Consider the following 52886-nt stretch of genomic DNA (forward strand, 5'->3'; position numbering starts at 1 on the left):
CGGGCGACGAAATCCGCGACCTGCTGGAGAAGGACCAGGCTCCGAACCGCGACGAGGCCAACGACACGGTCGCCGGGCCGTCGGTCTCGGTGCCGGTGACGCCGGCGTCGGACGGCGTGGAGGTCGAGGCTCCGGCGGCGACGCCCGCCCCGGCCGGAACCAGCGTCCCGACCGTCTGATCGGCGGATCAAGGCGACACAGAAAAGGGCGCTCCGATCGGAGCGCCCTTTTTTCATGGGCGTTTCATCGCCGAGACAGACAGGGGCGGCGACCCGCCGCCCCTTCATGCAGGGAAGGCGTCAGAGATCCTGCATCTGCTTCTGGGCGGCTCGGAAATACTGCCAGCCGGTCCACAGGGTGACGATGGCGGCCAGCCAGATCAGGGCGTCCGAGAAGAGCTGGAAGGCGGGCAGATAGTCGAAGGGCAGGCCCCAACCGTCCCAGTTGCGGGCGAAGAGCTGGCAGCCCAGGGCCACCATCTGCAGGGTCGTCTTCCACTTGGCGGCCAGGGTGACGGGCAGGTTGATGCGCCCGGCCATGGTTTCGCGCAGGGCCGAGACAGCGAATTCACGGAACAGGATCAGGCCGCAGGGGATGATGATCTGCTGCACCGAGCCGGAGGTCAGCACGCCCAGGACGGCTCCCGTGACCAGGATCTTGTCGGCGATCGGGTCCAGGATGGCGCCCCAGCGGGTCTCGGCGTGCCAGCGTCGGGCCAGCCAGCCGTCGATCCAGTCGGTCGAGGCGGCGATGACGAAGATCCAGAAGCCCGCGCGATACATGGCGAACTGGTCGTCGGGGCTCAGCCAGGCCGAGATGAAGGGAAAGCCGCTGGTCGCTCCCGCCAGCAGCAGGAACATGACCACCCCGGCCGCCAGGCGGATGCTGGTCAGGATGTTGGGGATGGGGTTCGGCTTGTGGGCAGGGGTCATCATCACGTCCATTGCAACGCCCGTCGGTGTGGCATGGTTCGCCGCCTGAGGCGAGAGCAAGGCGGGGCGACGACCTGTCGCCCTACCGCGGCCTAGTCCAGCCGTTCGAACCGCCGGGCGCCGGTCAGCTTGGTCAGGATGCCGTCGGCTATGCCGAAGTGCAGGCCGCTGAGGACCAGATCGCCCGCCGCCTCGCGTTCGGCGATCCAGGGGAAGGTGCGTAGGTTGTCGATGGACAGCCGCACCACGGTTTCCTCGGCCACGCGCTCGACCTGATCGGCGGGGAATTCCTCGACCACGCGGCGCACCGTCGGGGCGGCCTGCTCGACCCAGGGGGCGACGAAGTCCTGGCAGTTGGCGGGCGAGCCGTTCAGCATGGCGTTCACGCCGCCGCAATAGGCGTGGCCCATGACCACGATGCGTTTGACCTGCAGGACGTTGACGCCGAACTCCAGCGCCGCCGAGACGCCGTGCAGCTTGCCGTCAGGTTCGTAGGGCGGGACCAGATTGGCCACGTTGCGGACCACGAACAGTTCGCCCGGCGCCGTATCGAAGATCAGGGCCGGATCGGCGCGGCTGTCGGAACAGGCGACGACCAAGGTGTGCGGCTTCTGGCCATGGGCCAGGGCTTCATACTCGGCCCGCTCGGACGGCCAGCGATTCTGGCGGAAGCGGTGATAGCCGTCGGCGAGTTCATCGGTCATGAGCGCCTTCCTAGACCCGCAGCGGTTCGTGGCTCAAGTCTTCAGTTCTTGCGGAAGAAGCCGTGGATGCGTTCGGCCAGGGACTGGTTGATCCCGTCGACCTTGAGCAGGTCGGCGACGGAGGCGCGGCCGACGCCCTTGGCCGAGCCGAAGGCGTGCAGCAGGGCCTTCTTGCGTCCCGGCCCGACGCCTTCGATCTCGTCCAGCGGGTTTTTCTTGATGTCCATGGAGCGGCGCTTGGCGTGGGCGCCGTTGGCGAAGCGGTGCGCCTCGTCCCGCAGTCGCTGGATGTAGTAGAGGGCCGGGCTCTTCAGCGGCAGCATGAAGGGCGGCTTGCCGGGCATGAAGAAATGCTCTTTGCCCGCGTCGCGATCCGGCCCCTTGGCCACCCCGACCACGGCGATGTCGTCCACCCCCAGATCGGCCATGACGGCCAGGACCTCGGCCAGCTGACCCGCGCCGCCGTCGATCAGCAGAAGGTCGGGGCGCTCGACCGCCTCGCCGGCCTCCTCGTCCTTGACCAGCTTGCCGAAGCGCCGCTGCATGACCTCGCGCATCATGCCGTAGTCGTCGCCGGGGGTCAGGTCCTCGCCCCGGATGTTGAACTTGCGGTACTGGTTCTTGCGGAAACCCTCGGGCCCCGCGACGATCATGCCGCCCACCGCATTGGTCCCCTGGATATGGGCGTTGTCGTAGACCTCGATCCGCTCGGGCCGGGCGTCCAGGCCGAAGGCCTCGCAGACCTCGTCCAGGATCTTCGACTGGGCCGAGTTCTCGGCCAGCTTGCGGCCCAGGGCCTCGCGGGCGTTGGTCAGGGCGTGATCGACCAGGCCCGCCTTGCCGCCGCGCAGGGGCTTGGCGATCTCGACCCTGTGCTCGGCCTTCATGCTGAAGGCTTCCTCCAGCAGCTCCAGTTCATGCGGACGGACATTGGACAGGATCAGGCGCGGGACCGGCTTGTCCTCGTAGAACTGGCCCAGGAAGGCGGCCAGGATTTCCGGGTCGGTGTCCGACTTGTCGATGCGCGGGAAATAGGCGCGCCCGCCCCAGTTCTGGCCCGCGCGATAGAAGAAGACCTGGACGCAGGCTTGGCCCCCCTCGGCGTGCAGGGCGAAGACGTCGGCCTCGGCCACTCCGTCGGCGTTGACGCTGTTCTCCATGGCGATGGCCGACAGGGCGCGGATACGGTCGCGCACCCGGGCGGCGGTCTCGAAGTCCAGGTCGTCGGAGGCGGCCTGCATCTCCTGCGACAGGCGGCCGATGACGGCGCGCGACTTGCCGCGCAGGAACTGTTCCGCCTCGCTGACCAGATCGCCGTAGTCCTCCAGGCTGATCAGGCCGGTGCAGGGGGCGGAGCAGCGCTTGATCTGGTGCAGCATGCAGGGCCGCGTCCGGGTCTCGTAGACGCTGTCGGAGCAGGACCGCAGCAGAAAGGCCTTCTGCAGGGTGTTCAGGGTGTTGTTCACCGCCCAGGTCGAAGCGAAGGGGCCGAAATAGTCGCCGGGAATGGTGTGGGCGCCGCGATGCTTGCGGACCTGGGGCGCGCGGTGGTCGCGGCGGATCATCAGTTCGGCGAAGGACTTGTCGTCGCGCAGCAGGACGTTGAAGCGGGGCTTCAGCTTCTTGATGAAGTTGGACTCGAGCAGCAGGGCCTCGGTTTCGGACGCCGTGACCACCAGCTCCATCGCACGGGTCAGGCTGACCATCAGGCCGATGCGCTGGGTGTGGAAACGCCCTTGCGCGTACTGGACCACCCGCTTCTTCAGCGACTTGGCCTTGCCGACATAGAGGCAGGCGCCGTCCTCGCCGTACATGCGATAGACGCCGGGCTTGTCGGGCGCGCGCCGCGCCTCGTCCGCGATCAGCTCCGCGGCCTGGAGCGGCAGGGCGGTCGTTTCCGGAATGTCGGGCGTCGGGTCGGTCATCGGGCGGGATATAGGCTCAGCCGCGCCGGACCAGAAGGACGCCGCCCACCACCAGCAGGACGCCGGCGACGCGGGTCAGGCTGACCGGCTGCTGCGGCACGCCCATGACGCCGAAATGATCCAGGATCAGGCTTAGCGCCAACTGGCCCGCCACCATCAGGGTGATGGTCAGGGCCACTCCGAACCGGGGCACGCCCCAGGCCGCCGCGACCACGAAGACGCAGCCGTAGAGGCCGCCCATCCAGGCCCACCAGGGCAGGGCCTTCACCGCCTGGGCGTCGGGCCGGACATGCAGGGAGGCGGCCAGGACGCCCAGGGCCACGGTTCCGACGAAGAAGGAGACGAAGGCGGCGTTGACCGGCGAGCCGAGGGCCCCGGCCAGGCGCGCATTGGTCGGTCCCTGCAGCGCCGTCGCGGCGCCGCCCAGGATCATGGCGAAAAGGGCGAGAAGGGGAAGCTGCATCGTCTTCAGAACCTCACCAGTTCGGGTCGGCGGGGGCGCCGTCGAAGACTTCGGCCAATCGGGCGCGGGTGGCGCGGGTCGTGTCCTCAGGCAAGGCGTCGGGGGCGAACCAGCCGATCTCGGCGATCTCACCATGGCTGGTCCGGTCGGTCAGGTCGAAGGCGTCCACGGCGAAGACCAGGACATGGTCGCCGCGAAAGAAGCGCTCGTTGGAATGGACCGACAGCAGGCGCGGCTCGGACCGGGCGATCAGCCCCGCTTCCTCGCGCAGTTCACGGACCACGGCCGCCTGTGTCGTCTCGCCGCGATCCACCCCGCCGCCGGGCAGCCACCAGCCGTGCAGATAGGTGTGCTTGACCAGCAGCACCCGGCCCTGCGTATCCGTCGCCACGCCGCGCACGCCCAGGGTCATGCCCCGGCTGAGCCGCGACGCCGTGAAGAAGAGCGGACGGGTGAAGGGCTCGATTCGCGTACGCCAGGTGGTCATGGATCGACCATAGGCCGCACGGCGACGGCTTGAACAGCGCCCTTGATCCGGACTGGGCCGCGCTCTATTCGAGCGGTTGCACAGGAGCTTCGCCATGCTGGCCATCGCCATCATCTTCGCCTTCATCGCCGTCATCGCCGCCGTGAACTTCTACGAGTTCGGCCGGATTGACTGAATCGGCCGCCGGCGCGGGCGGGTTCGACTGGCGCACCGCCGGGGATCATGTCCGCGTCCTTCTGTCCGACGTCGCGGTCGATGTGCGCATCGGCCTGCACCCGTGGGAGCGGCACCCCGAGCGCCCCACGCGACTGATCGTCAATGTCGAGATGTTCGCCGCCTGGCCTCTCTCTGACGGCGGCTTCATCGACTACGACCGGGTGCGCGCCCATATCGCGGGCTGGCGCGGGCGCGACCACGTCGACCTGCTGGAGACCCTGGTTGAGGAGCTGATCCGGGTCTGCTTTGACCTGCCGGCGGTCGAGGCCTGTCGCGTGCGGATCGTCAAGCCCCACATCTTCCCCGAGGCCGCCGGAGCGGGCGTCGAAATCTTCCGTCGCAGGCCGACCTGAATGAGCGGCTCGGCGCGCAAGGTCGTCCTGATCACCGGCGCGGCGCGGCGCGTGGGCGCGGGGATCGCCCGCGTCCTGGCGGCGGCGGGTTGGGACGTGGCCGTCCATCATCGCGGCGGGGCCGACGAGGCCGCCGCCCTGGCGCAGGCGTTGAACGCGACCGGCGCACGGGCCGAGACCTTCCAAGCCGACCTAGGCGCAGCGAGCGAGCGCGACGCCCTGATCCCGGCCGTGGTCGAGCGTTTCGGCTGGATCGACGCCCTGGTGAACAACGCCTCCCTGTTTCGCTACGACACCCTGCAGACCCTGACGCCGGGATCGTGGGACGCCCACCTGGCGGCCAACCTGACCGCGCCCGTCTTCCTGATCCGCGACTTCGCGGCGGCCGTGGCGGCGCGGGACGGGCAGGGGGTCGTGGTCAACATCCTGGACCACAAGGTCGACAGTCCGAACCCGGACTTCTTCGCCTATACGGCGGGCAAGCTGGGGCTGGCGGGGCTGACGCGGACCCTGGCCATGGGGCTGGCGCCGCGCGTGCGGCTGTGCGGGATCTCGCCCGGCCTGATCCTGCGCAGCGGCGACCAGACCGAGGCCGAGTACCAGGCCGCCTGGCGCGACACCCCCCTGGGGCGCGGCGCGACGATCGATGACGTGGCCGGCGCCGTCCGCTTCGTGCTGGAGACGCCCAGCCTGACGGGGCAGAATCTGACCCTCGACGGGGGCGAAAGCCTGGTCGGTCGGGCGCGCGACGTGGCCTTCGACGAAGGCCTGCTGTCCTGAGACCGCCTTTACTTCGCCGCCGTCAGGGTGTTGATGCGCGAGCCCTCGCGGCCCCCTATATGGGACGGCCGACGTCCCTGACCTTCTAGAGCCCGACTTTTCCGCCCATGCCCGCCGTCCAGTTCACCCGCCGCTTCTCGATGGCGCACCGGCTGATCGCCGATGCGGCCTCGAAGTGCGCCGTGCCGCACGGGCATAACGAGTTCGTCCGCGTCACGCTGGAGCCGACGGCCGAGATCGCCTTCGGCGGGTCGAACCATGCGGCCTCCTTCGACCAGTTGAAGCGGCGCTGGCACGGCTTCGTCGACCGAGGCCTGGATCACGCCTTCCAGTTGAACGGCGCCGACCCCCTGCTGACCTGGTTCCGGACGCACGAGCCGGAACGCCTGAAGCAGGTGCTGGTGATCGACGGGGACCCGACCACCGAGGCCCTGGTCATCGCCCTGTGGCGCAAGCTGGAGGCCATACTGGCGGCCGAGGGCCTGCCCTTCCGCCTGGCCGAGCTGTCGATCGAGGAGACGCCGACCAATACGGTGACCGCGCGCGGCCTGACCGAGGCGGAGCGGGCCTGGAAGCTGGGCGGCTGGTGCGACCGGCCCGATTTCAGCATCAACGACATCCTGCCGCCGGAGACCTGGTCGTGAGCGCCGTCGTCACCCCTCTGCCCCTGATCGAACCGCGCCGCCTCGGCCTGACGGTCCGGGTGCGCGAACTGCGCGTCGAGGCCTCCATCGGGGTCTATGATCACGAGCACGGCCGCCTTCAGCCCCTGGTGGTGGACGTGGAGCTGGACCTGGGCGCGGCGCCCATCGACCGTCTGTCGGACACCCTGGACTACGACGGCGTGGCCCGAATCGTGCGCGACTTGGCGGCCGGTCCGCACATCGCCCTGATCGAGACCTTCGCCGAGCGGGCGGCCCTGGCCTGCCTGGAGGACCACCGCGTCCTGGCGGTCAAGGTCCGGGTGGACAAGCCCGGCGCCATTCCCGGGGCGGCGGCGGCCGGCTGTGAAGTCGCCTATTCGCGCTGACGGTTGCGCGGGACCGTCGGTCCCGCCATCATCGCGCTCTTGCGAGGTTTCGATGGTCCAATACGGCGATTACGACAGGCATGACGCGGAGGCGTCGCCCGATCTGTCCAGCCTCTATGTCGGTTACGCCCTGATCCTGTTCGCCGTGCCGACCTTCGGCGCGGCGGCGGCGATCGGCCTGCTGCGCATGTGGCGCAAGACGCCGCCCGCCGATCCCGTGGCGCGCAGCCACTTCATCTTCCAGCAGCGCACCCTGACGGCGGCCGTCGCGGCCATCCTGGCCGGGGTCCTGTTGATCGTCATCAACGTCGGGGTCTTCGTCCTGTTCTTCATGGCGATCTGGACCATCGTCCGCGGCGCCCTGGGTCTGAAGGACCTGCTGCAGGGTCGCGCCGTCCGCCATCCCCACCGCCTGTTCTACTGAGAGGGCCGCCCGTGACCGACCAGCCGCAAGCCGCGCTTGAGCGCGGAAACGGACGCGACGGCGCCATCCTGGCCTGGATTCTCTACATCCTGTCGATCCCCAGCGCGAACCTGCTGGTCCTGGTCGGCCTGGTCGTGGCCTATGCCTGCCGGGGTTCGGCGACGGGGCTGGCGGCCCAGCACATAGAGGCGCAGATCAGGCTGTTCTGGTCGGTCTTTTGGATCAGCGTGATCCTGTGGGCCTTGGTCGCGGTCAGCATCGTGGCCTCCATCATGCTGATCGGCGTGCCCTTCCTGATTCTTTTCGGCCTGCTTCTGCTGCTGGTGTCGATCTGGTTCACGGTGAAAAGCGTTCTGGGTCTGCTGGCCCTGCTCAACGACAGGCCGGCCTGATCACAGGAGTCGCCGATGAGCGCCTTTAGAGACCTGCCCGCCGACCGCCGCTACCAGCAGGAGTTCGCCGACGAAACGGGCGTGGAGCGCCCCGTCTGGGCCGACTACGCCGTGCGCGGAGAGGCCCGCGTCATCCTTCACGTCGAGGCCCATCCCGCCCTGCGCGGCAGCGGCGCGGCCAGCCGCTTCATGCAGGCCCTGGCCGATCACGCTCGAGCTGAAAAGCTGACCTTGATCCCCCATTGCAGCTACGCCGTCGCCTGGCTGAAGCGTCATCCGGAATATGCGGACGTGACCGCCTGAACTGCTTCTCCTCCCCTGCGCAGCGGGGGAGGGGGACCATGCGCAGCATGGTGGAGGGGGCGAAAGTTCGGGCTATGGTTTCGGGGACAGGCGGGGCCACGATGGAAACTGGCTGGCCGGTTCGCCATATTCGCCCCCACCACCGCTCCGCGGTCCCCCTCCCCCGTAAACGGGGGAGGATAACGAAGGCGAACCTAGACGTGGCTCTTGGCGACGATGGCCTTCATGGTCTCGGCCTTGGCGGGCAGGTCCTGGACCAGACGGGCGGCCAGTTCGCGGGCGCCGACCGGATAGGCGTCGCCGCCCTCGGCGATCTCCTTGGCCATGTCCGAGGCCTTCAGCAGAACCTCCTCCAGGGCCTCGACCTGCTCCAGGGCCAGGGCGCGGGCCTCGGCCTGCAGGCGCTTCACGCGCTCGGCCGTGGTTTCGGGGGCGCGCATCAGGTCATAGACCTCCGCCTCGGGGGAGGAGACGACCCGCAGGTTGGCGCGGGCGTCGCTGTCGGAGTTGCTGGACTTGGTCATGAAAGGTCTCTCCACGCGCACCATGCCGTAATTTCGCCTCAAGGTCGCAAGGGAAATGCGGCCAAGCTTGATCCGTCGCGCGCATGTTGCACCCGCGCATCATGAACCGGGCGTGAAGAGTCGGTCCGCGTGTCGTCGCCGCTCTCGCGGGCGGCGGCGGGGCATCAGTCTCAGGCAGAAACCGCGAGCGCCGAGGCTTCATCACACGTAGGTCGATAAACAGGTTTGTAATTCAGACTAGTCTGTGCAAATTGACGCCATCCACAACGGGAGGGCGCCATGACGGCATCCCACATCAAAGATTCCGAACGCCTGCACGGCCTCGACGGGCTGCGCGCCGCCGCCCTGCTGCTGGGGGTGGTGCTGCACGCCAGCCTGTCCTTCTTCCCCAGCCAGATCTGGATCGTGGCCGACGACAGCCGCTCCATCGGGGCGGCCTGGCTGTTCTTCGCCATCCACCTGTTCCGCATGGCGGCCTTCTTCATGATCGCCGGCCTGTTCGCCCACATGATGCTGGCGCGCAAAGGCTGGGCCGCCTTCGCGCGGGACCGGCTGATCCGCATCACCGGGGTTCTGGGCGCCTTCTGGCTTCCGGTCATGGTCGGCATCGTCACGGCCCTGGTCTGGAACGCCCACGCCAACGGCCTGGTCACGCCCGGCGCCCCGCCTCCGCCCCCGCCGACCTATGATTGGACGAACGTGCCGTTGACCCACCTGTGGTTCCTGTGGGTCCTGACCCTCTTCTATGCGGCGACCCTTCTGCTGCGGGCGCCCTTCGCAAGGCTGGACCGGACGGGCGGCTGGGGCCGGATGGTCGATCGGGCCACCGGCGCCCTGGTCGGGCCCTGGACGCCGGCCGTGCTGGCCGCGCCCCTGGCCCTGGCCCTGTGGCTGGACCCGAAGTGGATCGCCTTCTTCGCCGTGCCGACGCCGGACGCGGGCCTGATTCCCCATCCCTCCGCCCTGGTCGGCTTCGGCCTGGCCTTCGGTTTCGGCTTCCTGCTGGACCGGCGGCGCGACCTGCTGGGCCGGATCGCCGCCTGGTCGCCCCTGTTCCTGATCGTCGCCGTGGTCGCAGGTTTCGCCGCCTATCGACTGGCGGGAGGGCCGGTCGTCACGCCCATGGTCGAGCCGACGTCGCAAAAGGCGATTGCGGCGGCGGTCATGGCCCTGGCGGTCTACGCCTCCGCCCTGGCGGCCATGGGGCTGTGCCTGAGGTTCCTCTCGACCCGCAATCCGGTGCAGCGCTACCTGTCGGACGCCTCCTACTGGGTCTACATCCTGCATCTGCCGCTGGTCATGCTGGCCCAGGTCTGGGTGCAGGACTGGCCCGCGCCGTGGCCGATCAAGCTGGTCGGCGTGTCGGCGGGCGTGCTGGGCCTCTGCCTGGTCAGCTATGAGCTGACGGTGCGTCACGGCTTCATGGGCCGGTGGCTGAACGGACGGCGCATTCCCTGGCGTCGCGCGCCCCAGGTCGCGCCGGCGGCGGCCGAATAGCTTGCCAACCTCGGCCGGCGCGTTCATCCCGAAGGCGTCGGCCGTCCCAAGGATTCGTTCCATGCCCGAAAAGCCCCGCACGCCCGAAGCCGATCTGGCCTTCCTGCGCTCCATCGTGGAGGGGGGCGGGCCGAAGGGGCACCTGACGCTGGGCGTCGCCTATCTGGCCGGGGGCCTGCTGTACGGCGGACAGTGCCTGTTCCACATCGGACAGTTCATGGGCTGGATCCGTTGGCCGGACCTGGCCAATCTGGCGGTGGTGGTCGGCGTCCTGCTGGCCTTCACGGCGGTCATGGTCTGGTCCGTGCGCGAGGACCGCAAGGCGCCCCAGCCCGGCCCCATGGCCACGCGGACGATGAACGCCGCCTTCAGCGCCACCGGCATGGCCAACCTGGCCATCGTCGCCATCTTCGGCGCGGGCGCGGTGCGGGAGCAGGACTTCTCGATCTGGCTCTACTACCCAGCCGTGGTCTTCGCCTTCCAGGCGGCGGCCTGGTACGTGGCCTGGGAGCTGAAGAAGAGAGTCTGGATGCTGGCCGTGGCCATCGGCGGCTGGCTGACGGCGGCGGCCCTGGGTCTTCTGGTGCGCGATCCGGGCCCCTACCTGGTGGTCTGCACCGCGGCCCTCTTCCTGCTGTTCGCGGCGCCCGGCTGGGTCATGACACGCGACGCCCTGAAGGCGCGGGCGGCGCGCTGATCCCATGGCGCTGGGCGATCTCGGCAAGATCGACGAGGTGATCCACGGCCGCCTGCGGCTGGGGATCATGGTCTATCTGGCCGACGCCGAGGCGGCCGACTTCACCGAGCTGAAGACGGTGCTGGAGGCGACCCAGGGCAACCTGTCCGTCCACCTGAAGAAGCTGGAGGAGGCGGGCTATGTCGCCATCAGCAAGAGCTTCGTGAACAACAAGCCCCTGACCCGGGTCGCCATCACGCCCGAGGGGCGGACGGCCTTCGCGATCTATCTGGAAGCCCTGGGCGGGCTGATCGGACGGAAGGGCTAGGCGACGCCCCAGAAACTCCTCCCCCGTTTACGGGGGAGGGGGACCGCGGAGAGGTGGAGGGGGCGACTACAGCCGCTGCGTTCAACCGGCTCTCACCATCGCCTGCCCAAGCCCGGAAGCCGCAGCCCGAACCTTCGCCCCCTCCACCACGCTGCGCGCGGTCCCCCTCCCCCGCTTCGCAGGGGAGGAGCAGGCTTTCAGCGAGCGGCGGCCTCGATGGGGTCTTCGTCCTCGATGAGGACGGCGGTCAGCTTGCGGGTTTCGCCGGACGGGTCGGGCCACTGGATGGACTGGCCCTCCTTCAGGCCGATCAGGCCCGCGCCGACGTGGGACAGGATGGAGACGCGACCCGCGTCGATGTCGGCCTCGCGCGGCAGGACCAGCTGGACGCGGCGCACCTCGGGATGGCGGTCGTCGGCGTAGTGAAGCCAGCGGTTCAGGCCGACCACGTCCCGGGGCATGTCGGCCTCGTCGTAGACCTGGGCGCGGTCCAGTTCCTGCTGCAGCAGACCGGCGGGGCCCGTTCCGGGCAGGTCGCCGACCAGGCGGTCGAGGGCGTCGAAGTCCTCGCGGCTGAGGATGATGGCGGGCAGGGCCGGAGGGCGGCCGCGGGGCTTGGCGACAGGCATGGTTTTCTCTTTTGAACTTTTGACGTGAAAGGGGATCAGGCGGCCGAGGGGCCGTCGTCGTCGCCGTCGTCTTCGGAAACGGCGGCGGGGTCAGGTCCCGACGCAGGCCCGGACAGGGGCGGCCGGGCCGGACGCCGAAAGGGCAGGATGTCGGCGCCGCGCGGGGGCGACGCAGGGGAATCGTCTTGACGATCGGTCATGACAGACGTGCTCGCGGGCGGCCGTTTCGGCCTGCGCACGCGGTCCTGGTTCAGTGGAAGGAAATGGAAAGGTTGCGAAACGACGCGCCCCGTAGCGGGCGACGACGCACGGCCGGCCGCTACGGGTTAGAAGCCTTCGACGCGGCGACCCGCGTGGGTGAGGCGTCGAGCCTGGCTGACGAAATGTTCCATAACGACTAGAGGCTGGGCCTCGGCGCGCCGAAAGTCAAACCGCCGTCATGGGAGTTCTTGTCGCATGAGCGTGCACGTTTTGGTGAGGCTTGGCTTTCGTCGCTAACCTTCGTCGGTGTCGTATGAGCCCGCATCATAGAGATAGAGCGTGATTTCATCTGCAAATGCGTGCGCCCACGTCACCGCATCAGCGACGGAAATAGCCGTGCGGACAGCATAGATGTCGCCTGAGGCGATGGATGCGCTCGGATCAGCGTTGTCATGCGACCCATCGACGTCGGGATTATGATTATCGTGCCAGGTGGCTTCTGCTACGGCGTCAATTGTCCGCCATAGGTGCAGATTGGTGCGGCGGTCGTGAATATTCGTGATCATGGAGCGACGATGGCGCATCAACGGACCCGTGTCATGGGCATCGTCAACGTCACGCCCGATAGCTTTTCCGACGGCGGCCTGCATGCGACGCAGGAGGCGGCCCTGGCCCACGCCCTGCGCCTGATCGCCGAGGGCGCCGACGTGCTGGACATCGGCGGCGAAAGCACCCGCCCGGGCGCCGAGCCGGTGGGAGAGGACGAGGAGATCGCCCGCACCCTGCCCTTGATCGCGGCCATAGGGGCGCGGTGGGACGGAATGATCAGCATCGACACCATGAAGCCGGGCGTGGCGCGCGCCGCCGTCCGGGCCGGGGCGGGCATGTGGAACGACGTGACGGCCCTGACCCATGCGCCGGACAGCCTGGCGACCGCCGCCGAACTGGGCTGCGAGGTGGTGCTGATGCACATGAAGGGCGATCCCCGGACCATGCAGGACGACCCCCGCTATGACGACGTGGTCGCGGAGGTCGCGGCCCATCTGGCCGCGCGGGCCGAGGCGGCCGAGGCGGCGGGCGTGGCGCGCGACAGGATCTGGCTGGACCCCGGCATAGGCTTCGCCAAGACCACGGCGCACAACCTGGCCCTGACCGCGCGGCTGGAGACCCTGGTCGCGCTGGGCCGGCCGGTGCTCTACGCCGCCAGCCGCAAGCGGTCGATCCGCGAGATCGACTCCACGGCCGCGGCGCCGACCGACCGCCTGGGCGGCTCGCTGGCCCTGGCCCTGGAGGGGGCGCGGCGCGGCGCGGCCATGGTGCGCGTCCACGACGTGCGCGAGACGGTCCAGGCGCTGAAGCTGCAGGCGGCCGTGAGAGCCGTCGCCGTCTGACCTATTCGAAATTCAGCTGCCAGGAGACGCCGAAGCGGTCGTTCACCCAGGCGAACCGGCGGCTGAAACCATAGTCGCCGGGCGGCATCAGGACGGCCCCTTCGTCCGACAGGGCGTCGGCCAGGCGGTCCACCTCGGCCGCGTCCCGGCACAGGTGGAAGAAGGAGGTCGAGGGGGTGAAGTCGAAGGCGTGGCGGATGGTGCTGTCGTTGGCGATCACCTCCAGCCCGTCGATGGAGACGCGGGCCAGCATGATCAGGCCGTCTCCGCCCGGCGTCCCTTCCGGATAGGGCTGGACCGACAGGGTGCGCGTGTCCGGCAGGGTCGCGGCATAGAAGTCGAGCGCGGCGCGGCAACGGCCGTTCTGGAACATCAGGAAGGGTGCGGTCGTCACGGCGCGGCCTCCGTCATGCGGTGCAGGTTGTCGAGGATCATGGTCCAGCCCGCCGTGGTGCGCTCGGCCCAGGCGGCCCAGGCGGGCGCGAGGTCATGGGTCAGGACGACCTCGCATCCCCCGTCGCGGGGAAGGAAGTCTACGGTGACGCGGGTCTTCTCGGTCGGCGCCTCTTCGACCCAGAAGTCGAAGACGACGCGGCGCGGCCGGTCGACCGCGATGAAGCGGCCCCAGTGATGGGCCGGCGTCCCGTCACGCCGCTCGACGATATGGAAGCCGCCGCCGGGCACGGGGTCGTAGTCGGTCCTTTCCATCACCCCCTCGGGCGTATGGAACAGCCACTGGCCGACGCGGGCCGGATCGACGAAGGCGTCGAAGACCCGTTCGGGCGGGTGGCGGAAGGTCTTTTCGACGCGGATTTCGACAGGGGCGGTCATCGATCCTTCCAGTCCGGCGCGCGGCTGTCGGGAAAGCGATCCAGGACGAAGCCGGGTTCCACGCCGTGCTCCAGCCAGATCTTGGCTCCGGCCATGACCAGGGCGAAACCGCCGGTGGAGTCCAGGGCGGCCGCGACGCCTTCCCCGGTCGCGGGAAAGCCCCGGTTCTCGACCGTGACCCAGGTCGCGTCGCCGCGGGGCTCGAACCGCCATTCGATCTCGGTCGGCCGCGTGGCCGTGTCCCAGTCGATCAGGATGCGACGCTCGGGCTCGATCGCCTTGACCTTCACGTCCGTGCTCACGCCGTACATGGCCCAGTCCCAGCGGACCTCCGCCCCGGGCGTCAGGGGGGCGGAGCCGCCGGTGAACCAGAAGCGGGCGGTGATCGCGGGATCGACGAAGGCGGCGAAGACCTCCGCCACGGGGCGGCGGATCAGCATGCCGGCGGAGGCGATGGGGGCAGAGGCGGCGGGGGCGGTCATGAGGCGGCTCCTTCTTCTTCCAGTCGCGCGGCGTAGGCGTCGCGCAGGGCCGTCCAGCGCGGCCAGCTCCAGGCGTGGGGCGTCTGCGTCGCCGCGTCGTCCAGGCCTTCCATGTGATGATGCCAGCCGGACAGGGTGTCGCTGACCCCGCCGCGCGCCCAGCGGCTCGGCACGCGATGGACCAGGGTCAGATGAACCCCGTCGCCGTCCGGCTCCAGCCGCCAACTGACGACGGAGTCGGGGTCGCCGAAGGTGTGCTCGAACCGGGTGAAGGGGGCGTAGACCAGGACCTGGTTGTGCTGTTCGCGGCGGTCGGGCGTGTCCGGGAAGCCCTCGGTGGCGGGCTGGCGGAAGTTCAGGTCCATGCGGCCGCCGGGGCGCGGCTCGATCACGGCCTCGGCCAGCCAGCATTTCAGGCCCTCGGGCGTGGTCAGGGCCTTCCACACCCGTTCCGGCGAATGCCGCAGGCGACGCTCGAACCGCAGTTCCCAGCCGTCTTCGGTCTCTCGCCAGGCGCCTTGGTCGGCGCGGTCCAGAACAGTCGTCGAACTCATTGGGGAAACTCCTTGTCCAGATGCGCCTCCAGGGCGTCCAGCCGGTTCGACCAGAAGCGGCGGTACTGCGAGAGCCAGGCGTCCAGCTCGGCCAGGGGGGCGGGGTTCAGGCGATAGAGGCGGCGGTTGGCGTCCTTGCGCACCGCGACCAGCCCCGCCTCGCGCAGGACCGACAGGTGCCGCGACACGGTCGGCTGGCTGATCGGCAGGGCGTCGACGAAGTCCCCGGCGGGACGTTCGCCGTCCGCCAGCATGGAGACGATGGCCATGCGGTGGGGATCGGACAGGGCTTGCAGGGCGGCGTGCATGTAAATCGTCTATCGGCTATATAGCTGAATGGCAATGTATTGGTTTCGGCGTCGCCCGGACCGACCGCCCGCTTGCCCTGGCCCTCGCCTTGGCCCATGCAGCGGCCATGTCCTGGCTGATGTCGATCAATCCGTGGGCCACGCTGGTCGTGGCCGGCCTGCTGGAGGTCCTGTGGGCCTCGGGCCTCAAGACCGTGAGCCTGCAAAGGCCGCTCGCGTCCCTGGGCGTCCTGCTCGCCCTGACCGGCAGCATGGTCCTGTTGTGGATCGCGACGCAGCGGCTGCCGATCGGCACGGCCTACGCCGTCTGGACCGGCATAGGCGCGGTCGGCGCGGCCCTGGTCGGCATGGCCGTCTATCAGGAGCCGGCCACGGCGGTGCGGATGGTCTGCATCCTGCTGATCGTCGCCGGCATCGTCGGCCTGAAGCTGTTCTCGGGAGCCCCGGCATGAGCGAAGATGAACGCATGCAAGTTCGCGCCGAAAACGCCCTCAAACAGTCTCCGGCCGCGCCGGAGACGTTAGGGAAAGCAACAAGGTCCCGCGTTCTGATCCTGGCGGGCTCCGATTCCGGCGGCGGGGCGGGCATCCAGGCCGATATCAAGGCCGTGACCATGTTGGGCGGCTTCGCGGCGACGGCGATCACCGCGATCACGGTGCAGAACACCCTGGGCGTCCACGGCGTCCACCCCCTGCCGCTGGAGGTGATCGAGGCCCAGGCCCGGGCCGTGCTGGACGACATCGGCGCCGACGCGCTGAAGACCGGCATGCTGGGCTCGGTCGAGGTGGTCGAGACGGTCGCGGGCCTGATCGACTATGCGGGCGGGGTTCCGGCCGTGGTCGACCCGGTGATGATCGCCAAGGGGGGCTCGCCCCTGCTGGAGGATCGCGCGGTCGAGGCGGTGCGGCGGCTGATGGTTCCGCGCGCGGCCCTGCTGACCCCCAATGCGCCGGAAGCCGAGGCCCTGACCGGGATCGCCGTCGCCGACCTGGACGGACAGCGCCGGGCGGGCGAGGCCCTGTTGGAGATGGGCGCGCGGGCCGTGCTGATGAAGGGCGGCCACGTGCCGGGCGCGACGGTGATCGACCTGCTGCTGACCCGAGACGGCGAGACGGTGCTGGAGAGCGAGCGCATCGACACCCGCCACACCCACGGCACCGGCTGCACCCTGGCCAGCGCCTGCGCGGCGGGAATCGCCAAGGGCCTGCCGCTCCAGACGGCGGTAGCCGAGGCCTGGGCCTATGTCGCCGAAGCCATCCGCCGCGCGCCCGGCCTGGGGCAGGGGCATGGGCCGCTGGATCATGGCTGGCCGATCCGCTGAGGCCCTTCTCCTTCAAGGAGAGAAGGACTTGGCCTCGGGTCGGAATCGCCGTCTCTGCCGCCCATGACCCTGGAAACCCGACTGATCGAGATCGTCCGCGCCGACCCGGCGCTGATGCACGTCCTGACCATGATGCGGGACCTGGACCTGCCCGACTGGCGGCTGTTCTCGGGCGCCGTCTATCAGGGGGTGTGGAACGACCGGACCGGACGACCGACCGGCTACGGCGTCAAGGACTACGACATCGGCTATTTCGATCCCGACACCTCATGGGACGCCGAGGACGTGATCATCAAGCGGGTCGCCGCCGCCTTCGAGCCGCCGTTCCGCGACCTGGTCGAGGTGCGCAACCAGGCCCGGGTGCACCTCTGGTTCGAGCAGAAGTTCGGCGAAGCCTACGAGGCCCTGACCTGCACCGACGACGCCCCGGCCCGGTTCGTGGCCCCGGCCTTCGCCCTGGCGGTGCGGCTGGAGAAGGACGACGCGATCAGCGTCGCCGCCCCCTATGGTCTGGAAGACGTGTTCGACATGGTGATCCGCCCCAATCCGACCCGCGGCCTGGCCAAGGGCTGGGACAAGGTGATCGCCAGCGCGCGCGGGCGCTGGCCCGAGATTCAGGTGATCGATCCGGCATAGGAAGAAGGGCGCGAGCCTTGCGGTTCGCGCCCTTCCGACGGAGCCCCTGACAGGGGAGGGGAAGAGGCCCCGGTTCAGTCGGCCGTCACCAGCGGCGGCCGTCGTTGTCGCGGCGCTCGTAGCGGACCTTGGCGGACAGGCTGTCGTAGCGACGATTCAGGTCCTGGCGCTCCCATCGGGTCAGGCCGCCGCGCATGTAGTTGCGCTCCAGGCGGACCAGGCCGTTCAGCTCGTCCTTCAGACGCGAGGCTTCGCGATAGCTGAGCTGGCGGGTGTGGACGCCCCGGTCGATGCGGCGCTCCAGGTTGTGCTTGCGTTGGGAGATGGGGTTCCAGCCGCGGTAGTCCTGTTCGTAGCCGTGGCCGCGCGAAGGGCCGTGGCGGTCGTAGGATTGCGCCGCGGCGGGCAGGGCGGTCGAGGCGACGGCGGTGACGGCCAGGATGGAGGCCAGGACGGGGATAAACTGCTTCTTCATGGTCTTTTCTCCTTCGCTCGGTCGCAACCGATCGGCTGCGTCGAGGCCCTAAAGACCACGCGGCGACTGAGCCCCGCCTGACGTCCCGGGTCAGAAAGCATTCATCTGCATGAGGATTTCGTCATGAAGCCCGAAGCTCTCCATCCGCCGAGCGCCTGCGTCCTGAAGGCGACAGCGACGGAGAATCCGGCGGCGGACGTTTCTCATCCTGGGGAACGGCGATAGACTGTCCGTTCAGCCCCTGTTCAGAGGCCCCTGTCTAGAAGACAAATCATGATGCCTATTCGAGCCCTCCTGCTGGCCGGCCTGATCGCCCTCGTCCCCCTGGCGGACGCGGCGGCTCAGTCGCGCGGCCGCGACCGGGACCGCGACGAGGTCAGCGCCCAGGACCGTCGCGAACCGTCCCGGTCCTATCCGGGCATGGGGCTGCGCGATGCGCCCCGCGCCGGTCCGCGCGTCGATCCCGGCGACATCGCCCGTCGCGTCCAGTCGGGCCGCCCCGGCCGCATGCTGGGCGTTCAGGAGCGCGGCGGCGACTATGTGGTGCGCTGGGAATACCCGGGCGGCCGCGTATCGGACATCCAGGTCGACGGCCAGTCTGGCCGGGTTCGCGGAGACGACTGAATGCGGGTGCTGCTCGTCGAGGACGACGTCGATCTGTCGCGCCAGTTGAAGACCGCCCTGGCCGACGCCGGATACGCCGTCGACCACGCCCCGGACGGGGAGGAGGCCTGGTTCCTGGGCGACACCGAACCCTATGACGTGGTGGTGCTGGACCTGGGTCTGCCCAAGATCGACGGCGTCTCCGTGCTGGAGCGCTGGCGCCGCGAGGGCAAGACGACGCCGGTCCTGATCCTGACGGCGCGCGGCGCCTGGTCGGACAAGGTGGCGGGCTTCGACGCCGGGGCCGACGACTATCTGACCAAGCCCTTCCACACCGAGGAGCTGCTGGCCCGCCTGCGCGCCCTGTTGCGCCGCTCGGCCGGCCATGCGGCGGCGACCCTGACCTGCGGCGGCCTGCGCCTGGATCCGCGCGCGGCGCGGGCGACGGTGAACGGCGAGCCGCTGCGCCTGACGTCGCTGGAATACCGCCTGCTGCATTACATGATGATGCACCAGGGCCGGGTCATCAGCCGGACGGAACTGGTCGAGCACCTGTACGATCAGGACTTCGACCGCGACTCCAACACCATCGAGGTCTTCGTCGGCCGTCTGCGCAAGAAGATCGGCTCCGACCGGATCGAGACCGTGCGCGGCCTGGGCTATCGCCTGTCGCCGCTGGCGGGCGAGAGCGACGCGGCCTGAGCCGGCGCCTTAACCTTGGCGCCTGAAAACCGCAGCATGATCGAGGCCGGGGCGGACGAGACGCCGTCGCGGCCGAAGGGCGGATGGGGCCGCTGGCTGGGTCGCCCGGGCCGCTCCCTGACCCGGCGTCTGATCTGGCTGGCCGCGGCCTGGATCCTGGCGGCCCTGATCGTGGCGGGCCTGCTGCTGACCTCCCTGTTTCAGGAATCGGCCCTGCGCCGCCTGGGCAACACCCTGGGCGATACGATTGACGAGGCCGTGGTCGCCTCCGTCATCCGGCCAGACGGCTCGCTGGAGGTGGGCGAGATTCAGGACGCCCGGACCCAGCGCCTTCTGTCGGGCAAGTACTGGATGGTGGCCGAGCCGACCACTGCGGGGCGACTGAGAGTCGTGGCGCGTTCCGCCTCCCTGGGCGAGGCCGAGCTGGATTACGGCGCCGACCTGGCGACCCGGCTGCAGTCCGCCTTCGGCCAGACCATCAGCTACAACGGCGAGGACGGGCCCAAGGGCGAGCCCCTGCGCATCGCGGCCAGCATGAAGCAGCTTCCCGACCGGGCCGAGCCGGTGGTCTTCTTCGCCGGCGTCGACCGGTCGGACGTGGACGCGGACACGCGCCAGTTCGCCACCGTGACCTGGGTCGCCCTGCTGCTGCTGGGCGCGGGCCTGGTCGCGGCCGTCTTCATCCAGGTGCGGGTCGGTCTGCGGCCCCTGTTCGACCTGCGCGATGAAATCTCGGACGTGCGCAAGGGGCGGTCGCACCGGGTCGAAGGCGTCTATCCGCTGGAGATCCAGCCCCTGGCGGAACAGGTGAACCGCCTGCTGGCCCATAATCAGGAGACGGTGGAGCGCCAGCGCACCCACGTCGGCAACCTGGCCCACGCCCTGAAGACGCCCCTGGCCGTCATGCTGGCCGAGGCCGGTAGTCGCGAGGGGGCCCTGAACGACATGGTGCGCCGTCAGACGCGGGTCATGCAGGACCAGGTGGATCACCATCTGCGCCGCGCCCGCGCCGCCGCCCGCGCTGCCCACGGCCTGGGCGAGCGGACCGAGGTTGGAGAGGTGCTGGACGAACTGGCCGTCATGCTGGAGCGGGTGTTCGAGGAAAAGGGCGTGGAGATCGACTGGCGCGCGCCGGACGACCTGGCCTTCCTGGGCGAACGCCAGGACCTGCAGGAGATCTTCGGCAACCTGATGGAGAACGCCGCCAAGTGGTGCCGTCGCCGGGTCCGCATCTCGGCCGGCCCGTCCCTGCCGGGCCAGATGACGGCGGTGGTCGAGGACGACGGCCCCGGCCTGCCCGCCGACCAGAGGGACACGGCCCTGAAGCGCGGCACGCGGATGGACGAGGACACGCCGGGCACCGGTCTGGGCCTGTCGATCGTCGACGAACTGACCCGCGGCTACGGCGGCCGCGTCACCCTGGCCGACAGCGACATGGGCGGCCTGAAGGTGGTGCTGGAACTGCCGGCGGCGGAGAGTTAATCCACATCGCACGTCAAGGCTGGGATCGGTTTTACGAAGAGCATTCGATTGACTTCGTATTCGGATTTCCAAAGACCCATGTGGCCGCCTCCCCACGGCGTGAGGCGCTTGCGTCCTTCGAAACGCACTTCAAAGGCGTCCAGCGGCCACACGCCGTGTTTGCTGCGATAGGTTCCAGTGCTTGGGAGCGGGTGCTCACGCCCATATCTGGGGTCGACCGCTGCGAGGCTGTAGTCGAGCCAGCCTGCGCGCTCGCTGTCGCGGTAAAGCTCGCATTCACGTCCAGGCGAGCGCCGCTCAAAAAAATCCGACCCCTCGAACATATGCAGCCAGACGCCTTCAATCACCCGGGGGCGCTCCACATACCGCCAAGCGCCGACGGCGATGGCCGCCGCCAAGCTCAATGCCAATCCGGTGATTTTCAGCCACATGGTTTCATCTATGCAGGGGCGCTTCGTGTTCGCAACAGTTCATGAACCGACGTTCGTTCGAAATTGATCGGCGGGGCGTTGGTCGGTATCATCCCTGGATGCTGAGGGTGTACTGCGATTTCAACGAATTGTCGGAAGACGGCCGCTATTGGCTGCTCTTCTATAATCAGAGGGCTTTGGCGGACGTGGTCGCGGAACTCGGATTGCGCGAAGGCGACCGCGTGTTGCTGTATCAGGACGTCGATGATTTTGAAGTCGAGACCTCGCTTCATCTCAACCGAAGCAGTCTGTTCTTTCCCAGCATGAGATTGGGCGCTTCGCCTGACTGGACGACGCGTCGTGAAATCCAAGGTTCGCAAGGCGGGGCGATCGGGCCTTGCCGAGAGAAGCTGGACTAGGCGGTCGGATTTCTGGAGGCTTCGGCCATGGCCGTGCAGGACGGTTTGATCAAGGTGCGGGCCTCCGTTCGGCTACTGTCGACGGAGGAGGGCGGACGGACAGATCCAATCAAGGGCGGCTACCGTCCCAATCACAACTTCTTCGGTCCCGACAGTCGGGAAATGACCATCGGGCTCATCGACCTGCCCGACGGGGTTGAACTGCGGCCCGGCGAAACGATGGACCTGACGATTGCGTTCTGGGCGTGGCCCGGTTTGGTCGGACAGATACATCCGGGGCGGCGATGGTCGATTCAGGAGGGCGCGCGGCTCGTCGGCGTCGGGACGGTCAAGGACGTTCTGGAATAGAGCCGCAGTTGGCTTGCGCGATCCGACCGCTCGTGTCGGGCGCGGGCTTCAACAACGCATGGATGCGCTCTGGTTCAGTCCGGACATGAAAAAAGGCCCGCCGAAGCGGGCCTTGAAGTTTGCTCTATCGAAGCGGATCAGGGGATCGGAGCGACCCAGGCGTCCGTCATTTCGTACTCGGTGTTTTCAGCACCCACGTAGATCTCGAAGCGGAAGCGCACGGCGGCGGGGTTCCTGACGAAATCGCCCTTGAAGATGCGATAGCGTTTCTGCGCGCCGGCGTTGACCGAATGGGTCGACAGGACGGTTCCGGAGGCGTCGATCTGGTGAATCGCGACCGTAGCCGGATGGGTTCCGCCCGTGCTGAGCGGCGCGCGCAGCGCCACGCCGTAGGAGAAGTCGGTTCCCGCGGGCAGGGCGCCTTGGGTGTCCTGATAGACGGACTGTCCGGCCGGCGGCGTCGGGATGGAGAACAGCAGCGAGCAGTTGGAGCTCTGTCTCGGCGCCTGCGGGTTCTGGTTGAAGGTCCAGTTCAGGTCCCCGAGACGATTCCACGGCGGCATCACGCGGCAGGTATTGCCTGTGGTCCCGCAGGATCGCGCCCTGCCGTTCCCATCCGTGCATTGCATGTGCGTGTTCTTGAGCAGATTCACACTGTTGTAGAGCGGGTCGATGTGAAACTGCGCCGGATCCCAGCCGCCGTTGTCGGCGGGGAAGATGAACGACCAGTCGTGACAGGCGACGAGATAATAGGTCGTGTTCCCGTAGTGGGCCACGCCGTCATTCGTGCCGACGCCGCACATCTGGACGGCCACGGGGTCCGGCCCGGAGACGACGCTGGAAGCCTGCCAGGCCTCCCACTTCGTCTTGCCGTATTCCTTCGTGAACATGAACACCTCGATGGCGTCCGAATTGGTGCTGTTCTGGCTGAAGTGCCACGACTTGATCGTGTCGAGGCGCTTGCCGCTCTGGTACAGATAGTCTGGATAATTGTTCCATCGCGTCAGAGACGTGCTGAACCGGTCCACGGTGGGACATTGCGGGAAGGAGGCGGTGAGATTGCTCGACGCCTGACCCTGGCCGAAGGGCGTGGTCTGGTTCTTGGGCGCGAATATCCAGGAGTCCGACAGGTCGCACTGGGCGTTTCTCCAGAACGGCTGCCAGCCGGCCCCCTGGTCATAGGTGCCCAGGGCGGAGGCGTAGTTTCCGTCGGTTCCTATGATGTCATAGGCGGAATCCCCCTCCTGGGGTCCGGAGGGCGCGCCGGGCGCGAAATAGGGAACCGTTCCCGCCCTGGTGAAGAAGAAGTTCGAAACCACTCGCGTCCGGCCGTAGAGATCGGCGATCGGATAGGAGTCGCTGATCTGAGCCAGGGGCGACTGGGTCGGCATGTCCCACTTGTGGTAGGGCAGATGCTCGCCGATGCGGAGCTTTCGCGCCGTCCCGGGGCAGGTGATCGGGTCGGCGGCGGTCGGGACGTCGTTGGCGTCGACGCAGACCTGCTGGACGAGATAGTCCTGTATCGTATCCGCCGAAGCAGGCTTCGCCTGCAGGCTCGCGGCCATGAGCACGGACAGCCAGGCCGTTCCTATGGCCAAGGATAATGATCTCATTCTTGGAATCCCCAGTTCAATTGATCGCTGTTTGATAGGGTCGCGCCGCCCGTCCTGAGCCCTGCTCAGCGGAAGGGTGGGCAGGAATATATTCTCACTTCTTTGCGTCAAAATCGGACGTAGAGATTACGGGGAGGCGGTCGTCGATCCGGTAAAAGACCCTGTTAACCCGATCAGGTCACCCTGAGGTCCGAGGCCGGAACAGGTTCGGCTCGAGGGAGCGCGCATGGCGGACCTGTCGGCCGCACGCAGAGCCGCCCTGGCTCGACTGTTCGCCGGTTGCCCGGATCGTCTGCTGGTTCAGTTGGAAACCCTGGCCGAGACGATGACGGGGGATCGCGCCTGGATTCTGCGTGAAATGGTCGAGCGCGAGGTGCTGGACCGCCGCCGTCGCGCGGTCGCCTTCGGTCCTTTGCTGCCTCTGTTCCAGCCGCGCGCCGACGGACTGGAGGGGCTGAGCTTTCCATCGTCTCTTCCCGCTCGCCTGTGGCGTCTGGCCACCCAGAAGGAGCCGGAACTGCTGTCGCAGCTGGATCGCGACGACGAGCTGTCGCGGATGGTGGCCGACCGCATCTGCCTGAGCGCCGCCGCCGTCCTGCGCGACCGTCCGGAAGCGGTCTGGCCCGACGGGCCGGCGCCGGCGCCCGAGGCGGGGCCGGAGGCCCTGGCGGACTGTTTCGACCTGGCCGCCCTGGCGCGACGGGCCGTGGACCACCTGGAGGCCTGGTTGGGACGGCCGGGACCGGAGGAGACGGCGGAGCTGAAGCTGCTGCTTCGTCAGGCGGCGGGCATGTCGCCGGACGGGGCGACGCGGCTGCTGGAGATCCTGTTCGCCTGGCTGCCGGACGCGCGGCTGATCCTGCGGGTCGTGGCCCATGCGGCGCCGGCGGCGGGCCGCGAGACGGTGATCAGCGAGAGCGAGCTGTCCGTCTTCGTCGACCGGGTGGTGACGGCGCTGACACGGCGCGCGGGCGAGGCGGCGGCCTTCGATCCGGCGGCGCCGGACGCCGATCCTGCGCGCTGGAAGGCGGACCTTGACTGGTGCGCCGAGACCCTGGCCGAGATCGACGTCAGCCTGCCGGTCAAGGCGGAGGGCGCCTGGGCACGGGCGGTGCGACAGGCGCGGGTGAAGATCGCCCTGCGCCTGTCGGAGCTGTTCAGCGCGGCGGAGCGGGCGACGGACGCGGTCCTGCCGGTCGAGCGCACGGCTCTGAGCGGACGGATGACGCGGCCGACGCCCCGGCTGGATCAGGCGATCGAGCCCGAAGCGTCGCGTCGCGCTCGGGCCTTGGCCGCCGTCCTGGGCCAGGTGCGCGGTCCGGCCGTGGTGTTCGGCTGTGAGGCCGAGCGGCGGCACGCGGCCGAGGGTCTGACCGGGCGACTGGCCGTCTGGGCCGACGAGGCGATCGAGCGGCTGAACGACGGCCTGGCGCCGGACGAGACGACGGCCCGGGCGCGCATCGCCCTGACCGGCGAACTGCTGGGGCTGATCGGCGCGCGGGAGGCGCAGAGGACGGTGCGCCGCCGCCTGGCCTCGTCCGACGCGTTTTCAGGCTCCGGTGCGACCTCTGGAGCCTCGCGTCGCACGGCCTGATAAGTTAGAGCGGCGGCATGACGATCTTCTGGATCATGACGGGACTGGCCACGGCCCTGGCGGGGCTGCTGGTGCTGGCCGGGGCGCGACGCGGCGTGGAGGCCGAGGCGGGCGTGGATCGCGACGCCGCCGGGCGCGAACTGGCCGAGCTGGACCGATTGAAGGCGCGCGGCCTGCTGGACGAGGCGGGCTGGACCGCCGCACGGGCCGAGGCGGGGCGGCGGCTGCTGGCCGCGCGGCGCGACGCGCGGGCGCCGCTCGCGGGGCCGAAGGACCGGGTCTGGGTCCTGGCCGGGATCGGGGCGACAGCGGTCGTTTCCCTGGGCCTCTACTGGTTCGCGGGCGCGCCGGGCATGGCGGATCAGGCCTATGAGACGCGGGTCCGCGACTGGGCGTCTTCGCCCGACACCCTGGAGCCGGCCCAGGCGGCGGCGGTCATCGGCCGCATCGTCAAGGACCGGCCCGACGATCATCGCGCCCTGACCCTGTTGGGCGCCGCCCGGTTCGAGGCGGGCGATCCGCTCGGCGCGGCCTCGGCCTTCCGCCGGGCGCTGGCGATCCGGCCGGACGACGCCCAGAGCTGGGCGCGGCTGGGCGAAAGCCTGGTGCGGGCCGCCGACGGCCAGGTGAACGGCGACGCCGAGGCCGCCTTCCGTCAGGCGCTGAAGATCGATCCGGGCCAACTCGGCGCCCGCTACTTCCTGGGCGAGGCGGCGCTGAAGCGTGGCGACCGGGCGGGCGCGGCCGAGGCCTGGGAGCCGCTGATCGCCGCCCTGGACCCGACCGACCCGCGCCGGGCCGACCTGCGGCAGAGACTTCAAGCGCCTTCGGGCGGGGCCGGATGAGCCCGCCGTGCAACCCTATCGTGATGTCTTGAGATGAGCTGGCTTCCCAAATCGCCCAAGGCGCGGCGTCGCCTGTGGATCGTGGCCGCGGCCGCGCCCGTGCTGGCCCTGGCGGTCGGCCTGTCGCTGTGGGCCATGAAGGACAACGTCACCTATTTCTTCTCGCCGTCCGAGGCGACCGAGGCGGCGGCGCCGGCGGGCCGGGTCATCCGCCTGGGCGGCCTGGTCGAGGCCGGAAGCGTGCACAAGGGCGCGGACGGGACGGTGGTCTTCGTCGTCACGGACAATGCGGGGCGCAGCACGGTCAGCTATCACGGCGACCTGCCCGACCTGTTCCGCGAGGGGCAGGGGATCGTGGCCCAGGGCGCCTTCCGCCCCGACCGCACCTTCGAGGCCAGCCAGGTCCTGGCCAAGCATGACGAGACCTATATGCCGCGCGAAGTCGCCGACCGGCTGAAGGAAAAGGGCGAGTGGCGGCCCGAGACGGGCGAGGCCCCGCCGACCAATGCGAGCCGCAGCCTGTGATCGTCGAACTGGGCGCCTATGCGCTGATCCTGGCCCTGGTGCTGGCGGTCCTGACCACGGCCCTGGCGACGCTCGGCCGCCTGAGGCTGAGCCCGGTCTTCGCGGGGGCGGGCGGCGGCGCCCTGATCGCCTCGGCGGCGGCGACGGGCCTGGCCTTCGCCGCCCTGATCTACGCCTTCGCCGTGTCGGACTTCTCGGTCTCGAACGTGGCCATGAACAGCCATACCGACAAGCCGATGCTGTACAAGGTCGCCGCCGCCTGGGGCAGCCATGAAGGCTCCCTGGTGCTGTGGTGCCTGGTCATGACCGGCTTCGGCGGGGCTCTGGCCCTGGCGCGCGGCCTGCCGTTCGGGCTGAAGACCTCGGCCGTGGCGACGCAGGGGGCGCTGTCGACCCTCTTCCTGGCCTTCGCCGTCTTCACCTCCAACCCCTTCGCGCGATTGGACCCGGCCCCGGTCCAGGGGGCGTCGCTGAACCCCCTGCTGCAGGACCCGGCGCTCGCCTTCCATCCGCCGCTGCTCTACGCGGGCTATGTCGGGTTTTCGGTCTGTTTCTCCCTGGCGGTCGCCGCCCTGATCGAGAAGCGGGTCGATCCGGCCTGGGGGCGCTGGGTGCGGCCGTGGGCCCTGGCGTCCTGGGCCTTCCTGACCGTCGGCATCCTGTTGGGCTCCTTCTGGGCCTATTACGAGCTGGGCTGGGGCGGCTGGTGGTTCTGGGATCCGGTCGAGAACGCCTCCTTCATGCCATGGCTGGCGGGCGCGGCCCTGCTGCACTCGGCCATCGTCACCGAACGGCGCGGGGCGCTGGCCGGATGGACCGTCTTCCTGGCCATCCTGGCCTTCACCTTCTCCATGCTGGGGGCCTTCCTGGTGCGCTCGGGCGTGCTGACCAGCGTCCACGCCTTCGCGGTCGATCCGCAGCGGGGCATGATGCTGCTGGCCATCCTCGGGGTCGCGGCGGGCGCGGCCTTCATCCTGTTCGCCTTCCGGGCGCCGGCGATCCGGTCGGGCGCGGCCTTCGCCCCGATCAGCCGCGAAGGCGCCCTGGTGCTGAACAACCTTTTCCTGACGGCGGCGTCGGCGACGGTCCTGCTGGGCACCCTCTATCCGCTGATCCTCGAGGGGATCTCGGGGGCGACCATTTCGGTGGGCCCGCCCTATTTCAACGCCACCTTCGTCCCCCTGCTGGTGGTCGCCTGCCTGATCCTGCCCGCCGGACCCCTGCTGGCGTGGAAGCGCGGTGATCTGAAGGGGGCCTTGCAGCGGCTGTGGCTGGCGGCGGGCCTGGCCCTGGTCGCGGCCCTCGCCGCCTTCCTGCTGTTCGAACCGAAGAAGGCGCTGACGGCGGCGGGCCTGGGCGTCGGGGCCTGGCTGATCTTCGGCGCCCTGGCCGAACTGGCGACGCGGACCAAGGCCTTCCGCGCGCCGCTGGCCGAGACCCTCCGTCGGGCCAAGGGCCTGCCGCTGGGCGCCTGGGGCATGACCCTGGCCCATGCGGGGCTGGGCGTCTTCATCCTGGGGGCTGTGGTCGAGACCGGCTTCAAGACCGAGGCGGCGGCGGCCCTTCCCCTGGGCGGCGAGATTTCGTCGGGGCCGTGGAAAGTCACGTTGGACGCCGTCGAGGTGATCGAGGGGCCGAACTATCTGGCCGAGCAGGGACGGCTGACGGTCGCTCCGGCGACCGGAAACGCGGTCGAGCGCGCCGTCACCGCCGAGCGCCGTTTCTTCCCGGCGGGCGGACAGACCACGACCGAGGTGGGCCTCGACTTCCGCGGCCTGGACGACGTCTATGTGGTCATGGGCGAGCGGGCCGCGACCGAGGCCGGCGAGCCGGCCTGGACCGTGCGGGTCTATTACAATCCCTGGGCGCGACTGATCTTCCTCGGTCCGCTGATCATGGCCCTGGGCGGGGTGCTGTCCCTGCTGGACCGGCGGCTGCGAGTCGGGGCCGGATCGCGCCGCAAGACGGAGGACAGGGCATGAGGCGCCTGCTTCCCCTGGCGGCGGCCCTGGCTCTGACGGCGGGCGCGGCCCTGGCGGAACCGCCCCCTGCGCCGGACCGCCCCCTGCCCGACGCCGCGCAGGAGGCGAGGGCCCGCGCCCTGTTCTCCGACATCCGCTGCGTCGTCTGCCAGCACGAATCCATCGCCGACAGTCCGGCCGGCATCGCCGCCGACATGCGCCGCCTGGTCCGCGAGGAGATCGCGGCCGGCAAGAGCGACCGCGCCGTGCGCGACGACCTGGTGCGCCGCTACGGCGACTATATCCTGTTCCAGCCGCCGGTGCGGGCCGGAACCTGGCTGCTGTGGTTCGGGCCCTTCGCCCTGGTCGCGGCGGCGATCGCCCTGTTCGTCGTCCGCGCGCGTCGCCGCCGGGTCGAGGTCGAGCCCCTGACGGCGGAGGAGGAGGCGGCCCTGGCGGCCCTGACCGCCGCGTCGTCTAACGAAACGGAAAGCCTTCCGCCGCGATCCTGACGCAGTCGCGCCACACGGCGAACGATGATCGGGATCAACCATCTGTACAGGCGCGGCATTGGCTTAAGCCCAAACGCCCTATATCCATGGTCAACGGGGCTTTTAGAGTCCCGGCTTTCAGGACTGCAAGGACGACGATGCTGAAGCGCAAGGAGTTCATTCTGGGGGCCGCTGTCGGCCTGACCTTCGCCGCCGCCGCGACGGCGGGCGGGGTCATCAACTGGCCGGGCGCCCAGGCCGCCCCCGCCGCCCAGGCGGCCGGACAACTGGTCCCCTCGGCCGGGGCCGCAGGGCTCGCCTTCGCCCCGCCCCAGGGCGCGCCGCTCAGTTTCGCCGACATCTTCCAGCAGGTCGCGCCCGCCGTGGTGCAGATCGACGTGACGACGCGGGTCAAGCGTCCGCGCGGCGTGATTCAGATCCCCGGCTTCGGCGCCGTGCCGGTTCCCGGCGCGCCGGGCGGTTCGGGCGAGGGCGAGGACGATTCCACCACGGCCCAGGGCGCCGGCTCGGGCTTCTTCATCTCCGCCGACGGCTACATCGTCACCAACAACCACGTGGTCGAGAACGCGGAGGAGATCACCGTCCGCCTGAACGACGAGCGTGAGCTGAAGGCCCGCCTGATCGGGCGCGATCCCCTGACCGACCTGGCGGTGATCAAGGTCGAGGGCTCGGCCTTCCCCTTCGTCTCCTTCGAGGACAAGGCGGAGCCGCGCGTCGGCGACTGGGTCATTGCGGTCGGCAACCCCTTCGGCCTGGGCGGCACGGCGACGGCGGGCATCGTCTCGGCCAAGTCGCGCGCCATCGGCGGCAACGAGAACCCCTATACCGACTTCATCCAGATCGACGCTGCCATCAACCGGGGCAACTCGGGCGGACCGACCTTCGACATCTACGGCCGGGTCATCGGCGTGAACACGGCGATCTTCTCGCCGACCGGCGGCTCGGTCGGCATCGGCTTCGCCATTCCCGCGGGGATCGCCAAGGAGACGACGGATCGCCTGATGCGCGGCGAGAAGATCGAGCGCGGCTACCTGGGCGTGACCATCGGCAATCTCACCAACGAATACCGCGAAAGCCTGGGCCTGCCGGCAGGCACCAAGGGCGCCTACATCACCGACGTGACGGCGGGCGCGCCGGGCGAGCAGGGCGGCCTGCAGGCGGGCGACGTGGTCGTCAGCCTGAACGGGCGTCCGATCGTGGGCAGCAACGAACTGACCCGCGCCGTGGGCGCCGCCAAGCCCGGCGACACCCTGCGGCTGGAACTGCTGCGCGAAGGCCGTCGCCAGACGATCAACGTGCGTGCGGGCACCCGTCCGGCCAACCTGGGCGCGGCCGAGGCTCAGACTGAGGAGGGCGCCGAGACCCCGGCTCCCGGCGCCGCCGTCGGCGAGACGGTCGAGGGCCTGACCCTCGCCCCGATCAGCCCGGCCCTGCGCACCCGCTACGACCTGCCCGCCGAGGCGCGCGGCGTGGTGGTGACGGCGGTGGAGGCCCGCTCCGAGGCCGGACGCCTGCGCTTCCAGCCCGGCATGGTGATCGTCCAGGCCAACGGCCGGAACGTCACGACCGTTCGCGAACTGCGCGACGCCGTGGCGGCCGCGCGCACGGCGGGACGTCCCGGCGTCCTGCTGCTGGTGCGGACCAGCAGCGGCAATGCGCCGATCGTCCTGCCCTTCGCCAAGTCTGAATAAGGCGTAACTCACGGGATCGGCGGCGATGCGCTAACATCGCCGCCGAATCTGTTTTTGGAGGGGCCCATGCGTATTCTGGTGGTCGAGGACGACGCCGAGGCGGCGACCGCGATGGTGCGGGGACTGACCGAGGCGGGGCATGACGTCACCCATGCGGTGGACGGCGCCTTCGGCCTGCTGGAGTCGCAGAAGGGCGGCTACGACGTCTATGTCGTGGACCGTATGATGCCGCGCCTGGACGGCGTCGGCATGGTCGAGACCGTCCGCAAGGGCGGGGACCAGACCCCCGTTCTCTTCCTGTCCGCTCTGGGCGAGGTCGAGGATCGCGTGACGGGCCTCAAGGCCGGCGCCGACGACTATCTGGTCAAGCCCTACGCCTTCGCCGAACTGATCGCCCGCGTCGAGGCACTGGCCCGCCGCCGCGAGACCGGCGGCGTCCAGACCGTGCTCAAGGTCGGCGAGCTGGAGATGAACCTGATCGGCCGCACCGTGCATCGCGAGGGCAGGGAGATCGACCTCCAGCCCCGCGAGTTCCAACTGCTGGAATTCCTGATGCGCCACGCCGGCCAGTCGGTGACGCGCACCATGCTGCTGGAGAAGGTCTGGGAATACCACTTCGACCCCCAGACCAACGTCATCGACGTCCACATCAGCCGCCTGCGCTCCAAGATCGACAAGGGCTTCGACAAGGCCATGCTGCAGACCGTGCGCGGCGCCGGGTATCGGCTGGAGGCGTAAGGCTTGCGGCGGCCTTCTCCCTCCCCGTTCGGGGAGGGGGGGCGCTGACGCCCTGCTTGGGATTTGACGTATGGACGGCGCAAGGATGGAAAAGGACGCGGTTGAGGCCGCCCCCTCCACCGCTTCGCGGTCCCCCTCCCCCGTAAACGGGGGAGGAGACGGCGTTGCGCCTCATATCCTCCCCTGCGTAGCGGGGGAGGGGGACCGCCGCAGGCGGTGGAGGGGGCGAGCGCTTGGCGCGCCGTTCCCCAATCTTCGATCTGCTTTTGAAGGCGGCTTCGCCGCATGAAGCTCCCCTCCCTCTTTCGGCGCACGCCCTTCCGGCTGACCCTGCTCTTCCTGGCGCTTTTCGTGACCACGGCCAGCGCGGTCCTGGCCTATGTCTATCTGGCCTCGGCGTCCGAGGCGCGGGCGCGGGCCGAGGCGGGGGTCAAGAGCGAGGTCGAGGCCCTGACCGCCGTCTATCGGACGCGGGGCCTGGACGCCCTGAATCAGGCCCTGGTGGACCGCACGCTGCGGGGCGGCTCCTACCTCTATCTGTTGATGGACAAGGACCGGAAGACCATCACCGGCAACATCTCGACCTCGCCCCTGGACCCGGGCGAGGTCGTGCAGGGCGGCCGGTGGGAGAGCTTCCGCCTGACGGACACGGACGACGAGGGACGGGTGCGCCGGCGCCAGGCCATCGGTGTGGAAATGCCCCTGTCGGGCGGCGAGCAGCTGTTCGTGGGCGAGGACATCGGCGACATCGAGGCCTATCTGGCCCGCCTGACCCAGGCCCTGTGGGGCGCTATGATCATGGTTCTGGTGCTGGGCGTCGGCGGCGGCCTGTGGGTCAGTCGGGGCGTGGAGCGGGCTATGGGCGGCCTGAACCGCGTGGTCGGTGCGGTCCAGGAAGGCGACCTCAAGGCGCGCGTGCCCGACCGCCATTCGGGCGACGAACTGGACGAACTGGGCCAGGGGCTGAACGGCATGCTGGATCGGCTGGAGGCCTCCATGGCGTCGATCCGGCACGCGGGCGACGCCATCGCCCACGACCTGCGCTCGCCCCTGACGCGGATGCGGGCCAAGATGGAGGCGGCCCTGATCGACGCCGAGGCGGGACGGACCTCGGGCGTGGACGCCTTGGGCGTGGCCCTGGACGAGACCGACGCCCTGCTGAAGACCTTCAACACCGTCCTGGCCATCGCCCGGCTTCAGGCCGGCGGCGCGCCCGACCCCCGGCTGTTCGACGCCGCCGATCTGGCCGTCGACATGGCCGAACTCTACGAGCCTGCGGGCGAGGACAAGGGCCTGGAGTTCAGCGCCGAGATCGAGAAGGGCCTGATGATCGAGGGCAACCAGCCCTTCCTGGCCCAGGCCCTGGCCAACGTCATCGACAATGCGATCAAGTACACGCCCGAGGGCGGGGCCGTGATGTTCCGGGCGCGTCGACGCTCGTCCGGCGAGATCGAATTCTCCGTCACCGACAACGGGCCGGGCGTGCCGGACGAGGATCGGGATCGGGTGTTGCAACGCTTCGTCCGGCTGGACAACAGCCGGACCGAGCCGGGCTCCGGCCTGGGCCTGTCCCTGGTGACGGCGGTGGCCGAGGCCCACGGCGGCCGGGTGCAACTGGACGAAGGGCCGGGAGTCTATGACGGGCGCGGTCCGGGACTGCGCGTCGCCCTCGTCCTGCCGCCCGCGAACGCCGCCATGGACAACTCGGCGGGCGGGAGCGCGGACGCATGAATCTGGGAGACGCCCTGCGCCCCTGCGGGCCCGTGCGCGACCGCGAGGCGGCGGACCGCATCCGCGAACGCCTGATCGAGGCGGCGGACCAGGACGGCTGGCGCGACAGCCTGGACCGGGCCTGGGCGGCGCTGGAGCCGGTCTTCGCGGCTTCGCCCTATCTGGGCGGGCTGGTCCGACGGCGGCCGGACAGCCTGCGGCTGATCCTGGAGACGGAGCCCGAGGCGCGCCTGGAGGCTGTCCTGGCCGCGACCGACGCCGTCGACGGCCCGCCGGACGAGGCCCGGACGCCCTTGCGGCGCCTGAAGGCCGACCTGCACCTGCTGACGGCCCTGTCGGATCTGGGCGGGGTCTGGGACCTGAATCAGGTGACGGGCGCCCTGTCCCGGTTCGCCGATGCGGCGGCGCGCGCGGCCCTGCGCTGCACCGCCCACGACTGGCGGCGGCGCGGCAAGCTGATCTCGGCGCCGGACGATCCGCGCGGTCCCGTTCCCGGCCTCTTCGTCCTGGCCATGGGCAAGGGCGGGGCGTTCGAGCTCAACTATTCCTCGGACATCGACCTGTCGCTCTTCTTCGAGCCCGAGGCTCTCGAAAGCGCCCTGGCCGAGGGGACGGAGATCCAGGGCTTCGTCAACCGCCTGGCCCAGGGTCTGGCGACCCTGCTGACCGAGCGGACGGCGGACGGCTACGTCTTCCGCGTCGATCTGCGGCTGCGGCCCGACCCGTCCTCGACCCCGCCGGTGGTGGCCGCGCCCATGGCCCTGGCCTACTACGAATCCGTCGGCCAGAACTGGGAAAGGGCGGCCTTCATCAAGGCCCGGGTCTGCGCCGGGGACATTGCGGCGGGCGCCGATTTCCTGAAGGCCCTGACGCCCTTCGTCTGGCGCCGCAGCCTGGACTATCAGGCCGTGCTCGACATCCAGTCGATCAAGAAACAGATCCACGTCCACAAGACGGGCGAGGGGCTGGAGGCCGCCGGCGCCAATCTGAAGCTGGGCCGGGGCGGCATCCGCGAGATCGAATTCTACGTCCAGACCCAGCAGCTGATCCTGGGCGGCCGGGACGCGGGCCTGCGGTCGCCGCGCACGCTGGAGGCCCTGGACGCCCTGACCGAGCGCGGCCACGTGCCGACGGCGGCGCGCGACGAACTGGCCGCCGCCTATGTCGAGCTGCGCGACCTGGAGCATCGGGTCCAGATGCTGGCCGACGAACAGAGCCATGTCCTACCGGTCGAGCCGGACCGGCGCGCCGACGTGGCCGCCCTGGCGGGCGAGGACGACCTGGCCCTGTTCGACGCCGGGGTCGAAGGCCTGCTGATGGGGGTCAACCAGCGCTACGGCGAGCTGTTCGAGGGCGGCGAGGAACTGTCCTCGCCCTACGGCAGCCTGGTCTTCACCGGGGTGGAGAACGACCCCGGCACCCTGGAGACCCTGCGCCGCATGGGCTTTTCCGAGCCGGCGACGGTGTCGGACACGATCCGCAGCTGGCACCACGGGCGCATTCCCGCGACGCGGACGGCCCGGGGACGCGAGCTCTTCACCCGCCTGGCGCCGCAGCTTCTGACCGCCGTGGCCGGGACGGGGGCGCCGGACGACGCCTTCCGCCGCTTCGCCGTCTTCTTCTCGGGCCTGAGCGCGGGAGTCCAGGTCCAGGCCCTGTTCCTGAACCAGCCCAAGCTGTTCGAACTGGTGGTCGGGGTCATGGCCTTCGCCCCGCGCCTGGCCCGCGCCCTGGGCCGCCAGCCCCAGGCCCTGGACGGGGTGCTGGACGCCCGCTTCCTGACGGCCCTGGGCACCGACACCGGCCTGGCCGACCAGGTGGTGCGCGAGGGGCGCGAGGCGGACGATTTCGAAAGCGCCATGAACGCCGTGCGCCGCCTGCATCGCGAACAGGTCTTCCGCATCGGCATGCATGTCGTGACCGGCCGGACCACGGCCGAGCAGGCGGGCCTGACCAACACCTCCCTGGCCGACGCCTGCATGCGCGCCCTCGCGCCGGCCGCCCTGGCCGAGGCCGAGCGCATGGGCGGCGCCTTCCCCGGCGCGGTCGCCGTGGTCGCCCTGGGCAAGGCCGGATCGCGCGAGATGACGGCCGGCTCCGACCTGGACCTGATGACCGTCTACGCCGCCCCGCCCGAGGCCCTGTCGGCGGCCAGGGGCTGGAGCGCCGACCTCTTCTACGGCCGTTTCACTCAGCGCCTCATCGCCGCCCTGTCCGCCCATACGGCCGAGGGCGGCCTCTACGAGGTGGACATGCGGCTGCGCCCCACGGGCTCCAAGGGACCGGTGTCCGTGCGGCTGGAGGCGCTGGAGGACTATTACGCGACCGAGGCCGACACCTGGGAGTTCATGGCCCTGACGCGCGGCCGCCTGGTCTGGGCCAGCGACCCGGCCTTCGGCGCCCGGGTCGAGGCGGCGCTGGAGGCGGCCCTGCGACGGCCGCGCCCGGGCGTGGACGTGGCCCGAGACGTGCGGGCCATGCGCGACCTGATGGACCGCGAGCGCCGGCCCAAGGGCTTCTGGGACCTGAAGCTGTCGGCCGGGGGCCAGGTGGACGCCGAATTCGTGGCCCAGTACCGCCAGCTGTGCGCCGCGACGGCGGGCGCGCCCCTGACGGTCTCCACCCTGGAGGCGCTGCGCGACGATCCCGTCCTGGCCGAGAGCTGGCGCACGCATCAGCAACTGGCCCAGCTGACGGCCTGCGCCTTCGACGGCCGGGGCGACCCTGAGGCCGAACCCGCCGGCTTCCAGCAACGCCTGGCCGCCGCCGTCGGCGCCGAAAACTTCGAGGATCTGAAGGCTCGCCTGACCGACCTTCGCCGCCGCGCCCGCGCCGCCTTCGACGCCGCCCTGCCGGGCTAAGCAAACTCCTCCCCTGCGAAGCGGGGGAGGGGGACCGCGCGTAAGCGTGGTGGAGGGGGCGAAGGGTCGGGCGTCGGTTTCCAGGTCAGGACGGGACGGCGGTTGGAAATCGGTCGGCCCTCGTGCGTGTGGTCGCCCCCTCCACCGCTCTGCGGTCCCCCTCCCCCGTAAATGGGGGAGGAGTCTTGAAGACGGGCCTCGCGACGGAAACCCGTCCGACCCGCGTTCAACCTCTCGACAGGGTGTTTTCGGGCCTTCGCCCGTGGAGAACCATCGAGATGAAAAAGACCATCGGCGGCGTGGCCGCCATAGCCCTTCTGACCGCCTTCGGCGGCGTCGCCGTCGCCCAGACGGCCGCGCCCGCCCAGCCGCAACGTCCGGCTCGTGCGACCATGGCCCAGCCTGTGACCCAGGCTGAGTTCGTCCAGCGCCGGGTGGAGCGCCTGCGCGCCGCCGACGCGAACGGCGACGGCTCGGTCACGGCCGAGGAAATGCGCGCCGCCGGCCAGGCCAAGCGCGCCGAGCGTCGCGCGGCCCGGTTCGACCGCCTGGACGCGAACAAGGACGGCGCGATCAGCCGCGCCGAGTTCGACGCCCCGCGCGCGGCCGCGAACGGCGAGCGCGCCGGACGCGAGCAGGGCCGCCGCATGGCGCACGGGCCAAGACACGGCGAGGGACGCGGCGCCCGCCATATGGCGCGCGGACCGCAGGGCGGCGGGGCCCGCTTCCCCATCGTCATCGCCGAGACCGAGCGCAAGGCCAATGAGGCCTTCGTCCGCATGGACGCGAACCGCGACGGAACCCTGACGGTCGAGGAGCGTCGCGCCGCCATGCAGGCGCGCCGCGCCGAAATGCGCGAAAAGCGTCAGGAGCGCCGTAACGCCGCTCCGGTCGCGGCTTCTGCGGCGTCGCCTTCGACGCCCGCTTCGGAGTAAGGTCGGTGTCGGGGAAGGCGGTCCGACCGTCGGCCCGCGTCCTGAACGGCGAAAGAGGCTGGATTGGCGAAGACCGCCGACCCCGACGAGGATCTGGTGCGCCGCGTGGGCGAAGGCGACCCCGCGGCCGTCCAGGCCATGGTCGCCCGCAAGCTGCCGCGCATGCTGACGCTCGCCCAGCGCATGCTGGGCGACGCGGGGGAGGCTGAGGACGTGGCCCAGGAAGCCATGCTCAGGGCCTGGCGCCAGGCGCCGCGCTGGACGCCCGGCCAGGCCAAGTTCGACACCTGGCTGCACCGGGTGGGCCTCAACCTCTGCTACGACCGGCTGCGTCGTCGGCGTGAGACGCCGACCGACGCCCCGCCGGAACGGATCGACGACGGTCCCGCGCCCGATCGCGGCCTGCTGGCCATGGAGACCGGGGCGCGGGTCGAGGCGGCCCTGGCGAAACTGCCCGAGCGGCAGCGCGAGGCCATCGTCCTGTGCCATTATCAGGAACTGGGAAACATAGAGGCCGCCGGGCTGATGAGCATCAGCGTCGAGGCCCTGGAAAGCCTGCTTTCGCGCGGTCGCCGCGCCCTGCGGCAGGCTCTGGCGGATCTGGCGCCCCATGCGGCGGCGGGTGAAACGAAGACGGTGAAAGGTTAAAGGCGGGGGCTGGAAACCATGACGATGACGTTCGAGCGTTTTGAACATCTGGCCGACGCCTACGGCGGCGACCTGCGGCGCTGGCCCGAGGCCGAGCGTGAGGCCGGGCGCGCCCTGGCGTCGGCGGATCCGCGCGCGGCGGGCCTGCTGGCCCAGGCGGACCGGCTGGACGTCCTGCTGGACGCGGCGCCGCGACCGGCCGTGTCCCACGCCCTGCGCGAACGCGTTATCGCGGCGGCGGCGGTGGCTGGGCTCAAGCCGCGTCGCGGCCGGGCGCCGGGCCTGTTGGCCTGGCTGTCGGGCGCCGGATGGGCGGCGGCGGCCTGCGCCGGCGTGGTCTTCGGCATCAGCCTGACCGCTCACATGACCGCCGACGTCCAGGCCGACGCGGTCCTCTATCAGGCCAGTCTGGCCGGCGCGGACGACACGGAGGTCCTGGGCGGATGAGCATGAAGAGCCTGAAGATCGCCCTGGCCGTTTCGGTGGCCGTCAACCTCTTCGCCCTGGCGGCGGGCGGGGCCATATGGGTGATGCGCGACAAGGTCGAGGAACGCGTGGCCGAGGCGCGGCGTCCCGGGCGGGGCGAGTCCGTCTGGAACGTGGTGGACCGCATGCCCGCCGCCGTGCGCGACCAGGTCAAGCAGGGCCTGCGCGCCTCCGCCATGGAGGCCCGGCCCGATTTCGAGGAGGCCCGCGCGGCCCGTCGCGAGGCCATCGCCCTGGCCGGCGCTCCGACCTTTGATCCGGTGGCCGTGTCCGCGCTGCTGGAACGTTCGCGCGCCTCGGAGGCCCGGGGCCGCGCCCGGCTCGAGGCCGGCGCCGTCGAGACCCTGTCCCGTCTCAGCCCCGAAGACCGCAAGGCCTTGGCCCCCATCCTCTCCCGCCATAAGCCGCACCGCGGCCGCGACGAAAAGGCGGGCGCCGCTTCAGACAAGAAACCGCACTGATGCCTCTTCTCCCTCCGCCTTTGGGGGAGGGTGGCGCTTCACTCCTCCCCTGCGAAGCGGGGGAGGGGGACCATGCGCAGCATGGTGGAGGGGGCGAAGGTTCGGGCTCCGGTTTCCAGATCAGGGCGGGACGGCGGTGCAAACAACTCGGCCGTCGCACGTGCAGCCGCCCCCTCCACCGCTCCGCGGTCCCCCTCCCCCGTGAACGGGGGAGGAGTCAGGTCGGCCCCCTAAAACACCCCAAAAAAGATAGATTTCCGATCTCGCCATCCTAATTTCGTCATTCCGACCTTTGAAATCATTCGACTTTCAGGAAATTTCGGCCTGACGACCTAGCACGGTCTCCAGCGGCCTCATAATGGCGTTCCCCCATCTTCTGGGGTGAACCGGAGGGCGAGATGGACCAGCAAGCGACCCGCGCGGACGAACCGCACTACGAATACGTCTACATCTACGGCGACGACGACGATCCCCGGCCGGATCGTGAAGACGGGCGCGGCGGCTATCGCCGGGCCTCGGACGAGACCTGGGCCCTGGCCCGTCACGACTATCTGGCCGGCGACAGCGCCGAGGCCGTCTGCGACCGCTACGACCTGCGCGAAGGGACCCTGCGCCATCGCGCGGCGGCCGAGGGCTGGCGTCGCCGCGACCAACCCGATCCCGAGCCCGTGGACCTGGAGGCCGAACTGGCCGCCGGCCTGCCCGACTACGCCGACATGGCCCGTCACGCCCTGGTCCGCCTGAACCGCGCCGTCCTGGCCGGCCGCTCGACCGAGGCCGCCCGCTGGATGCGGCTGCACGAACGCCTGCTGACCCTGGCCCAGGCGGAACAGGACCGCGCCGAAAAGGCCGCCGCCGCCGAACCCAAGCCCGAACCCCGCCTCACCCTGGCCGAGCGCAAGGCCCGGCTGGACCGCCACACCCTCAGCCTCGGCCGCGCCATGTCCGGCCTCGATCCCGCCGAACCCGCCAACCGCCTCCTCGCCAAGCTCGCCGCCGAATGCCTCGTCGGCCTGGCCCGACTGGAGGAAGGGGATGATTCAGACGATTCAGACCCTGTTTCACAAACACCCGCCGACGCCTCTCCCGCTCCGCTCACAGAGACCGGCCAAGCGGCGCCGGACCACTGAACTCCTCCCCTGCGAAGCGGGGGAGGGGGACCGCGCGTAGCGTGGTGGAGGGGGCGAAGGTTCGGGCTTCGGTGTCCAGGTCAGGACGGAACGGCGGTGAGAACCGGCCGGCCGTGGCGCATGCGTCCGCCCCCTCCACCGCTCTGCGGTCCCCCTCCCCCGTGAACGGGGGAGGAGTCAGGTCGGCGCACCTCCCGAAACCTAAGCCTGATCAGGCGGCGCGGGACTGGACGCGTTGGGGCGGGACGCCGACGGGGGCCATGGCGCCTTCGGGGGCGCGCAGGGGCAGGTCGAACCAGACGGTGGTGCCGCGTCCCGGCTCGCTCTCGATGATCATATGGCCCTGGTGCAGTTCGATCAGGGACTTGGTCAGGGCCAGACCCAGGCCCGTGCCCTGGGTGGTCTTGGAATGCTGGCCCTCGACCTGTTCGAAGGGCTGGGCCAGGCGGTCCAGGTCGTGGGCGGCGATGCCGATGCCGGTGTCGGCGACCGAGACGCGGACATGATCCTCGCCCTGGCGGACCAGGGAGACGGTGACGGACCCGCCCTCGGGCGTGAACTTCACCGCGTTTGAGATCAGGTTCAGCAGCACCTGCTTCAGCCCGCGATGATCGGCCTCGACGTCGATCGGCTCGGCCGCGACCAGGGCCAGGCCGAGGCCGGATTCCATGGCCTTGCCGCGCATCAGGCGGATGGCGTCGTCGCACAGGCCGTTCAGGGAGACGGGCTCGTAGTGCAGGGTCAGCTTGCCGGCCTCGATCTTCGCCATGTCGAGGATGTCGTTGATCAGGCTGAGCAGGTGCTGGCCCGAGGCGTGGATGTCGGCGGCATAGCCCTTGTACCGCTTGTCCCCCAGGGCGCCGAACATCTCGGCGGCCATGATCTCCGAGAAGCCGTTGATGGCGTTCAGCGGGGTGCGTAGCTCGTGGCTCATATTGGCCAGGAACTCGGACTTGGCCTGGTTGGCGGCCTCGGCCCGGGTCATGGCCACCTCGTACTTGCGGGCCAGCAGGGACAGCTTGGCCTCGCGGTCCTCCAGTTCCTCGACCATGCCGCGCAGTTCGTCGGCGGCGCGGCGGCGCTCGGCCTCCTGGTGGCGGATGACGGTGATGTCGGCGGCGATGACCACGGTGCCGCCGTCGCCGGTGAAGCGCTCGGCCATCTGCAGCCAGCGACCGTCCTTCAGCTCGACCTCGCGCACGCCCGCGCGGCCGCCGGCGGAGGGGTGCTCGGCCTTCACCGCCTCGGCGGCGATCTGGTTCAGGGCGTCCTTGTGGGCGCCGCGCACGACCACGCCGGGCGGGAAGGCGAAGGCGTCCTGGAAGGCCTGATTCCACAGCACCAGGCGGCCCTGGCGGTCGAACAGGACGAAGGCGTCGGAAACGCTCTCGATGCCGTCGCGCAGGCGGTTCTCGGCGGCTTGGGCCTGGGCCTTGGTGCGGCGGGCCTCGGTGATGTCCAGGGCCACGCCCATCAGGCTGCCGAAGCCCGCGTTGCGGCGCGGCTGGCGCGACTGGCCCCGGGCGTCGATCCAGCGCACCCCGCCCGCCTTGAGAGGCACGGGGAAGGTGACGTCGAACAGGCCGGTGGCGCCCGCGCGGTCCAGGGCCTCGACCAGGGTCTCGCGATAGCGGGGATGGACCCGCTCGATCAGGTCGGCCGTGGTCAGGACGGCGCCCGGTTCGGCCTCCAGCATGGCGGCCATGTAGTCGGACAGGACGACCTCGCCCTTGGCCAGATCCCACTCCCAGACGCCGCAGCGGGCGGCCTCGACCGCGACGCGGAAGCGCCGCTCGGTGTCGGCCCAGGCGCGGCCGGCGCGGGCCTGGCGCCAGTTCTGGACGGCGATCACCACCAGCATGATCATGACCAGCAGCAGGGGCGCGGCCAGGACCCAGGCGTCGTTCAGCCAGGCGAAGAAGCCCCCGGCGGCGGGCAGGGAGGCGACGACGGCGTGCTCCGTCTCACCGATCGGGGCGGAGATCGACAGGGTCGTCCGGCCGTCCACGCCCTTGGCCGGGCGGCCCTGAACGGCGGGCAGGCTGGTCGCGGGGACGACCGTCAGGGTCGCGCCCGCCAGTTCAGCCTTCAGCGGGGGCAGGGGCGTGCGCGCGATCAGGACGCGGCCGGCGCCCAGTTCGCGACGGCTGAGCAGGGCCTCGTCGCGCAGGGTGTAGGCGCCCTCGGCGCGGACGGCGGCGTCGGGGCCGGTCTTGCCGCCCGAGGCCGCCAGGACCTGGCCGTTCGGGCCGGTCAGGACGAAGCCCGCCTCCGGCGCCACGGCGCGGGCGCGGTCCAGGGCGTCGACGGCCCGGCCGGGATGGTCGACCAGTTCGCGCACGCTCAGATTGACGGCGGCCTGGGTCAGGTCGAGGGCGGACTGGATGCGGTTCGCCGCCAGCCGGGCTTCCAGCGACAGGGCCTCGCGCCGGGCGGCCTCGGCCTCGCGGTGCGGGCGGCTGCTGTCGCGAATGACCAGGACGGCGTAGGCCGTGACCGCCAGGGCGACAGCCAGCAGCAGGACGCGCAACCATACGGTCGCGCCTCCCGATGCCCGGTCCGTCGCACGACGGCCGGGTTGGTAGCTGCGGCGTTCAATGCCCTGCAAGCCCGTTCCTCATCCCGAAAACGGGGCGAATCTAGGCTGCGTCGCGGATTCCTGTCGAGAGTCGGAAAGAAAGGCTTTTCGCCTGACAGGGGAAGAGGGGCTCAGGCGGCGGGCGGCGTGGCCGGAAGCTCCGGCGAGGCGGGGGCGGCGGGCGCCCCCATGGCGTCGGCGACGCGACGCAGGATGTCCCGCGCGCGGCGGGCCAGACGCAGACTTTCCGGCGGGGCGTCCTCCGGGCTTTCACCCACGCTTTCAACCAGTTCGCGGGCCAGGGCCATCAGGTCGGGCGAGGCGGCGATCAGGCGGGACTGGAACTCGATCCGGGCCGGGTCGCGGTCGTACTCGGCGCCGGGCACGCGCCAGCCGCCCCAGTCGGCCCTGTCCGTCACCACGACCGGATAGCTGCCGGGGAAGGGGTGATGGGCGCAGTCGGCCGGGTCCTGCCACTTGTTTCGGGCGCGGAGGACGCGCCAGTCGCCCAACTCGGTCGCGGCCGCGTCCTCCGCCGGCAGCTGCAGCTCCGTCGCCAGGAAGTCGCGGCCCAGGCCGACGTCATAGGTGATGCGGACCGGCTCGTCGAAGCCCTTGGCCCAGACCGGCAGGACCTTTTCGATCTGAGACCAGACGCCGACGCTCTCGACCCAGACCTTCTGGCCCTTCTGGAATTGCGCGCGCGCCATGACATGGTTCCCGAATGAAAGGGACAGGATGACGGGCGGCGGTTATCGCCGGGTTCCGCGTCGTGGTTAGCGAAGCATGAACTCAGCCCGAGCGGGAGATTTCCTCCAGGGCCTCGCCGGCATAGCGCTCCTTCACCCGGGTGGAGAGGTCGCCCAGGGAGACGACCCCGACCAGGCGGCCGTCCTTGTCGACCACCGGCAGGCGGCGGATCTGGCGCGAACTCATCAGGTCCAGGGCGGCCTTCAGGTCGTCGTCGGCGCGCACGACCAGGGCGTCGCGGCTGAGGAATTCGACCACGCGGGCGGTCGGCGGGGCGCCCGCGGCTACGGCGCGCACGGCGATGTCGCGGTCGGTGAGGGCGCCGACCAGGGTCTCGCCGTCCGCGACGGGGATGAAGCCGAAATCGCCCGCCGCCATGCGGGCGGCGACTTCCTGAAGGGTGTCGTTGGGACGGGCCACCTGCACGTCCTTGCTCATCACGTCGCGGATTTTCATCGGTCTCTCCCTTGCCCGGCGTCTGTCAGGCTTGACCTTAGGAACCCGCGCGAGGGAGCCCGGTTCCGGCAGGCGATCTCAAGGTCCCCTGCCGGAAGTCGCCTAGGGCTCCCTTCGTTCAGGCAGGGTCTGGGCGGCGCGGACCAGTTGCACGAACTCGGCGCGGTCGCCGTAGGGATCGTCGCCGCGCGCCCCCTGCGCCTGTTCCAGGACGGCGTCCCAGCCATAGTCGGCCTTCATCCACGGATCGCCGCGCAGCTTCTGGGCGAAGGCGGCGACGGCCATGGCCCAACGGGTCGCTTCAGGCGGCTGGGCGCTGACGCGGCCGTCGGCGGAGTTGGCCAGAACCTGCTGGATCAGCTCGGAGCGGGCGGCGCCGGGTTGCTTGTAGCGCACCTGGATAAAGCCGATCTCGCCGTTCGGATCGCCGCCGGTCGCGGGGCGGTTGTCGGCGTAGCGGCGCTCCGGAACCTGGGTCGGGCCGCCGACGGGGGTGATCTCGTACAGGGCGGTGACGGAGGCGCCCGAACCGACCTCGCCCGCGTCGATCGCGTCGTTGGCGAAGTCCTCCTCGTTCAGCAGTCGGGTCTCATAGCCGATCAGCCGCCACTCGGCGACGCGGGCGGGGTTGAACTCGACCTGGATCTTGACGTCGTCGGCGATGGGGAAGGCGCCCCGGTCGAACATGGGGCCGAACAGGCGGCGGGCCTCGTTCAGGTCGTCGACATAGGCGGCCGTCCCGTTGCCGGCCTGGGCGACGGCCTGCATCCGCGCGTCCTGGTAGTTGCCGCGCCCGAAGCCGTAGACGGACAGGTAGATGCCCGTCTTGCGCTTGTCGGCGACATAGTCTTCCAGCCGCTTGTCGTCGGTGACGCCGACATTGAAGTCGCCGTCCGTGAACATCAGGATGCGGTTGACCTTGTCGCGGCCGAAACTGGCCTGGGCCTGGTCATAGGCGTTGGTCATGCCGGTCGCGCCGGCCGTGCCGCCCGCCGCGCGCAGGGAGGCGACGGCGCAGCGCAGCTTCAGCTTTTCATTGCCGGAGGCGGGGGCCAGGGTCGTGCCCGCGCCCTCGGCGTAATAGGCGACGGCGACGCGGTCCTGGGGCCGCAGACGGTCGATGATCAGGTTCATCGACTGCTTGGCCAACTCCAGCTTGTCGGGGCTGTTCATCGAGCCGGAGACGTCGACCAGGAAGGTCAGGTTCAGGGGGCGGCGCTGACCCTCGGGCAACTCATAGCCCTGCAGGCCCACATGGACGATCTGGCGGCCCGGCGCCCAGGGCGAGGCGGCGACGGCTGTGGTGACGGCGAAGGGACGGGCCGCCGAGGTCGGGCGGGCGTAGCCGTAGTCGAAGTAGTTGATCATCTCCTCGACCCGGACGGCGTCGCGCGGCGGAGCCCTGCCGTTGTCGATGAAGCGGCGGACGTTGGCGTAGGCGGCCGTGTCCACGTCGATGGAGAAGGTCGAGACCGGCTGGTCCGCCGTGCGCTTCACCGGGTTGGGCGTCGCGTCGGGATAGCGTTCCGTGTCAACGGGACGCGGCGGTACGGGGAAGCCGGGCGGACGGGGCGCGATGCGCGAACCGCTGACGGTCGCGTCGCTGACCACAGAGCCTGGCGGAGGAGGCGGGGGAGGCGGCGGCGGGGGAGGCGGAGCGGACGGCGGGGCCGCATACTCGGATCGGTTCTCCGGCCCCATCCGCTGAACGGATGCAGAAGCAGACGATGGAGCGGGCCGGCCGCGGTGCAGGATCGGCGGACGGGTCGGCGCGCTCAGGTCGAAGCCGAAGGCGCGGCAGGCGGCCTCGGTCGGGGTCCCGTCGCGTTGCGGCGGCATGGGCGGGGGCAGGGGGGCGGCGACGGAGGGCGCCGGGGCGCCGGTCAGAACGACGGCCGCGATCGCGAGGATCGGGCGCGACGGGTTGCGGTTCGGCATTGAAGGTCTCCTCCATCCCTGTCCTCTGCATCAAGCGTGACGATGTTCGGCCAAACTGTGGCGGTCGTCCGCGATGCGCGCGGCGCGGCGACGAGGTGTGGCGCGGGCGCCGCGCCTTCCGACGACCCTGTCCGAAAACCGCGGGACGTCCTCGCCGCGACGGGTCTAGGCTGCATCGACCCGTCAGGAGGATCCGATGACCGAGACGACCCGCCGCGCCGCCGCCTTCCGCGATCTGCATGCTCGGGGCGGTTTCGTCCTGCCCAACTGCTGGGATGCGGCCAGCGCCCGCGTCTTCGTCGGGGCGGGCTTTCCCGCCGTGGCGACCAGCAGCGCCGCCGTGGCCTGGGCGCGCGGCGCCGGCGACGGCGAGGGTCTGGACCGCGAGGCCATGGCGCGGGAGATCGCCGTCGTGGCCTGCGCCGTCCAGGCGCCGGTCAACGCCGACATGGAGGCGGGTTACGGCCCGTCGGCGGCCGATGCGGCGGATACGGCCCGCGCCGCCTGGGAAGCGGGGGCGGTCGGGATCAATTTCGAGGACGCCGACTATCGCAACCCCGGCGCTCTGATCGACATCGGGGCGCAGCAGGCGCGGATCGCCGCCATCCGGGCGGCGACGCCCGATCTGGTGATCAACGCCCGGACGGATGTCTTCCTGCTGGGGCTGGGCGAGGACGAGGCGGCGCGTCTCGACATGGCGGTCGAGCGCGGTCGGGCCTGGTTGGCCGCCGGCGCCGACGTGGTCTTCCTGCCGGGCGCGACCGACCCGGACCTGGTGCGCCGCCTGGCCCAGGGGATCGGCGGGCCGATCAGCCTGATGGCCGGTCCGGGCGCCCCGCCGGCTGCGCGCCTGTTCGAGGCCGGCGCCTGTCGCGTCAGCACGGGTCCCTATCCCATGCTGGCCGTCCTGGATCAACTGGCGACCCTGGCCGAGGGGCTGGCCGACGACTGGGGCGCCATGAGCCGCAGCGGGCACCCGGCGCGCCTGGGACCCGTCTTCGGCTGAACTCCCTCTCGCAATCGCGGCGCTTCGCCCCCACTATGGGGGTTCAAGCACAAGGGTGAGCGATGGCCGAGGCGACGACGGGAATGGATCTGGGCCATGTGGCCGCGCTGCTGGCGGCGGGGGTCGTGGCCGTGCCCGTCTTCCGCAAGCTGGGGTTGGGCTCGGTGCTGGGCTATCTGGCGGCGGGCGTGGCCATCGGTCCCTTCGGCCTGGCCCTGTTCCGCGAACCGGAGACCATCCTGCACGTCGCCGAGTTCGGCGTGGTCATCTTCCTGTTCCTGATCGGGCTGGAGATGCGGCCCAAGCGCCTGTGGGGCATGAGGAACGAGATCTTCGGCCTGGGCGCGGCCCAGGTCGGGCTGGCGGGCCTGGCCCTGACCCTGGTCGCCATGGCGGCGGGCGCGCCGGCGCCGGTCGCCTTCGTCGGGGCCATGGGCTTCGTCATGTCCTCGACCGCCGTCATCGTCCAGATGCTGGAGGAGCGGGGCGACCTGCCGACGCCGCAGGGACAGAGGGCGGTCAGCATCCTGTTGTTCGAGGACCTGGCCATCGTGCCCCTGCTGGCCATTGTCGCCGTCCTGGCGGCGTCCCTGGGAACGGCGACGGAGTCCACGGTTCCCCTGTGGCGGACCATCGGCCTGGCAGCCGCGGCGGTGGCCGGGGTCCTGATCGCCGGGCGCTACGCCATCAATCCGGTCTTCCGCTTCCTGGCCCGCAACGGCGGACGCGAGGTGATGACGGCCGCCGCCCTGCTGGTCGTGGCGGGCACGGCCTGGATCATGAACGGGGTCGGGCTGTCGATGGCCATGGGCGCCTTCCTGGCCGGGGTGCTGCTGTCGGACTCGACCTTCCGCCATCAGCTGGAGGCTGATGTCGAACCCTTCCGCGCCATCCTGCTGGGCCTCTTCTTCCTGTCGGTCGGCATGGCTCTGGATATCGGTGTGGTGATCACCGATTGGCGCATCGTGGTCCTGGGCCTGCTGGCCTTCATGCTGGTCAAGGCGGCGGTCATCTATGTCGTGGCGCGGTTGTTCAAGGCTCGCCACCATGAGGCGATCGAGCGCGCGGCCCTGTTCGCCCAGGGCGGGGAGTTCGCCTTCGTCCTCTACGGCGCCGCGGCGGCCGGCGGCGTCATCGACGGCCAGGCCAGCGCGGCCCTGACGGCCATCGTCATCCTGTCCATGGCCCTGACGCCGCTGACGACCCTGGCCATGAAGCGGTGGCTGCCGAAGGAGGCGGGCCTGTCGCCGGAAGAGGCCGAGGGCGTGGACGCCGCCGACGGCCTGCGCGGGCGGGTGCTGATCATCGGCTTCGGCCGCTTCGCCCAGGTAGTGTCCCAACCCCTGCTGGCGCGCGACGTGGACGTGTCGATCATCGAGAACGACGTGGAGATGATCCAGGCCGCCGGCAATTTCGGCTTCAAGGTCTATTATGGCGACGGCACGCGCCTGGACACGCTGCGGGCCTCGGGCGCGGGCCGGGCCGAGGCGGTGCTGGTCTGCGTCGACAAGCCGGAGGCCGCCGACCGCATCGTCCAACTGGTCAAGTCCGAGTTCCCGGGGGTGAAGCTGTTCGTGCGCGCCTTCGACCGGGGCCATTCGCTGCGCCTGATCGAGGCGGGCGTCGACTACCACATCCGCGAGACCTTCGAATCCGCCCTGAAATTCGGCGAGGCGGTGCTGGTCGACCTGGGCGTGTCCGAGGATGAGGCGGCGGACACCGTGGCCGAGGTGCGCCGCCGCGACGCCGCGCGCCTGGACCTGCAGGTGACGGGCGGCCTGACCGCCGGGCGGGCCCTGATGCGCGGCAACGCCGTAACGCCCCAGCCCGAGCCCTACATCAAGCCCGCGCGCGAAGGGCGGCTGGTCAACGAGGACGAGGCCCCGCCCGAGGCTGTGATCGAGCGCGAGGTCCAGGACTGAGCCATGGCGAGCGTCGACCTGGCCAAGCGGGCCTATGACCACGGCTGGCGGCTGGACCCCATCGTCCGCAGCCTGCTGGACACCGACTTCTACAAGCTGCTGATGTTGCAGCTGATCTGGCGCAAGCATCGGGACACGCCGGTGCGGTTCAGCGTCATCAACCGCACCAGGAGCGTGCGGCTGGCCGATGAGGTGGACGAGGCGGAGCTGAGGGCGCAGCTGGATCATGCGCGCACCCTGCGCTTCTCCAACCGCGAGCTGATCTGGCTGGGCGGCAACACCTTCTATGGGGTGAAGTCGATCTTCAGCCCCGACTTCCTGGCCTGGCTGGCGGAGTACCGTCTGCCCGAATATGACCTGTCGCGCGGCGAGGACGGGCAGTTCCAGCTGGAGTTCTCGGGCGGTTGGGCCGACGTCACCCTGTGGGAGATCCCGGCCCTGTCCATCCTGAACGAGCTGCGCAGCCGCCGCGCCTTGCGCCGTCTGGGCCGGTTCGAGCTGGACGTCCTCTATTCACGGGCCAAGACGAAACTCTGGGGCAAGGTCGAGCGGCTGCGGCGGCTGGAACGCCTGGCCATATCGGATTTCGGCACGCGGCGTCGCCACGGCTTCCTGTGGCAGGGCTGGTGCGTCGAGGCGCTGAAGGAGGGGTTGGGCAAGGCCTTCATCGGCACGTCCAACGTCCTTCTGGCCATGAACAACGACCTGGAGGCCGTGGGCACCAACGGTCACGAACTGCCCATGGTCCTCGCGGCCCTGGCGGGGGACGACGACGCGGCCCTGCGCGCGGCGCCCTATCAGGTGCTGGAGGAATGGCGGGCGACCTATGACGGCAACCTTCTGGTGGCCCTGCCGGACGCCTTCGGGACGAGAGCCTTCCTGGCCGACGCGCCGGAATGGCTGGCCGACTGGAAGGGCTTCCGGCCCGATTCCGCGCCGCCGATCGCGGGCGGGGAGGAGATCCTGGCCTGGTGGGCGGCGAAGGGCCGCGATCCGCGCGAACGGCTGCTGGTTTTCGCCGACGGCATGGACGTGGATACGATCGAGACGACCCACGCCCACTTCAAGGGCCGGGTGCGGACCAGCTTCGGCTGGGGCACCAATCTGACCAACGACTTCCGCGACTGCGCGCCCGCGCCCATGCCGGAGCTGACGCCCATCTCACTGGTCTGCAAGGTGACGCAGGCGGCGGGGCGTTCGGCGGTCAAGCTGTCGGACAATGTTGAAAAGGCGACCGGCGACCCGGCCGAGATCGCGCGCTATCTGCGGGTCTTCGGCGAGGCGGGCCGGGGGCGTCAGGCCGTCACGGTCTGACGGGAACCGCCAAGCTTTACCAGGCATTGGGTTGGAGGCGGCGGTCGTCGTCGCCTCCAACCCAGCGGAGCGGGCCCCATGACCACCTATAATGTCGGCTACATCATCGGCAGCCTCGCGAAAAACTCGATCAACCGCAAGCTGGCGAAGGCCCTGATCCAGGTCGCGCCCGAGAAGCTGAAGTTCCACGAGATTCCGATCCGGGACCTGCCCCTCTATTCCTATGACTACGACGCCGACTTCCCGGCCGTGGCCAAGGACTTCAAGGCGGGGATCAAGGGATCGGACGCCGTCCTGATCGTCACGCCCGAATACAACCGCTCGGTGCCGGGCGGCCTGAAGAACGCCATCGACTGGGCCAGCCGTCCCTATGGCCACAACGTCTTCGCCAACAAGCCGACGGCGGTGATCGGGACCTCGCCCGGCGCCATCGGCACGGCCGTGGGGCAGCAGGCCCTGCGCCCGATCCTGGGCTTCCTCAACGCGCCCCAGATGAACGCCGTCGAGGCCTATATCCAGTTCAAGCCCGACCTGATCGGCGACGATGGCGCGGTCTCCTCGCCGGAGACGGAGGCCTTCCTGCGCAAGTACATGGAGTCCTTCCACGCCTTCATCGCCCATGTCCTGACGGTCTTGCCGCGCGACGCCTGATCCCGCAGGGGAGGGAGCGGACCGCCTTCGGCCGCACGACGTCAGGACGCCGCTTGCCCGCTTCACCGCCCGTCATCCTGTGGTTCCGCCGCGACCTGCGACTGGCGGACAACCCCGCCCTGAAGCACGCCCTGGCGACGGGGCGGGCCGTGTTGCCGGTCTATGTCCTGGACGCGCGGCTGGAAGGGCGACCGATCGGCGCCGCCTCGCGTCGGCGGCTGGACGGGTCGTTGCGGGCGCTGGACGCGGACCTGAGGGCGCGCGGCGGGCGGCTGATCCTGCGACGCGGCGACGCTGAGGCGGAGTTGCGTCGACTGATCCAGGAGACCGGCGCGGATCAGGTCTTCATGAACCGCCTGTTCGAACCCGAGGCCTTCGCTCGCGACGCGGACATCGCTCATGGGCTGAAGGCCGAGGGCGTGGACTGTCGCGGCTTCAACGCCGCCCTGCTGCAGCGGCCGGGCGCGGTGCTGAACGGATCGGGTCAGGCCTACAAGGTCTTCACCCCCTTCCTGAAGGCCCTTCTGGCGACGGCCCAGGCTCCCGCGCCGTTGGACGCGCCTGAGCGGGTCGTGGTCCCGGACGACGTGCGGAGCAAGGCGATCGACGACTGGAGCTTGCGCCCCATGCGGCCCGACTGGTCGACGGGCTTCGTCGGAACGCCGGGCGAGGCGGGGGCGCTGGCGGCGCTGGACGCCTTCACGGCGGGTGGGCTGAAAGCCTATGCGACCGACCGCGACCGGCCGGATCGGGACGGGACCAGCGGCCTGTCGGCGCATCTGCACTGGGGCGAGATCAGCCCCTGGCGGGCGGTGCAGGCGGCGCGGGCCGCGGCGGCGACAGGGCGGGTTCCGGCGGCCCAGGCCGAGAAGTTCGTGGCCGAGATCGGCTGGCGCGAGTTCTCGGCCCACCTGCTGCACCACTTCCCCTATCTGCCTGAACGCGCCTTCCGGCCCGAGTACGACGCCATGCCGTGGCGTGACGATCCGGAAGGTCTGGCCGCGTGGAAGGCGGGGCGGACGGGCTATCCCCTGGTGGACGCAGGGATGCGCCAGTTGTGGGCGACAGGGACCATGCACAACCGGGTGCGGATGGCGGCGGCCTCCTTCCTGGTCAAGCATCTGCTGATCGACTGGCGCGAGGGCGAGGCCTGGTTCTGGGACTGCCTGACCGACGCCGACCTGGCCAGCAATGTGCAGAACTGGCAGTGGATCGCGGGATCGGGCGCTGACGCCGCCCCCTATTTCCGCATCTTCAATCCGGTGGTTCAGGGCCAGAAGTTCGACCCGCAGGGCGGCTATGTGCGGCGCTGGCTGCCCGAGATCGCGCGTCTGCCCGACCGCTGGATCCATGCGCCGTGGACGGCGCCCGCGGCGGCCCTGACCGAGGCGGGGGTGGTGCTGGACGCGACCTATCCGCGCCCCGTCGTGGATCACGTCGCGGCGCGCGAGCGGGCGCTGGCGGCGCTGAAGACGATCAGCGCCGGGCGAAACGAAGACGGCTAGTCCAGAGACCAGACGCGAGAGCGCTTGACCTCCTGATCCTCCAGTTCCCGCGTGGTCGGCACCGTGTACTCGGCCAGCAGGGTCAGGCCGGATTTCGGGAAGTATGTACGGCCAGGGTCGCCGACCACGACGCGGGTTCCGTTGGCCTGGGCCTGCTTCAGCCAGGCCAGGACCGCCTCGGCCATCGGTTTCTCATAGAAGACGTCGCCGGCGCAGATCAGATCGACGCGCGGCGGGGGCGAGGCCAGCAGGTTCTCGGTGGTGAAAGCGATCTCGACGCCGTTGGAGCGGGCGTTGGCGGCGACGGCGGCCTCGCAGAAGGGGTCGATGTCGGCGGCCAGGACATCGGCCGCGCCCGCCTTCATTGCGGCGACGGCGACCAGGCCCGACCCGGTCGCCAGGTCGATCACCCTCTTGCCCGCGACCTGATCCGGATGGTCCAGCAGCCAGCGCGCCAGGGCCTGGCCGCCCGCCCAGGCGAAGGCCCAGAAGGGCGGGGGCAGGCCCATCTCGCCCAGTTCCTCCTCCGTCAGACGCCACAGGGGCGTGATCTCGTCCGCCAGCCACAGGGATATCTCGGGCGCGTGCGGCACGGGCTGCAACCGGGTGTTGGCGGCGATGAAGTCGGGAGCATTGGCGGGCATCAGGCGCATGAGGGTCTGTCTAGGGCAGAAGAGGGAGCCGTGCGAGCGCGCCGATGAAAATCATGCTGGCCTGACAAAAAGTCAGGTTGACATGACATGAATGTGGAGTAAGGTCAGCCTTACATTCAGTCAGGAGCGCCTTCCATGTTGACGCTGTCGAAACAGACCACCCCCGCTGGCCGCCGCTACGTGATCCGCACCTTCGCCTTCATGGCCGGCTATGTCGCCGTCATGGCGGCGACCATGGGCGGCGCCTTCGACGCCATCCAGGGCAAGCCCGCCGCCTGGGCCTTGGCCCTGACGGTCGCCGCGCCCATCGCCGGTCAGATGTGGGCCACCCTCAGCTTCATGCGCGACAGCGACGAGTTCGTTCGCGCGGTCACGGCCAAGCAGTTCATCGTCTCGGCCGGCGTGGCCATGGCCGCCTTCAGCGCCTGGGGCTTCGGCGAGAGCTTCGCCGGGGCGCCCCACGCCGAGGGCTGGATGATCTACCCCCTGTTCTGGGCCGTTTTCGGCCTGGTCTCGCCCTTCATCCGGAGCTCGAACTGATGAAGAATCGTCTGAA

At 70.1% G+C, this 52886-nt stretch carries 63 protein-coding genes (2 of these 63 only partly in view); 41 read left to right on the top strand and 22 right to left on the bottom strand.

What is annotated here, in order from left to right:
* Positions 1-179, top strand: the final stretch of a protein-coding gene (gene ftsH / locus ABIE19_RS01525; RefSeq protein WP_354087347.1) for an ATP-dependent zinc metalloprotease FtsH. It extends 1786 nt beyond the left edge of the window; the window shows 179 of its 1965 coding nt (coding positions 1787-1965); its start codon lies beyond the left edge, outside the window; it ends in the stop codon at positions 177-179.
* A gap of 120 nt (positions 180-299) precedes the next feature.
* Here ftsH and pgsA read toward each other — a convergent pair whose 3' ends face one another.
* The 5 genes from pgsA to ABIE19_RS01550 form a co-directional block, all read right to left on the bottom strand.
* The gene (gene pgsA, locus ABIE19_RS01530) at positions 300-932 is read right to left on the bottom strand and encodes a CDP-diacylglycerol--glycerol-3-phosphate 3-phosphatidyltransferase (RefSeq protein WP_354087348.1); all 633 of its coding nucleotides are present in this window, start codon (positions 930-932) and stop codon (positions 300-302) included.
* Between the two features lie 92 nt (positions 933-1024).
* Positions 1025-1636, bottom strand: coding sequence for a carbonic anhydrase (locus ABIE19_RS01535; RefSeq protein ID WP_354087349.1), 612 nt, complete (start codon positions 1634-1636; stop codon positions 1025-1027).
* Positions 1637-1677: 41 nt separating this feature from the next.
* The gene (gene uvrC / locus ABIE19_RS01540) at positions 1678-3561 is read right to left on the bottom strand and encodes an excinuclease ABC subunit UvrC (protein ID WP_354087350.1); all 1884 of its coding nucleotides are present in this window, start codon (positions 3559-3561) and stop codon (positions 1678-1680) included.
* A gap of 16 nt (positions 3562-3577) precedes the next feature.
* The gene (locus ABIE19_RS01545; RefSeq protein ID WP_354087351.1) at positions 3578-4024 is read right to left on the bottom strand and encodes a DMT family transporter; all 447 of its coding nucleotides are present in this window, start codon (positions 4022-4024) and stop codon (positions 3578-3580) included.
* Positions 4025-4037: 13 nt separating this feature from the next.
* Entirely contained in the window at positions 4038-4511 is a 474-nt protein-coding gene (locus tag ABIE19_RS01550; protein ID WP_354087352.1) for an NUDIX domain-containing protein, read from the bottom strand.
* A 167-nt stretch (positions 4512-4678) separates the two neighbouring features.
* Between ABIE19_RS01550 and ABIE19_RS01555 the strand changes: the two genes are divergently transcribed.
* The 7 genes from ABIE19_RS01555 (at position 4679) to ABIE19_RS01585 (ending at position 8009) form a co-directional block, all read left to right on the top strand.
* The gene (locus ABIE19_RS01555) at positions 4679-5080 is read left to right on the top strand and encodes a dihydroneopterin aldolase (RefSeq protein WP_354087353.1); all 402 of its coding nucleotides are present in this window, start codon (positions 4679-4681) and stop codon (positions 5078-5080) included.
* Entirely contained in the window at positions 5081-5860 is a 780-nt protein-coding gene (locus ABIE19_RS01560; protein ID WP_354087354.1) for an SDR family oxidoreductase, read from the top strand.
* Between the two features lie 107 nt (positions 5861-5967).
* The gene (locus tag ABIE19_RS01565) at positions 5968-6504 is read left to right on the top strand and encodes a 6-pyruvoyl trahydropterin synthase family protein (RefSeq protein ID WP_354087355.1); all 537 of its coding nucleotides are present in this window, start codon (positions 5968-5970) and stop codon (positions 6502-6504) included.
* The gene (gene folB / locus ABIE19_RS01570; protein ID WP_354087356.1) at positions 6501-6890 is read left to right on the top strand and encodes a dihydroneopterin aldolase; all 390 of its coding nucleotides are present in this window, start codon (positions 6501-6503) and stop codon (positions 6888-6890) included. Before ABIE19_RS01565 ends, folB begins: the two co-directional genes overlap by 4 nt.
* 52 nt (positions 6891-6942) lie before the next feature.
* Entirely contained in the window at positions 6943-7314 is a 372-nt protein-coding gene (locus ABIE19_RS01575) for a serine/threonine protein kinase (RefSeq protein ID WP_354087357.1), read from the top strand.
* A gap of 11 nt (positions 7315-7325) precedes the next feature.
* Complete coding sequence (locus tag ABIE19_RS01580) at positions 7326-7706, top strand: hypothetical protein (RefSeq protein ID WP_354087358.1); 381 nt, start codon at positions 7326-7328, stop codon at positions 7704-7706.
* Between the two features lie 15 nt (positions 7707-7721).
* Positions 7722-8009, top strand: coding sequence for a GNAT family N-acetyltransferase (locus ABIE19_RS01585; RefSeq protein ID WP_354087359.1), 288 nt, complete (start codon positions 7722-7724; stop codon positions 8007-8009).
* Positions 8010-8203: 194 nt separating this feature from the next.
* Here the strand turns inward: ABIE19_RS01585 and ABIE19_RS01590 are convergent, their stop codons facing one another.
* Positions 8204-8533, bottom strand: a complete 330-nt coding sequence (locus tag ABIE19_RS01590; protein WP_354087360.1) for a hypothetical protein — start codon at positions 8531-8533, stop codon at positions 8204-8206.
* Positions 8534-8812: 279 nt separating this feature from the next.
* Here ABIE19_RS01590 and ABIE19_RS01595 point away from each other — a divergent pair, with 279 nt between their 5' ends.
* The 3 genes from ABIE19_RS01595 to ABIE19_RS01605 all read left to right on the top strand — a co-directional run bounded on the left by ABIE19_RS01595 (position 8813) and on the right by ABIE19_RS01605 (position 11034).
* On the top strand, positions 8813-10030 hold the full coding sequence (locus ABIE19_RS01595) for an acyltransferase family protein (protein WP_354087361.1): 1218 nt from the start codon (positions 8813-8815) through the stop codon (positions 10028-10030).
* 61 nt (positions 10031-10091) lie between these two features.
* On the top strand, positions 10092-10727 hold the full coding sequence (locus ABIE19_RS01600; RefSeq protein WP_354087362.1) for a hypothetical protein: 636 nt from the start codon (positions 10092-10094) through the stop codon (positions 10725-10727).
* Positions 10728-10731: 4 nt separating this feature from the next.
* Positions 10732-11034 (top strand): winged helix-turn-helix domain-containing protein, encoded by a 303-nt coding sequence (locus tag ABIE19_RS01605; protein WP_354087363.1) that lies wholly within the window; start codon positions 10732-10734, stop codon positions 11032-11034.
* A 197-nt stretch (positions 11035-11231) separates the two neighbouring features.
* On the opposite strand, the gene ABIE19_RS01610 is transcribed toward ABIE19_RS01605, so the two are convergent.
* The 3 genes from ABIE19_RS01610 to ABIE19_RS01620 all read right to left on the bottom strand — a co-directional run bounded on the left by ABIE19_RS01610 (position 11232) and on the right by ABIE19_RS01620 (position 12430).
* Positions 11232-11663: a GreA/GreB family elongation factor gene (locus ABIE19_RS01610; RefSeq protein WP_354087364.1), complete on the bottom strand. Its 432-nt coding sequence runs from the start codon at positions 11661-11663 to the stop codon at positions 11232-11234.
* 35 nt (positions 11664-11698) lie between these two features.
* Positions 11699-11863: a hypothetical protein gene (locus tag ABIE19_RS01615; RefSeq protein ID WP_354087365.1), complete on the bottom strand. Its 165-nt coding sequence runs from the start codon at positions 11861-11863 to the stop codon at positions 11699-11701.
* 294 nt (positions 11864-12157) lie between these two features.
* Entirely contained in the window at positions 12158-12430 is a 273-nt protein-coding gene (locus ABIE19_RS01620) for a hypothetical protein (protein ID WP_354087366.1), read from the bottom strand.
* Between the two features lie 9 nt (positions 12431-12439).
* Here ABIE19_RS01620 and folP point away from each other — a divergent pair, with 9 nt between their 5' ends.
* Positions 12440-13255, top strand: coding sequence for a dihydropteroate synthase (gene folP, locus ABIE19_RS01625; protein WP_354087367.1), 816 nt, complete (start codon positions 12440-12442; stop codon positions 13253-13255).
* Position 13256: 1 nt separating this feature from the next.
* Here folP and ABIE19_RS01630 read toward each other — a convergent pair whose 3' ends face one another.
* From ABIE19_RS01630 to ABIE19_RS01650, 5 genes are read right to left on the bottom strand one after another with little or no spacing between them, the layout of a single operon-like run.
* Complete coding sequence (locus ABIE19_RS01630; RefSeq protein WP_354087368.1) at positions 13257-13649, bottom strand: VOC family protein; 393 nt, start codon at positions 13647-13649, stop codon at positions 13257-13259.
* Positions 13646-14086: an SRPBCC family protein gene (locus ABIE19_RS01635; protein WP_354087369.1), complete on the bottom strand. Its 441-nt coding sequence runs from the start codon at positions 14084-14086 to the stop codon at positions 13646-13648. Before ABIE19_RS01635 ends, ABIE19_RS01630 begins: the two co-directional genes overlap by 4 nt.
* Positions 14083-14568 (bottom strand): SRPBCC family protein, encoded by a 486-nt coding sequence (locus ABIE19_RS01640; protein WP_354087370.1) that lies wholly within the window; start codon positions 14566-14568, stop codon positions 14083-14085. Before ABIE19_RS01640 ends, ABIE19_RS01635 begins: the two co-directional genes overlap by 4 nt.
* Entirely contained in the window at positions 14565-15122 is a 558-nt protein-coding gene (locus ABIE19_RS01645; protein ID WP_354087371.1) for an SRPBCC family protein, read from the bottom strand. Before ABIE19_RS01645 ends, ABIE19_RS01640 begins: the two co-directional genes overlap by 4 nt.
* Positions 15119-15430, bottom strand: a complete 312-nt coding sequence (locus tag ABIE19_RS01650) for an ArsR/SmtB family transcription factor (RefSeq protein ID WP_354087372.1) — start codon at positions 15428-15430, stop codon at positions 15119-15121. Before ABIE19_RS01650 ends, ABIE19_RS01645 begins: the two co-directional genes overlap by 4 nt.
* A gap of 107 nt (positions 15431-15537) precedes the next feature.
* On the opposite strand from ABIE19_RS01650, the gene ABIE19_RS01655 reads away from it, so the two are divergent.
* The 3 genes from ABIE19_RS01655 (at position 15538) to ABIE19_RS01665 (ending at position 17387) form a co-directional block, all read left to right on the top strand.
* Complete coding sequence (locus ABIE19_RS01655; protein ID WP_354087373.1) at positions 15538-15882, top strand: DMT family transporter; 345 nt, start codon at positions 15538-15540, stop codon at positions 15880-15882.
* Positions 15879-16751: a bifunctional hydroxymethylpyrimidine kinase/phosphomethylpyrimidine kinase gene (thiD, locus tag ABIE19_RS01660; RefSeq protein ID WP_435521122.1), complete on the top strand. Its 873-nt coding sequence runs from the start codon at positions 15879-15881 to the stop codon at positions 16749-16751. The genes ABIE19_RS01655 and thiD overlap by 4 nt, the downstream gene beginning before the upstream one ends.
* Before the next feature lie 63 nt (positions 16752-16814).
* Complete coding sequence (locus tag ABIE19_RS01665; protein ID WP_354087374.1) at positions 16815-17387, top strand: nucleotidyltransferase family protein; 573 nt, start codon at positions 16815-16817, stop codon at positions 17385-17387.
* 85 nt (positions 17388-17472) lie between these two features.
* Here the strand turns inward: ABIE19_RS01665 and ABIE19_RS01670 are convergent, their stop codons facing one another.
* Entirely contained in the window at positions 17473-17862 is a 390-nt protein-coding gene (locus tag ABIE19_RS01670) for a hypothetical protein (protein WP_354087375.1), read from the bottom strand.
* A 273-nt stretch (positions 17863-18135) separates the two neighbouring features.
* Here ABIE19_RS01670 and ABIE19_RS01675 point away from each other — a divergent pair, with 273 nt between their 5' ends.
* Genes ABIE19_RS01675 through ABIE19_RS01685 form a run of 3 tightly spaced genes read left to right on the top strand, consistent with a single transcriptional unit; the run spans position 18136 to position 20649 of the window.
* Positions 18136-18486, top strand: a complete 351-nt coding sequence (locus ABIE19_RS01675; protein ID WP_354087376.1) for a hypothetical protein — start codon at positions 18136-18138, stop codon at positions 18484-18486.
* Positions 18487-19167 (top strand): response regulator transcription factor, encoded by a 681-nt coding sequence (locus ABIE19_RS01680; RefSeq protein ID WP_296177883.1) that lies wholly within the window; start codon positions 18487-18489, stop codon positions 19165-19167.
* A gap of 36 nt (positions 19168-19203) precedes the next feature.
* Entirely contained in the window at positions 19204-20649 is a 1446-nt protein-coding gene (locus tag ABIE19_RS01685; RefSeq protein WP_354088570.1) for an ATP-binding protein, read from the top strand.
* On the opposite strand, the gene ABIE19_RS01690 is transcribed toward ABIE19_RS01685, so the two are convergent.
* Positions 20646-21080 carry a hypothetical protein gene (locus tag ABIE19_RS01690; protein ID WP_354087377.1) on the bottom strand — a complete coding sequence of 145 codons (435 nt, stop codon included), beginning with the start codon at positions 21078-21080 and terminating at the stop codon, positions 20646-20648. The two genes, ABIE19_RS01685 and ABIE19_RS01690, sit on opposite strands and share 4 nt — an antisense overlap.
* Positions 21081-21121: 41 nt before the next feature.
* Here ABIE19_RS01690 and ABIE19_RS01695 point away from each other — a divergent pair, with 41 nt between their 5' ends.
* Complete coding sequence (locus tag ABIE19_RS01695) at positions 21122-21478, top strand: hypothetical protein (protein WP_354087378.1); 357 nt, start codon at positions 21122-21124, stop codon at positions 21476-21478.
* A 27-nt stretch (positions 21479-21505) separates the two neighbouring features.
* On the top strand, positions 21506-21826 hold the full coding sequence (locus ABIE19_RS01700; RefSeq protein WP_354087379.1) for a hypothetical protein: 321 nt from the start codon (positions 21506-21508) through the stop codon (positions 21824-21826).
* 137 nt (positions 21827-21963) lie between these two features.
* On the opposite strand, the gene ABIE19_RS01705 is transcribed toward ABIE19_RS01700, so the two are convergent.
* Entirely contained in the window at positions 21964-23424 is a 1461-nt protein-coding gene (locus tag ABIE19_RS01705) for a hypothetical protein (protein ID WP_354087380.1), read from the bottom strand.
* 241 nt (positions 23425-23665) lie between these two features.
* Here ABIE19_RS01705 and ABIE19_RS01710 point away from each other — a divergent pair, with 241 nt between their 5' ends.
* The 14 genes from ABIE19_RS01710 to ABIE19_RS01775 all read left to right on the top strand — a co-directional run bounded on the left by ABIE19_RS01710 (position 23666) and on the right by ABIE19_RS01775 (position 39557).
* Positions 23666-25033, top strand: a complete 1368-nt coding sequence (locus ABIE19_RS01710; protein ID WP_354087381.1) for a hypothetical protein — start codon at positions 23666-23668, stop codon at positions 25031-25033.
* A gap of 17 nt (positions 25034-25050) precedes the next feature.
* Positions 25051-25878: a c-type cytochrome biogenesis protein CcmI gene (ccmI, locus tag ABIE19_RS01715; protein WP_354087382.1), complete on the top strand. Its 828-nt coding sequence runs from the start codon at positions 25051-25053 to the stop codon at positions 25876-25878.
* Between the two features lie 33 nt (positions 25879-25911).
* Positions 25912-26403: a cytochrome c maturation protein CcmE gene (ccmE, locus tag ABIE19_RS01720; protein ID WP_354087383.1), complete on the top strand. Its 492-nt coding sequence runs from the start codon at positions 25912-25914 to the stop codon at positions 26401-26403.
* Entirely contained in the window at positions 26400-28385 is a 1986-nt protein-coding gene (locus ABIE19_RS01725; RefSeq protein ID WP_354088571.1) for a heme lyase CcmF/NrfE family subunit, read from the top strand. Before ccmE ends, ABIE19_RS01725 begins: the two co-directional genes overlap by 4 nt.
* Positions 28382-28876 carry a cytochrome c-type biogenesis protein gene (locus ABIE19_RS01730; protein ID WP_354087384.1) on the top strand — a complete coding sequence of 165 codons (495 nt, stop codon included), beginning with the start codon at positions 28382-28384 and terminating at the stop codon, positions 28874-28876. The genes ABIE19_RS01725 and ABIE19_RS01730 overlap by 4 nt, the downstream gene beginning before the upstream one ends.
* 137 nt (positions 28877-29013) lie before the next feature.
* On the top strand, positions 29014-30567 hold the full coding sequence (locus ABIE19_RS01735) for a Do family serine endopeptidase (RefSeq protein WP_354087385.1): 1554 nt from the start codon (positions 29014-29016) through the stop codon (positions 30565-30567).
* 66 nt (positions 30568-30633) lie between these two features.
* Complete coding sequence (locus tag ABIE19_RS01740) at positions 30634-31305, top strand: response regulator transcription factor (protein WP_354087386.1); 672 nt, start codon at positions 30634-30636, stop codon at positions 31303-31305.
* A 285-nt stretch (positions 31306-31590) separates the two neighbouring features.
* Positions 31591-33036: a sensor histidine kinase gene (locus tag ABIE19_RS01745; RefSeq protein WP_354087387.1), complete on the top strand. Its 1446-nt coding sequence runs from the start codon at positions 31591-31593 to the stop codon at positions 33034-33036.
* On the top strand, positions 33033-35897 hold the full coding sequence (locus tag ABIE19_RS01750; RefSeq protein WP_354087388.1) for a bifunctional [glutamine synthetase] adenylyltransferase/[glutamine synthetase]-adenylyl-L-tyrosine phosphorylase: 2865 nt from the start codon (positions 33033-33035) through the stop codon (positions 35895-35897). Before ABIE19_RS01745 ends, ABIE19_RS01750 begins: the two co-directional genes overlap by 4 nt.
* 278 nt (positions 35898-36175) lie before the next feature.
* Positions 36176-36832, top strand: a complete 657-nt coding sequence (locus ABIE19_RS01755) for an EF-hand domain-containing protein (protein ID WP_354087389.1) — start codon at positions 36176-36178, stop codon at positions 36830-36832.
* Between the two features lie 63 nt (positions 36833-36895).
* Positions 36896-37480 carry an RNA polymerase sigma factor gene (locus tag ABIE19_RS01760; protein WP_354087390.1) on the top strand — a complete coding sequence of 195 codons (585 nt, stop codon included), beginning with the start codon at positions 36896-36898 and terminating at the stop codon, positions 37478-37480.
* An 18-nt stretch (positions 37481-37498) separates the two neighbouring features.
* The gene (locus ABIE19_RS01765) at positions 37499-37927 is read left to right on the top strand and encodes a hypothetical protein (RefSeq protein WP_354087391.1); all 429 of its coding nucleotides are present in this window, start codon (positions 37499-37501) and stop codon (positions 37925-37927) included.
* Positions 37924-38427, top strand: coding sequence for a periplasmic heavy metal sensor (locus ABIE19_RS01770; protein WP_354087392.1), 504 nt, complete (start codon positions 37924-37926; stop codon positions 38425-38427). Before ABIE19_RS01765 ends, ABIE19_RS01770 begins: the two co-directional genes overlap by 4 nt.
* A 398-nt stretch (positions 38428-38825) precedes the next feature.
* Positions 38826-39557, top strand: a complete 732-nt coding sequence (locus ABIE19_RS01775) for a hypothetical protein (protein ID WP_354087393.1) — start codon at positions 38826-38828, stop codon at positions 39555-39557.
* 211 nt (positions 39558-39768) lie between these two features.
* Here the strand turns inward: ABIE19_RS01775 and ABIE19_RS01780 are convergent, their stop codons facing one another.
* The 4 genes from ABIE19_RS01780 to ABIE19_RS01795 all read right to left on the bottom strand — a co-directional run bounded on the left by ABIE19_RS01780 (position 39769) and on the right by ABIE19_RS01795 (position 45279).
* A complete protein-coding gene (locus tag ABIE19_RS01780) occupies positions 39769-42165 on the bottom strand; it encodes a PAS domain-containing sensor histidine kinase (protein WP_354087394.1) in 2397 nt (798 codons plus the stop codon).
* Between the two features lie 101 nt (positions 42166-42266).
* The gene (locus ABIE19_RS01785; protein ID WP_354087395.1) at positions 42267-42845 is read right to left on the bottom strand and encodes a hypothetical protein; all 579 of its coding nucleotides are present in this window, start codon (positions 42843-42845) and stop codon (positions 42267-42269) included.
* An 82-nt stretch (positions 42846-42927) separates the two neighbouring features.
* Complete coding sequence (locus ABIE19_RS01790; protein ID WP_354087396.1) at positions 42928-43341, bottom strand: CBS domain-containing protein; 414 nt, start codon at positions 43339-43341, stop codon at positions 42928-42930.
* Positions 43342-43443: 102 nt separating this feature from the next.
* Entirely contained in the window at positions 43444-45279 is a 1836-nt protein-coding gene (locus ABIE19_RS01795) for a vWA domain-containing protein (RefSeq protein WP_354087397.1), read from the bottom strand.
* A gap of 196 nt (positions 45280-45475) precedes the next feature.
* Here ABIE19_RS01795 and ABIE19_RS01800 point away from each other — a divergent pair, with 196 nt between their 5' ends.
* The 5 genes from ABIE19_RS01800 (at position 45476) to ABIE19_RS01820 (ending at position 51677) form a co-directional block, all read left to right on the top strand.
* Entirely contained in the window at positions 45476-46285 is an 810-nt protein-coding gene (locus tag ABIE19_RS01800; protein ID WP_354087398.1) for an isocitrate lyase/PEP mutase family protein, read from the top strand.
* Between the two features lie 62 nt (positions 46286-46347).
* Positions 46348-48207 (top strand): monovalent cation:proton antiporter-2 (CPA2) family protein, encoded by a 1860-nt coding sequence (locus tag ABIE19_RS01805; RefSeq protein ID WP_354087399.1) that lies wholly within the window; start codon positions 46348-46350, stop codon positions 48205-48207.
* Positions 48208-48210: 3 nt separating this feature from the next.
* Positions 48211-49521: a nicotinate phosphoribosyltransferase gene (locus ABIE19_RS01810; protein ID WP_354087400.1), complete on the top strand. Its 1311-nt coding sequence runs from the start codon at positions 48211-48213 to the stop codon at positions 49519-49521.
* Between the two features lie 78 nt (positions 49522-49599).
* On the top strand, positions 49600-50172 hold the full coding sequence (locus tag ABIE19_RS01815; RefSeq protein ID WP_354087401.1) for an NADPH-dependent FMN reductase: 573 nt from the start codon (positions 49600-49602) through the stop codon (positions 50170-50172).
* Between the two features lie 53 nt (positions 50173-50225).
* Positions 50226-51677 (top strand): cryptochrome/photolyase family protein, encoded by a 1452-nt coding sequence (locus ABIE19_RS01820; protein WP_354087402.1) that lies wholly within the window; start codon positions 50226-50228, stop codon positions 51675-51677.
* Here ABIE19_RS01820 and ABIE19_RS01825 read toward each other — a convergent pair.
* Positions 51674-52330: a class I SAM-dependent methyltransferase gene (locus ABIE19_RS01825; protein WP_354087403.1), complete on the bottom strand. Its 657-nt coding sequence runs from the start codon at positions 52328-52330 to the stop codon at positions 51674-51676. The genes ABIE19_RS01820 and ABIE19_RS01825 overlap by 4 nt on opposite strands.
* 135 nt (positions 52331-52465) lie before the next feature.
* On the opposite strand from ABIE19_RS01825, the gene ABIE19_RS01830 reads away from it, so the two are divergent.
* The gene (locus tag ABIE19_RS01830; protein WP_354087404.1) at positions 52466-52870 is read left to right on the top strand and encodes a hypothetical protein; all 405 of its coding nucleotides are present in this window, start codon (positions 52466-52468) and stop codon (positions 52868-52870) included.
* Positions 52870-52886, top strand: the 5' end (the start) of a protein-coding gene (locus ABIE19_RS01835) for a helix-turn-helix transcriptional regulator (RefSeq protein WP_354087405.1). The gene runs 181 nt beyond the window's last position; only the first 17 of its 198 coding nucleotides appear in the window; it begins with the start codon at positions 52870-52872; its stop codon lies beyond the right edge, outside the window. Before ABIE19_RS01830 ends, ABIE19_RS01835 begins: the two co-directional genes overlap by 1 nt.

The sequence above is a fragment of the Brevundimonas faecalis genome, from assembly GCF_040549405.1.
Lineage (GTDB): Bacteria > Pseudomonadota > Alphaproteobacteria > Caulobacterales > Caulobacteraceae > Brevundimonas > Brevundimonas faecalis.

Coding starts and splice junctions, on each gene's coding strand:
- ABIE19_RS01640 (WP_354087370.1), bottom strand. CDS start 14,568: ATGACCGCCCCCGCCGCCTCTGCCCCCATCGCCTCCGCCGGCATGCTG.
- ABIE19_RS01815 (WP_354087401.1), top strand. CDS start 49,600: ATGACCACCTATAATGTCGGCTACATCATCGGCAGCCTCGCGAAAAAC.
- ABIE19_RS01560 (WP_354087354.1), top strand. CDS start 5,081: ATGAGCGGCTCGGCGCGCAAGGTCGTCCTGATCACCGGCGCGGCGCGG.
- ABIE19_RS01535 (WP_354087349.1), bottom strand. CDS start 1,636: ATGACCGATGAACTCGCCGACGGCTATCACCGCTTCCGCCAGAATCGC.
- ABIE19_RS01685 (WP_354088570.1), top strand. CDS start 19,204: ATGATCGAGGCCGGGGCGGACGAGACGCCGTCGCGGCCGAAGGGCGGA.
- ccmI (WP_354087382.1), top strand. CDS start 25,051: ATGACGATCTTCTGGATCATGACGGGACTGGCCACGGCCCTGGCGGGG.
- ABIE19_RS01735 (WP_354087385.1), top strand. CDS start 29,014: ATGCTGAAGCGCAAGGAGTTCATTCTGGGGGCCGCTGTCGGCCTGACC.
- ABIE19_RS01785 (WP_354087395.1), bottom strand. CDS start 42,845: ATGGCGCGCGCGCAATTCCAGAAGGGCCAGAAGGTCTGGGTCGAGAGC.
- ABIE19_RS01600 (WP_354087362.1), top strand. CDS start 10,092: ATGCCCGAAAAGCCCCGCACGCCCGAAGCCGATCTGGCCTTCCTGCGC.
- ABIE19_RS01575 (WP_354087357.1), top strand. CDS start 6,943: ATGGTCCAATACGGCGATTACGACAGGCATGACGCGGAGGCGTCGCCC.
- ABIE19_RS01795 (WP_354087397.1), bottom strand. CDS start 45,279: ATGCCGAACCGCAACCCGTCGCGCCCGATCCTCGCGATCGCGGCCGTC.
- ABIE19_RS01710 (WP_354087381.1), top strand. CDS start 23,666: ATGGCGGACCTGTCGGCCGCACGCAGAGCCGCCCTGGCTCGACTGTTC.
- ABIE19_RS01825 (WP_354087403.1), bottom strand. CDS start 52,330: ATGCGCCTGATGCCCGCCAATGCTCCCGACTTCATCGCCGCCAACACC.
- ABIE19_RS01750 (WP_354087388.1), top strand. CDS start 33,033: ATGAATCTGGGAGACGCCCTGCGCCCCTGCGGGCCCGTGCGCGACCGC.
- uvrC (WP_354087350.1), bottom strand. CDS start 3,561: ATGACCGACCCGACGCCCGACATTCCGGAAACGACCGCCCTGCCGCTC.
- ABIE19_RS01800 (WP_354087398.1), top strand. CDS start 45,476: ATGACCGAGACGACCCGCCGCGCCGCCGCCTTCCGCGATCTGCATGCT.
- ABIE19_RS01620 (WP_354087366.1), bottom strand. CDS start 12,430: ATGATCACGAATATTCACGACCGCCGCACCAATCTGCACCTATGGCGG.
- ABIE19_RS01810 (WP_354087400.1), top strand. CDS start 48,211: ATGGCGAGCGTCGACCTGGCCAAGCGGGCCTATGACCACGGCTGGCGG.
- ABIE19_RS01775 (WP_354087393.1), top strand. CDS start 38,826: ATGGACCAGCAAGCGACCCGCGCGGACGAACCGCACTACGAATACGTC.
- ABIE19_RS01605 (WP_354087363.1), top strand. CDS start 10,732: ATGGCGCTGGGCGATCTCGGCAAGATCGACGAGGTGATCCACGGCCGC.
- ABIE19_RS01700 (WP_354087379.1), top strand. CDS start 21,506: ATGGCCGTGCAGGACGGTTTGATCAAGGTGCGGGCCTCCGTTCGGCTA.
- ccmE (WP_354087383.1), top strand. CDS start 25,912: ATGAGCTGGCTTCCCAAATCGCCCAAGGCGCGGCGTCGCCTGTGGATC.
- ABIE19_RS01585 (WP_354087359.1), top strand. CDS start 7,722: ATGAGCGCCTTTAGAGACCTGCCCGCCGACCGCCGCTACCAGCAGGAG.
- ABIE19_RS01650 (WP_354087372.1), bottom strand. CDS start 15,430: ATGCACGCCGCCCTGCAAGCCCTGTCCGATCCCCACCGCATGGCCATC.
- ABIE19_RS01590 (WP_354087360.1), bottom strand. CDS start 8,533: ATGACCAAGTCCAGCAACTCCGACAGCGACGCCCGCGCCAACCTGCGG.
- ABIE19_RS01635 (WP_354087369.1), bottom strand. CDS start 14,086: ATGACCGCCCCTGTCGAAATCCGCGTCGAAAAGACCTTCCGCCACCCG.
- ABIE19_RS01550 (WP_354087352.1), bottom strand. CDS start 4,511: ATGACCACCTGGCGTACGCGAATCGAGCCCTTCACCCGTCCGCTCTTC.
- ABIE19_RS01790 (WP_354087396.1), bottom strand. CDS start 43,341: ATGAAAATCCGCGACGTGATGAGCAAGGACGTGCAGGTGGCCCGTCCC.
- ABIE19_RS01655 (WP_354087373.1), top strand. CDS start 15,538: ATGTCCTGGCTGATGTCGATCAATCCGTGGGCCACGCTGGTCGTGGCC.
- ABIE19_RS01675 (WP_354087376.1), top strand. CDS start 18,136: ATGATGCCTATTCGAGCCCTCCTGCTGGCCGGCCTGATCGCCCTCGTC.
- ABIE19_RS01645 (WP_354087371.1), bottom strand. CDS start 15,122: ATGAGTTCGACGACTGTTCTGGACCGCGCCGACCAAGGCGCCTGGCGA.
- ABIE19_RS01610 (WP_354087364.1), bottom strand. CDS start 11,663: ATGCCTGTCGCCAAGCCCCGCGGCCGCCCTCCGGCCCTGCCCGCCATC.
- ABIE19_RS01595 (WP_354087361.1), top strand. CDS start 8,813: ATGACGGCATCCCACATCAAAGATTCCGAACGCCTGCACGGCCTCGAC.
- ABIE19_RS01665 (WP_354087374.1), top strand. CDS start 16,815: ATGACCCTGGAAACCCGACTGATCGAGATCGTCCGCGCCGACCCGGCG.
- pgsA (WP_354087348.1), bottom strand. CDS start 932: ATGACCCCTGCCCACAAGCCGAACCCCATCCCCAACATCCTGACCAGC.
- ABIE19_RS01680 (WP_296177883.1), top strand. CDS start 18,487: ATGCGGGTGCTGCTCGTCGAGGACGACGTCGATCTGTCGCGCCAGTTG.
- ABIE19_RS01740 (WP_354087386.1), top strand. CDS start 30,634: ATGCGTATTCTGGTGGTCGAGGACGACGCCGAGGCGGCGACCGCGATG.
- ABIE19_RS01765 (WP_354087391.1), top strand. CDS start 37,499: ATGACGATGACGTTCGAGCGTTTTGAACATCTGGCCGACGCCTACGGC.
- ABIE19_RS01690 (WP_354087377.1), bottom strand. CDS start 21,080: ATGTGGCTGAAAATCACCGGATTGGCATTGAGCTTGGCGGCGGCCATC.
- ABIE19_RS01745 (WP_354087387.1), top strand. CDS start 31,591: ATGAAGCTCCCCTCCCTCTTTCGGCGCACGCCCTTCCGGCTGACCCTG.
- thiD (WP_435521122.1), top strand. CDS start 15,879: ATGAGCGAAGATGAACGCATGCAAGTTCGCGCCGAAAACGCCCTCAAA.
- folP (WP_354087367.1), top strand. CDS start 12,440: ATGGCGCATCAACGGACCCGTGTCATGGGCATCGTCAACGTCACGCCC.
- ABIE19_RS01770 (WP_354087392.1), top strand. CDS start 37,924: ATGAGCATGAAGAGCCTGAAGATCGCCCTGGCCGTTTCGGTGGCCGTC.
- ABIE19_RS01830 (WP_354087404.1), top strand. CDS start 52,466: ATGTTGACGCTGTCGAAACAGACCACCCCCGCTGGCCGCCGCTACGTG.
- ABIE19_RS01615 (WP_354087365.1), bottom strand. CDS start 11,863: ATGACCGATCGTCAAGACGATTCCCCTGCGTCGCCCCCGCGCGGCGCC.
- ABIE19_RS01755 (WP_354087389.1), top strand. CDS start 36,176: ATGAAAAAGACCATCGGCGGCGTGGCCGCCATAGCCCTTCTGACCGCC.
- ABIE19_RS01730 (WP_354087384.1), top strand. CDS start 28,382: ATGAGGCGCCTGCTTCCCCTGGCGGCGGCCCTGGCTCTGACGGCGGGC.
- ABIE19_RS01545 (WP_354087351.1), bottom strand. CDS start 4,024: ATGCAGCTTCCCCTTCTCGCCCTTTTCGCCATGATCCTGGGCGGCGCC.
- ABIE19_RS01695 (WP_354087378.1), top strand. CDS start 21,122: ATGAACCGACGTTCGTTCGAAATTGATCGGCGGGGCGTTGGTCGGTAT.
- ABIE19_RS01565 (WP_354087355.1), top strand. CDS start 5,968: ATGCCCGCCGTCCAGTTCACCCGCCGCTTCTCGATGGCGCACCGGCTG.
- ABIE19_RS01805 (WP_354087399.1), top strand. CDS start 46,348: ATGGCCGAGGCGACGACGGGAATGGATCTGGGCCATGTGGCCGCGCTG.
- ABIE19_RS01670 (WP_354087375.1), bottom strand. CDS start 17,862: ATGAAGAAGCAGTTTATCCCCGTCCTGGCCTCCATCCTGGCCGTCACC.